46 protein-coding genes (1 of these 46 running past the window's edge) are annotated in these 57,671 nt (G+C 36.7%); 23 read left to right on the forward strand and 23 right to left on the reverse strand.

Translation table 11 applies throughout. The annotated features are described in order from the left end of the window. The 3 genes from mdoH to CH361_RS18245 all read right to left on the reverse strand — a co-directional run. On the reverse strand, window positions 1-1,423 hold a 1,423-nt coding region (gene mdoH / locus CH361_RS18235), incomplete at its 3' end, for a glucans biosynthesis glucosyltransferase MdoH (protein ID WP_100792261.1). Beyond that, on the reverse strand, window positions 1,420-1,809 hold the full coding sequence (locus CH361_RS18240; RefSeq protein ID WP_100792262.1) for a hypothetical protein: 390 nt from the start codon (window positions 1,807-1,809) through the stop codon (window positions 1,420-1,422). The genes mdoH and CH361_RS18240, both read right to left, overlap by 4 nt. Further along, window positions 1,793-3,367, reverse strand: a complete 1,575-nt coding sequence (locus CH361_RS18245; protein WP_100792263.1) for an OpgD/OpgG family glucan biosynthesis protein — start codon at window positions 3,365-3,367, stop codon at window positions 1,793-1,795. The genes CH361_RS18240 and CH361_RS18245 overlap by 17 nt, the downstream gene beginning before the upstream one ends. A gap of 142 nt (window positions 3,368-3,509) precedes the next feature. Here CH361_RS18245 and CH361_RS18250 point away from each other — a divergent pair, with 142 nt between their 5' ends. From CH361_RS18250 to CH361_RS18265, 4 genes are read left to right on the forward strand one after another with little or no spacing between them, the layout of a single operon-like run. Continuing rightward, window positions 3,510-4,982, forward strand: a complete 1,473-nt coding sequence (locus tag CH361_RS18250; protein ID WP_100792264.1) for a hypothetical protein — start codon at window positions 3,510-3,512, stop codon at window positions 4,980-4,982. Then, window positions 4,982-6,775, forward strand: coding sequence for a hypothetical protein (locus CH361_RS18255; RefSeq protein WP_100792265.1), 1,794 nt, complete (start codon window positions 4,982-4,984; stop codon window positions 6,773-6,775). The genes CH361_RS18250 and CH361_RS18255 overlap by 1 nt, the downstream gene beginning before the upstream one ends. 12 nt (window positions 6,776-6,787) lie before the next feature. Then, complete coding sequence (gene dgcR, locus CH361_RS18260) at window positions 6,788-7,681, forward strand: diguanylate cyclase DgcR (protein WP_100792266.1); 894 nt, start codon at window positions 6,788-6,790, stop codon at window positions 7,679-7,681. Between the two features lie 9 nt (window positions 7,682-7,690). Continuing rightward, window positions 7,691-8,737, forward strand: a complete 1,047-nt coding sequence (locus CH361_RS18265) for a serine/threonine protein kinase (RefSeq protein WP_100792267.1) — start codon at window positions 7,691-7,693, stop codon at window positions 8,735-8,737. 17 nt (window positions 8,738-8,754) lie between these two features. Here CH361_RS18265 and CH361_RS18270 read toward each other — a convergent pair whose 3' ends face one another. Beyond that, window positions 8,755-9,543 (reverse strand): TrmH family RNA methyltransferase, encoded by a 789-nt coding sequence (locus tag CH361_RS18270; RefSeq protein WP_100792268.1) that lies wholly within the window; start codon window positions 9,541-9,543, stop codon window positions 8,755-8,757. A 150-nt stretch (window positions 9,544-9,693) separates the two neighbouring features. Beyond that, on the reverse strand, window positions 9,694-10,227 hold the full coding sequence (locus tag CH361_RS18275) for a dihydrofolate reductase family protein (RefSeq protein WP_100792269.1): 534 nt from the start codon (window positions 10,225-10,227) through the stop codon (window positions 9,694-9,696). Window positions 10,228-10,284: 57 nt separating this feature from the next. On the opposite strand from CH361_RS18275, the gene CH361_RS18280 reads away from it, so the two are divergent. Further along, window positions 10,285-10,821, forward strand: coding sequence for a TetR/AcrR family transcriptional regulator (locus CH361_RS18280; protein ID WP_100792270.1), 537 nt, complete (start codon window positions 10,285-10,287; stop codon window positions 10,819-10,821). Window positions 10,822-11,059: 238 nt separating this feature from the next. Here CH361_RS18280 and CH361_RS18285 read toward each other — a convergent pair whose 3' ends face one another. Continuing rightward, entirely contained in the window at window positions 11,060-11,287 is a 228-nt protein-coding gene (locus tag CH361_RS18285) for a DUF167 domain-containing protein (RefSeq protein ID WP_100792271.1), read from the reverse strand. Between the two features lie 355 nt (window positions 11,288-11,642). Here CH361_RS18285 and amt point away from each other — a divergent pair, with 355 nt between their 5' ends. Next, window positions 11,643-13,733, forward strand: coding sequence for an ammonium transporter (amt, locus tag CH361_RS18290; protein ID WP_100792272.1), 2,091 nt, complete (start codon window positions 11,643-11,645; stop codon window positions 13,731-13,733). 89 nt (window positions 13,734-13,822) lie between these two features. On the opposite strand, the gene CH361_RS18295 is transcribed toward amt, so the two are convergent. Continuing rightward, entirely contained in the window at window positions 13,823-14,524 is a 702-nt protein-coding gene (locus tag CH361_RS18295) for a hypothetical protein (protein WP_100792273.1), read from the reverse strand. 359 nt (window positions 14,525-14,883) lie between these two features. Between CH361_RS18295 and CH361_RS18300 the strand changes: the two genes are divergently transcribed. Further along, window positions 14,884-15,243, forward strand: a complete 360-nt coding sequence (locus CH361_RS18300) for a helix-turn-helix domain-containing protein (protein ID WP_279627944.1) — start codon at window positions 14,884-14,886, stop codon at window positions 15,241-15,243. Next, window positions 15,236-16,561: a type II toxin-antitoxin system HipA family toxin gene (locus CH361_RS18305; RefSeq protein WP_100792275.1), complete on the forward strand. Its 1,326-nt coding sequence runs from the start codon at window positions 15,236-15,238 to the stop codon at window positions 16,559-16,561. Before CH361_RS18300 ends, CH361_RS18305 begins: the two co-directional genes overlap by 8 nt. A 216-nt stretch (window positions 16,562-16,777) precedes the next feature. On the opposite strand, the gene CH361_RS18310 is transcribed toward CH361_RS18305, so the two are convergent. The 6 genes from CH361_RS18310 to CH361_RS18335 form a co-directional block, all read right to left on the reverse strand. After that, window positions 16,778-18,355, reverse strand: a complete 1,578-nt coding sequence (locus CH361_RS18310) for a GH3 family acyl-acid amido synthetase (protein ID WP_100792276.1) — start codon at window positions 18,353-18,355, stop codon at window positions 16,778-16,780. Beyond that, window positions 18,345-19,058, reverse strand: a complete 714-nt coding sequence (locus CH361_RS18315; protein ID WP_100792277.1) for a hypothetical protein — start codon at window positions 19,056-19,058, stop codon at window positions 18,345-18,347. Before CH361_RS18315 ends, CH361_RS18310 begins: the two co-directional genes overlap by 11 nt. Continuing rightward, the gene (locus tag CH361_RS18320; RefSeq protein ID WP_100792278.1) at window positions 19,055-20,128 is read right to left on the reverse strand and encodes a hypothetical protein; all 1,074 of its coding nucleotides are present in this window, start codon (window positions 20,126-20,128) and stop codon (window positions 19,055-19,057) included. Before CH361_RS18320 ends, CH361_RS18315 begins: the two co-directional genes overlap by 4 nt. After that, window positions 20,106-21,419 (reverse strand): B12-binding domain-containing radical SAM protein, encoded by a 1,314-nt coding sequence (locus CH361_RS18325; protein ID WP_100792279.1) that lies wholly within the window; start codon window positions 21,417-21,419, stop codon window positions 20,106-20,108. The genes CH361_RS18320 and CH361_RS18325 overlap by 23 nt, the downstream gene beginning before the upstream one ends. Window positions 21,420-21,484: 65 nt before the next feature. Beyond that, window positions 21,485-22,822: a B12-binding domain-containing radical SAM protein gene (locus CH361_RS18330; RefSeq protein ID WP_100792312.1), complete on the reverse strand. Its 1,338-nt coding sequence runs from the start codon at window positions 22,820-22,822 to the stop codon at window positions 21,485-21,487. 4 nt (window positions 22,823-22,826) lie between these two features. Continuing rightward, complete coding sequence (locus CH361_RS18335; RefSeq protein ID WP_100792280.1) at window positions 22,827-23,414, reverse strand: YybH family protein; 588 nt, start codon at window positions 23,412-23,414, stop codon at window positions 22,827-22,829. 122 nt (window positions 23,415-23,536) lie between these two features. Between CH361_RS18335 and CH361_RS18340 the strand changes: the two genes are divergently transcribed. Continuing rightward, the gene (locus CH361_RS18340; protein WP_165782284.1) at window positions 23,537-24,367 is read left to right on the forward strand and encodes a fatty acid desaturase family protein; all 831 of its coding nucleotides are present in this window, start codon (window positions 23,537-23,539) and stop codon (window positions 24,365-24,367) included. Here CH361_RS18340 and CH361_RS19915 read toward each other — a convergent pair. After that, window positions 24,305-24,943, reverse strand: a complete 639-nt coding sequence (locus CH361_RS19915; protein ID WP_167880103.1) for a phosphatase PAP2 family protein — start codon at window positions 24,941-24,943, stop codon at window positions 24,305-24,307. The two genes, CH361_RS18340 and CH361_RS19915, sit on opposite strands and share 63 nt — an antisense overlap. Before the next feature lie 77 nt (window positions 24,944-25,020). On the opposite strand from CH361_RS19915, the gene CH361_RS18350 reads away from it, so the two are divergent. The 4 genes from CH361_RS18350 to CH361_RS18365 all read left to right on the forward strand — a co-directional run bounded on the left by CH361_RS18350 (window position 25,021) and on the right by CH361_RS18365 (window position 31,533). Beyond that, complete coding sequence (locus tag CH361_RS18350; RefSeq protein ID WP_100792283.1) at window positions 25,021-25,986, forward strand: hypothetical protein; 966 nt, start codon at window positions 25,021-25,023, stop codon at window positions 25,984-25,986. Beyond that, window positions 25,986-26,897, forward strand: a complete 912-nt coding sequence (locus CH361_RS18355; RefSeq protein WP_100792284.1) for a Rieske 2Fe-2S domain-containing protein — start codon at window positions 25,986-25,988, stop codon at window positions 26,895-26,897. The genes CH361_RS18350 and CH361_RS18355 overlap by 1 nt, the downstream gene beginning before the upstream one ends. Window positions 26,898-27,199: 302 nt before the next feature. Beyond that, window positions 27,200-28,165 carry a hypothetical protein gene (locus CH361_RS18360; RefSeq protein ID WP_100792285.1) on the forward strand — a complete coding sequence of 322 codons (966 nt, stop codon included), beginning with the start codon at window positions 27,200-27,202 and terminating at the stop codon, window positions 28,163-28,165. Beyond that, window positions 28,162-31,533 (forward strand): hypothetical protein, encoded by a 3,372-nt coding sequence (locus CH361_RS18365; RefSeq protein ID WP_100792286.1) that lies wholly within the window; start codon window positions 28,162-28,164, stop codon window positions 31,531-31,533. Before CH361_RS18360 ends, CH361_RS18365 begins: the two co-directional genes overlap by 4 nt. 70 nt (window positions 31,534-31,603) lie before the next feature. Here the strand turns inward: CH361_RS18365 and CH361_RS18370 are convergent, their stop codons facing one another. Further along, the gene (locus CH361_RS18370) at window positions 31,604-32,698 is read right to left on the reverse strand and encodes a helix-turn-helix domain-containing protein (RefSeq protein ID WP_100792287.1); all 1,095 of its coding nucleotides are present in this window, start codon (window positions 32,696-32,698) and stop codon (window positions 31,604-31,606) included. A gap of 169 nt (window positions 32,699-32,867) precedes the next feature. Here CH361_RS18370 and CH361_RS18375 point away from each other — a divergent pair, with 169 nt between their 5' ends. From CH361_RS18375 to recD, 4 genes are all read left to right on the forward strand, one after another. Further along, a complete protein-coding gene (locus tag CH361_RS18375) occupies window positions 32,868-34,589 on the forward strand; it encodes an alpha/beta fold hydrolase (protein ID WP_100792313.1) in 1,722 nt (573 codons plus the stop codon). A gap of 255 nt (window positions 34,590-34,844) precedes the next feature. Further along, entirely contained in the window at window positions 34,845-38,150 is a 3,306-nt protein-coding gene (locus tag CH361_RS18380; RefSeq protein WP_100792288.1) for an exodeoxyribonuclease V subunit gamma, read from the forward strand. A gap of 3 nt (window positions 38,151-38,153) precedes the next feature. Beyond that, on the forward strand, window positions 38,154-41,765 hold the full coding sequence (locus CH361_RS18385) for a UvrD-helicase domain-containing protein (protein WP_100792289.1): 3,612 nt from the start codon (window positions 38,154-38,156) through the stop codon (window positions 41,763-41,765). Next, window positions 41,762-43,558 (forward strand): exodeoxyribonuclease V subunit alpha, encoded by a 1,797-nt coding sequence (recD, locus tag CH361_RS18390; protein WP_100792290.1) that lies wholly within the window; start codon window positions 41,762-41,764, stop codon window positions 43,556-43,558. Before CH361_RS18385 ends, recD begins: the two co-directional genes overlap by 4 nt. On the opposite strand, the gene CH361_RS18395 is transcribed toward recD, so the two are convergent. The 5 genes from CH361_RS18395 to CH361_RS18415 all read right to left on the reverse strand — a co-directional run bounded on the left by CH361_RS18395 (window position 43,550) and on the right by CH361_RS18415 (window position 48,999). Further along, window positions 43,550-44,062 (reverse strand): nucleoside 2-deoxyribosyltransferase, encoded by a 513-nt coding sequence (locus CH361_RS18395; protein WP_100792291.1) that lies wholly within the window; start codon window positions 44,060-44,062, stop codon window positions 43,550-43,552. The two genes, recD and CH361_RS18395, sit on opposite strands and share 9 nt — an antisense overlap. A gap of 44 nt (window positions 44,063-44,106) precedes the next feature. Then, on the reverse strand, window positions 44,107-46,593 hold the full coding sequence (locus tag CH361_RS18400) for a TonB-dependent receptor plug domain-containing protein (RefSeq protein WP_244279960.1): 2,487 nt from the start codon (window positions 46,591-46,593) through the stop codon (window positions 44,107-44,109). Window positions 46,594-46,616: 23 nt separating this feature from the next. Beyond that, a complete protein-coding gene (locus CH361_RS18405; protein WP_100792292.1) occupies window positions 46,617-47,237 on the reverse strand; it encodes an HmuY family protein in 621 nt (206 codons plus the stop codon). Window positions 47,238-47,250: 13 nt separating this feature from the next. Next, window positions 47,251-48,060, reverse strand: coding sequence for a hypothetical protein (locus CH361_RS18410; RefSeq protein ID WP_100792293.1), 810 nt, complete (start codon window positions 48,058-48,060; stop codon window positions 47,251-47,253). A 108-nt stretch (window positions 48,061-48,168) separates the two neighbouring features. After that, entirely contained in the window at window positions 48,169-48,999 is an 831-nt protein-coding gene (locus CH361_RS18415; protein ID WP_100792315.1) for a hypothetical protein, read from the reverse strand. A gap of 304 nt (window positions 49,000-49,303) precedes the next feature. Between CH361_RS18415 and CH361_RS18420 the strand changes: the two genes are divergently transcribed. From CH361_RS18420 to CH361_RS18435, 4 genes are read left to right on the forward strand one after another with little or no spacing between them, the layout of a single operon-like run. Then, window positions 49,304-50,209, forward strand: a complete 906-nt coding sequence (locus CH361_RS18420) for a heme/hemin ABC transporter substrate-binding protein (RefSeq protein ID WP_244279961.1) — start codon at window positions 49,304-49,306, stop codon at window positions 50,207-50,209. Continuing rightward, window positions 50,206-51,198: a FecCD family ABC transporter permease gene (locus CH361_RS18425; RefSeq protein ID WP_100792294.1), complete on the forward strand. Its 993-nt coding sequence runs from the start codon at window positions 50,206-50,208 to the stop codon at window positions 51,196-51,198. The genes CH361_RS18420 and CH361_RS18425 overlap by 4 nt, the downstream gene beginning before the upstream one ends. After that, entirely contained in the window at window positions 51,195-51,980 is a 786-nt protein-coding gene (locus CH361_RS18430) for a heme ABC transporter ATP-binding protein (RefSeq protein ID WP_100792295.1), read from the forward strand. Before CH361_RS18425 ends, CH361_RS18430 begins: the two co-directional genes overlap by 4 nt. Then, the gene (locus CH361_RS18435) at window positions 51,977-53,011 is read left to right on the forward strand and encodes a hemin-degrading factor (RefSeq protein WP_100792296.1); all 1,035 of its coding nucleotides are present in this window, start codon (window positions 51,977-51,979) and stop codon (window positions 53,009-53,011) included. The genes CH361_RS18430 and CH361_RS18435 overlap by 4 nt, the downstream gene beginning before the upstream one ends. Here CH361_RS18435 and CH361_RS18440 read toward each other — a convergent pair. Further along, complete coding sequence (locus CH361_RS18440) at window positions 52,991-54,481, reverse strand: MASE3 domain-containing protein (protein ID WP_244279962.1); 1,491 nt, start codon at window positions 54,479-54,481, stop codon at window positions 52,991-52,993. The genes CH361_RS18435 and CH361_RS18440 overlap by 21 nt on opposite strands. A 124-nt stretch (window positions 54,482-54,605) precedes the next feature. Continuing rightward, complete coding sequence (locus CH361_RS18445; protein WP_100792298.1) at window positions 54,606-56,483, reverse strand: 7TM diverse intracellular signaling domain-containing protein; 1,878 nt, start codon at window positions 56,481-56,483, stop codon at window positions 54,606-54,608. Between the two features lie 127 nt (window positions 56,484-56,610). Here CH361_RS18445 and CH361_RS18450 point away from each other — a divergent pair, with 127 nt between their 5' ends. Then, on the forward strand, window positions 56,611-56,790 hold the full coding sequence (locus CH361_RS18450) for a YegP family protein (protein WP_100792299.1): 180 nt from the start codon (window positions 56,611-56,613) through the stop codon (window positions 56,788-56,790). On the opposite strand, the gene ppnP is transcribed toward CH361_RS18450, so the two are convergent. Continuing rightward, window positions 56,781-57,092: a pyrimidine/purine nucleoside phosphorylase gene (gene ppnP, locus CH361_RS18455; RefSeq protein ID WP_100792300.1), complete on the reverse strand. Its 312-nt coding sequence runs from the start codon at window positions 57,090-57,092 to the stop codon at window positions 56,781-56,783. The two genes, CH361_RS18450 and ppnP, sit on opposite strands and share 10 nt — an antisense overlap. A 116-nt stretch (window positions 57,093-57,208) precedes the next feature. Here ppnP and CH361_RS18460 point away from each other — a divergent pair, with 116 nt between their 5' ends. After that, window positions 57,209-57,671, forward strand: the 5' portion of a protein-coding gene (locus CH361_RS18460) for a TetR/AcrR family transcriptional regulator (protein WP_100792301.1). Its footprint extends 143 nt past the window's final position; the window shows 463 of its 606 coding nt (coding positions 1-463); it begins with the start codon at window positions 57,209-57,211; the stop codon falls past the right edge of the window.

Raw genomic sequence — 57,671 nt, forward strand, 5'->3', positions numbered from 1 at the left:
CAGAAAAAACAAAGATACTATGATAAATCATGTAGATAGGAGCGATCAGAATGGAAAATACTGTTTCCAAAAGAAAACTTGGAAACTTCTTTATGATTTGAAGGAAAGGGAGGCTTAAAAAGCTAAGTACTCTTGGTAAAAATAAAAGGATTAGTGATAGATATAATAATTTGATATAAAGTGGATCATAGATCTGCGATTTGAAAAATTCATACTCTTCGGGTAACATGGAGTAGTTAAGGTATTTATTATCTTCGAGATAATTCCATAAACTGAGAAAAATATAACACATCCAAATGGGAGAGTTGAGATAAGATAAAATTCCATTTAAAATATGAATTCTACTAATGAAGGGAATTTTTTTCCCAAATAAAAACCAAAAATGTTGGAGGTTTCCTTGGCACCATCTTTGGTCTCGTTTTAGCACATCGATAATGTTGGGTGGGTTTTCTTCGTAACTTCCATCAAGTTCGTAGGCACATAAAACATCATAGCCGGCTTTTCGCATCAGAGCGGCTTCCACTGTATCATGACTCAAAATTTTCCCACCAAGGCCTCCATATTCAGGAAGGTGGGGGAGGGCGCAGTGTTCCATAAATGGTTTTACTCTGAGGATAGCGTTGTGTCCCCAGTAACCAGAAGAATTGATTTGCCAAAACCCTGCTCCTTTTAAGAAAAATGGACTGAATAAATAGGAAGAAAATTCGGTTAGTTTTTGGAAGAGAGTCGTGGAATTGAAAATTCTTGTACTGGATTGGATGATCCCAGCAGATGGATTTTTTTCCATATTGGCAATCAACTGAAGGATGAGTTCGCCTGAGACCAAACTATCAGCATCAAGAATCACCATATACTTATATTTTTTCCCCCACCTCCTGCAAAAGTCTGCAATGTTTCCACTTTTGCCGTTTAAATTACTTTTTCTCCTTCTGTAATGGAAGTTGTGGTAATTGTTTGTTGACTCACATAACTCTATATAGGCGGCTTCTTCTTTGATCCATTTTTCAGGAGTTCTTGTGTCACTTAAGATGAAAAAATCGAGTTTAGGTAGTTTGTGAATTTTTTCTGTAGATTCGAAGATCACTTTGATTCTAGAAAAAATCGAAATTTCGTTTTCTTCGTAAACTGGCATTACAATGGCAACAGGAATCGAGGTGAGTGAGTTTAAGTCTAATTCATCTTTTGGAATTCGTTTCGCTTTTAGGAGTGGGTCTCCATTTTTTCTTAAGGAAAGTAAAAACCCGAAAAGTGAGGTACTCGCCCCATAAGACAACATTGGCAAAAGAAAGATCAGTGTGATAAACTGATAGTATTCGGTGATCTCAATCCCTCGAAAGGAAATGATATCAATGAATAAACTAAAACCCCAAATGACAGGAGTGATGAATACAAGGAAAAATAAACTGCGGTGGATTTGAATCATAACAACCTAAAGATAATGATGTAGTAGAGGATACTCCAAAGAAAGATGGAAGCGATGATGAATAACGGCTTTAAAGAACCAACAATGGATTGTTTGGTTTTTTGTGTGTCACGTTTCCATTCGGCAGACTGAGGAATCATAGATCCAAATTGCCAAGATCGGTCTGGAAGAGGAAGGGAAGGGATTTTTACTAGATCTTTGGTTTCTAAATGATTTTGCCAATGTTGCCAATCTGACGCAAATGAAAAGTTAAGACTCGTAGATTTAAAAAATTCGTTGAGTATCTCGGCAATCATATATTCGTTATGAACCCCACTTAGAATTAAGTAGGAACGAAATCTTTCGCTCAATTCTTCTAGGTATTCTGTTTTATTTGGATAGTCCATCGCGATAGATCCAAGTTTCAGTGATTCTTTGGTTTTCGTTTTCTAAGAAAACAGTCCAATTTGATTCTTCTTCAGAACTAGGATACCAGATTTGCAAACGCCACTGGTCTAACTCTGTTATTTTTTCAATTTTGTATCTGATTTCTTCGGTTGGGATTTTGTCATTTTGGATGACGGCTTTTAAAATTGTTTTTCGATCTAATGATTTTAAGTGATCACCAGTAAAGTACAGGGTGAACATTTTTTCTTTCGGAAAAACGGGATCCACCCCTCTGTAATAGGCAGATGCTTTCCCTAATGTGTGGTGTTTGGGTGATCTTTCGGTATAATGAAGTGTATATAAAAATTCGAAACCTTCATTGAGATTGGGGGGAATGGCTGGTTCCCAAAACGTTGTGACATTGTCGTCAGAATCTAAATTGGTTGTGAACTCTAATAGGTATAAATTTCCTTTACCCCAATCTCCTTTTGGTTCTACCCAAAGACTAGGCCTTAAATGGTATTTGAGTTTTTCATCTTGGTAGCTTTTAAACTTACGATCTCTTTGGATGAGTCCATACCCTTTTGGAGAGTCGAGCGGAATTCTTGTTAGTTGGGTTTTTTTAGGATTGATGAGAGGTCTCCATTCCCAATCTTCAGATTTGTTTTGAATGAGTAGTCCATCAGAGTCGTGTACTTCTGGGTGGATATTTCCTAAGATGGGGCTGTCGGATTCTCCGTATAAGTACATAGAGGTGATTGGTGCAAAACCAAGGCGTTTGATTTTTTTGCGAAGATAGATTTTGGCTCGGACATCAACCGTAGTAATTTCCCCTGGGTTCACAATGAACTCATAAGCACCAACAACAGATTCACCATTCATGATGGCATAAATAGTAATGGCAGTATCATTTTTCTGAGGTCGTTTGATATAAAAACTTTCAAAGATTGGAAACTCTTCTCTGTCTTTTGGTCCTGTGTTGATGGCAAGGCCCCTGCCAGATAAACCATAAACTTGATCTTTAGAGAGTGCTCTGAAGTAAGATGCACCTTGGAAAACTAAGAATTCTTCTAAAGCTTCTTTTTGATTGATTGGGTAATGTACACGAAACCCAGTGTAACGAAGTTTTTTAGAGAGTTCCGAGAATTCATCAGAAAGTGGCAAATCTCCAAAATTAAAACGAGAAGCATCATAAGGAATTTCTACAGGTTTTTCACCGATTACTTCATAAATTTGAATTCCATTACTGTAAATATGTCCTGGATGGAAAAAATGCAATTGGTAGGGAAGAGCCAGATTTTTCCAAATGGCAACATCTGGTTTGTATTCGATTTGTCTATAGGCATCGTAACTAATTCCGTCAAGTCCAGGGATCTTAAATTCAGGTGTTGGGGCGAATTTAGACTTTAGTTTTTGTTTTGCAATTGCATCTGTGGTTTGAAAGTCAAAGATTTCGTTGGAAGTAGATATGGCCATGAGAGCTGCAATTTTGGTTAAACTTAGATCATTTTTACGAATGATGATTACGACACACAATACCAAGGCAATGAGTGCAAGATATATGTTCAGTTTCTTCATAGAGGTAAGGATAATTCTGCAATCTCCAAGGTCACGTAAATAAACTGGTGTGGTATTTTTGTCTCACTAAACATGGATTAAGCAAGAACCAGCAATTTTTCTATTGCATATTTCGATCACTTCTATACGGTTCCCTCATCTTATGAAACTTGTTTCTGTAAAATTCTTCCTTTTGTTAATGGTCGCCTTATCCCTGCAATGTTTTAGTTCCAATAAAGCTGATAAAATTCTTGGCGAGTCTGTCATCACTGCAAACAAACCTCAAACTTTCAAAAAAATTGCCCCACTAACTGCTAACTCCTTTGGGTCTAGGAAAAACCTCTGGGAGAATGGATGGGCAGTCATTCCATCCGGTAAAAAAACTATGGATTTAGCTTTCGAAAATGGTGCGATTAGCGGTCGTGTGGCCAAAGCTATGGTTCTAGTGCATATGAAAAAACGGAGTGAAGAATATCCGGGAAAATTAGGTGAAACCATGCGTTCAGTTGCTTCTTGGACCAAAAGTGGGATTAAAGATTCCTCTAGTCGTACAGAAGATATTTATGATGCTGGCTGGCAACTCAGCAAAGCGGAATGGAAAGTTTCTAAAGATAGTTTTGAGGAAGCGGGTTCTCGATTTGTCCAAGGTTATATTTATATGGTTCCCAGGATGGAGACTGATGTGAAGTTAATGTCAGCTTCTTTGGATGAATTAAAAGTAGATTATGATCGGAAAAATTCTAAATATAACGATCTGTTTGATACAACGATCAAACAGAATTCAAAAAATATAGTTTCTGCTTGGGGTGATTCTTTTTCTAAAGCTTCTGATGAGTTTACAAAAAATTATGAGGAATCTGGAGATCGAGGAAATTCTCTTTTGGCTCTTGTAGATATTTTCAAAGGATATACTGTCGCCATTAAAGAAGTGATGGTGGCACCAATCTCCAAAACTGTACCCAATGCTGGCGAAATTCTTGTGGTGAATGGTGCTTATGTGCCTCTTTCCAAAACTATGAACTTTTCTTCTCGGGCCTTGATTTCAACGGGTCTTATTTTCTTTTATGCAACTAAGTCTGGTTATCGGGTAATATCGCCAACTTTGGAAGCGGGACTTTTTAGTTCGATAGGAATTTTATCTGCGGCATCGACAGTCCCTACTTATACAACAGGAACAACCTTGGCTGCATTCAACCAAGTCACATCGGTTGCCGGGGCAACTACAGGAGGTGCAATTGGTGCCGTTGGAGGGACTACATATGACACTGGTGCTTACGCAACGGGATTGGTTTATGATTTATCAAAGGGGACTGCGGAAGCGGGTGTGTATGCAATGAGCTCCGGTTTGGTTTTGGGTTATGGAGCAATGACCGCGCTTCCTTCCCAGTTGGTATTGGCCTCAGTTGAAGGTTCTATCTTGATTACCTATGATGGTCCACGCGTTGTGATTGCTATGGTAAAAGGTAATTATGTTTCTGATGATGTACCTACAGGTACTGTGATTAATTTAGAAGAGGCAAAGAAAGCAGGCAAAGTAAAAATCTTAACAGATGATCCAAAGATTATCAAGAAAGTACTAGATGCTGAAATTGAAGAACAATCAAAACGTGCAAATAAAAAGGTCTCTGAAAAATAATGAATCCAAAAGTATATAAAACTGTTCTCGTTTCATTCTCTCTTTTTGTATTTTTGGTTCAATGCTCTGGTTCCGATAAAAAACAAGAGGACCCATTAAAGAATACCAAAAAGTTAGCGATTGAAGGTCATACTTCCCTATATTATCAAGGCGCCCTTCCGGTAAAAGGGACAAGTATCAAGTTCATTCCTCCTTTTGAAGAGGCTCCCATCCATTTTATGGGTCAAAGATTTGGCTTGGCTGGGGATGAGTTCTCTCGTTCCGTTTTAAAAGCACGTGAATCGGTTGTTATCGTTAAAGACGGAACTAAAATGAGTTGGTCTGTCGCAGGGAAGTTGAATGCAAAAGGAGATGCCGCTGTTCAATATCTAAATGAAAACGCCACCAAACCAGGATTATTTATCATGTATGCATCCGTTGCCGAATCCTATGGATTAGTAGGAACATCGCTTGATCGAGGTAAGGAAACTCATGAGGCGGTTGTGAAGAACTCGGAACTCATTCGGAAGGAATGGGATGATTGGGCAAATATGCAACTCAATCAAAAAGAAGCGGTAGATCATTCTCCTTCCACCACAAAAAGATTCAACCAATACAAACAAGAATACCAAAAAGTATTTGAATCCACGGTTCTTGGATATGTGGATTTAGATGATGCATTAAAATCTTCTTACGATGAATCATTTGATGATATAAAGTCTAAAAGTTGGCTTCGTAGATTTTCTGAGATTGAAGAATTTCGTTCATCGGTTTCCGGAAAGTTGTTCGGGAGTTGGAAGGAAACCATCTTTACTTTTGGGCAAGACACTTCTAAAGAAATGGGTCGTGCGAAAGCGGATTTAGAATCCATTGCAGACGGGGAAGGGGTTCCGTTGGCTTTATTGAAAGCATTCTCAAGAACTGCAAAAGCCGTATTTTATGATGGACTCATCAAACCAATTGGAAAAATAACTGTTTTCTCAGTCGGCTATGTAAGTTGGAACGGAATCATTTATCCCTCGGCTGTAATCACTAACGCTGCAGGAACAGGCCTTTATTGTCTAGTAGAGACATTTACACTAGCGGGGAAAGGTGTGGTGTACATCACTGCACCTAGTGTTGAACTCGCATTAGGTGCACTATTGAATAGCACCGAAGTGATTTTAAATGAATCAGTTCAATCGATGGAAAAGGGTGCAAAAGTCACTTCTGCTGTTGCCAGAAAAACATCTGCATACTCGGTCAAATCAGCTGCTGTTGTTACTGAGTCGTCTGGAAAATACGTCTTGGCTCCTATGAGTCTAGTGGGTGTGACTTCTGGACAAACAATCCTCGGTGGAGGTCTTGCTGTCGCCGGTACTGTTACAGGGGCATCGGTTGCGGGTGCTTCTGCAACAACGCAAGCAGTGACTTACACTTCCACAAAACTGGCAGCAGGAACCGTTGGGGTTGCAGGGACTGCAGCTAGTTTTGGAACGGGAACCTCCTATGGAATTTACCAGTTAACAAAAGCAGTTGGTGTTCCCAGTGGGATCGTCATTGGATCAGGAGTGGTACTAAGTTATGAATTTATTGCTCATATGTCTGCTCATTCGGTGCTTGCTGTTGCTGATTGCACATACTTAGTGCTTTCCCTCGAAGGAGGCAAGTGGGTTGTCTACGGCGTAAAAGATGGATCGAAAAAGGCTTCTCGCCTGCTAACAGGTGCTGTGGTGGATTTAGATCAAATCCGTAAAGAAGGAGGAACTGTAGTAAAAGTTCCGCTAGAAGAAGGCGAAGTTGAAAAAATACTAGGTAAAAAAAAGAAAAAGTAAAAGTATTGGAGAATGGAAGAAGGTAAAAAAATCCTTATCATAGAAGACTCTGAATTACAGAGGAAACTTCTCAATCGTTGGATTTCCAACCATGGATATATTCCATTGGAAGCCGTGAATCTTTCTGAAGCAAGAGAGATCATCATCAAAGACCAAATTGATGTGGTTCTTTTGGATTGGGAATTACCCGACGGATCTGGGATTGAGCTTATATCGGAAATTTTTTCTTCTTCTCCGGTGGGTTGGCTTCCCGTCATTATGGTGACGGGTCATACAGAACCCGAAAATCTAAAACTTGCGATAGAAGCAGGTGCCACTGATTACATTACAAAACCAGCCAAAGAAATTGAACTTCTTGCAAGAATTTTTAGCGCTTTACGAATGAAATCTTTACATGACCAATTGCGAGAAACTTCGATTCGCGATGTAATGACTGGGCTTTATAACCGTCGTTATATGGAAGAGCGAATAGATCAAGAGTTCCAAAGATGCAAGAGGCACAAACACAATCTTTCTTTGGCGATGATTGATATTGACTTTTTCAAAAAAATTAATGATACTTATGGACATGAAACCGGTGATATCGTTTTGAAAAGAATCGCTTCTGAATTAAAAACATCTCTCCGTAAGTCTGATATTATCTCTAGATTTGGTGGTGAGGAATTTGTAATTGTATTTCCAGAAACTGGACTTGCTGATGCAGCACGGGTTCTTGACAAAATTAGAGAAATGGTTTCTGGTTTGGAATTAAACTCAGAAGCTGGACAAAATTTTAAGATATCTTTCAGTGGTGGAGTTGCCGGTGGAGATATCAGCCAGATCGAAAACCCAGTTGAACTTCTTCGAACAGCGGATAAACTTTTGTATGAGGCGAAGTCCTCCGGTCGGAACCGAATTATAAGTTAAATCATTACATTGGATATCAATCATTCTTTTTATCAACTAACACCTGACTCAATCCTCAATGCAATTGAATCCTTGGGTTATGAAACGACTGGTCGTTTTTACCCGTTAAATAGTGTCGAAAATCGTGTTTATGATATAGAGACATCAAATTCCGGGAGAATTGTCGTTAAGTTCTACCGACCCGGTAAATGGAGTTACGAAGAAATACTCGAAGAACATAAATTCTTAAGTGAGTTATCTTTAGGCGAGATTCCAGTAATCACTCCGATTGAGATCAAAGGAAAAACTTTGTTTGAATGGTCGGGGATATACTTTGCCATTTGGCCTCTTCGGAATGGAAGGATTGTCGAAGAAATTGCGGGTAGAGATTTGGAAAGAGTAGGCGCTCTGATTGGCAGAATCCACTCTGTTGGGAAACGTTTGAGTTCTCTTCACAGACCAATGCTTGATATACCTTCTTACGGATTAAAATCTTTGAATTTTATTCTAGAGAATCATTTAATACCAAACAATAGTTTGGCAGAAAGATATAAAGCCACCGCACTCAGGTCTTTTGAAATTTTTGAATCACTTGTAAAAGAATATAAAATTCCATTCCAAAGGATTCATGGAGATTGCCACAAAGGGAATTTACTCATTTCACAAGATGGATTTAGTATTTTAGATTTCGATGATTTTCTTACGGGTCCAATTGTACAAGATTTTTGGATGTTGCTTCCGTTAGGTGAAGAAGACCAGAAATCTGATTTGTTTCAATTTCTGCAAGGATACACTATGTTTGCGGACTTTGACGAAAATTGGTTACAGTTGGTAGAACCTCTTCGTATTGTAAGATATGTTCATTATGCAGCTTGGATTGCGAAACGTTGGAAGGATCCTTCCTTCCCTTCATTATTTCCTCATTTTGGGACAGAAGAGTATTGGTTAAAAGAAACTTTGGATTTAGAATCTGCTAAAAAAGATTTAGAAGGTCATTCTTTTGACAAAAGTAATAATGTAGAAGATGCAGAACCTGAAATGACAAATAAAGATTTTTTCTGGGACTGGGAAAATTAAAAATTAACTCACATGTTTTATTCAATTAAATGTGACAAAGCAACTGCTAGTGCATGAGAAACATTTAATGAATCAATTTGGTTTTTCATAGGAATGTAGGCTAATAAGTCCGATAGTTTGAGTATTTCTTCTTCGATCCCATTTGCTTCGTTCCCTAACACCAAAACAAAATCATTTAATTTTCCTATTTCGTAGATGGATTTTGTTTTTGATAATAGGTGATCTCTGTCTTTTGGAAGAGAAAGTGAAATGATTTTTTTCCCTGATCCTTGTAGGTCAGAAATTCTTTCTTTTAGGTTTTGAATTTTAATCAATTGGATTTGAAAAAGAGATCCCATGGATACTCGCACACTTCTGCGTAGATAGGGAGAAGCCGATTTAGAATCGAATAGAATTGATTGGATTCCAAAAGCCGCTGCCGTACGAATAATGGATCCTATATTTTCGCTATCGACAATTGAATTTAAAAGTAGGGATGGTGTTTTGATTTCAGATAAGGAGGCCCATCGTTGGTAACCTAATGCCATAAAGCCCTGGTGCACAGAAAAACCAATTGTCTCTTCAAATACAGATTTTTCTGCAACAAAACATTTGTTAGTGTCGATTGACTTGGATTGAATTAGGTTTTTATGTTTTTCCCAATACCTAGGCATACAAAATACCGACTCTACTTGGAGGCTTGACTGAAGAAGGCGAACGGCTGTTTTTTCATGATCGGCAATGAAAGTATCAGAAGGGTCTTCTTTTGATTTGAGAAGTTGGTATGCGGTAAGCCTTGGGTCGAGCGGGGAGTGGATGATTTGCATTATGTCACATTGCCCGCGACGCCAGGGCCCCCGCCCTGAATTGGGTGGCGGAGGTGGGCTTGTGGGATTCCTAAAAAACCTCTAACACAAATTCCCCCATCTGGCAACCAAAGACTAAATCCCCTAAAAAATTCTCTCAAAAAGTTCATCTTAGTAAACATGATACAACGACTGAACAAATCCATTGGGAAATGATGAAGTCTCTAGGTGTTTCAATTTTATTTCTTTTGATAAGTTGGCAAATAGCGGGAGTCCCGAGCCAAGTAGAACTGGAATCAGAGTGATGGTGATGGAATCCATCATGGATTCTTTGATAAAGGATTGGATGAGTTTACCTCCGTCAACATAAGCCGATTTGATTTTTTCTTTTTCTAATTTAGAGTTTAATTCGTTTAAACTCCCATAAAATATTTGGATGGGGAACTGTGAATGATACTGATAGTCTGAATTACGAGTTAAAACATACACTGGAATCGAAGCAAAGGGATATGGTTCAAAGGTGAGAACCTGCTCAAAGGTAGTTCTACCCATGATGATACAATCAATGCTCTTCATAAAAGAAGAATACCCAAAATCGTTGTTTCCCAAGACATATTCTTCTGATGTTAGCCAGTCAATAGACCCATCTGTCCTGGCGATAAATCCATCTAGACTAGTTGCAATAAATGCTTTATATTTTATCATGGTGTAATTACTCTACAGCGTAGACATTTATTTCTACACTGTAGAGTTTTAAGATTTATGAAACAAAAAATTGTTCAAACAGCATTAAAAATTTGTGAAAAAGACGGATACGATTCTTTCAGTATGCGGAAATTAGCCACAAAATTGAATTTGGATCCAATGGCAGTGTATCACTATTTTGCGAGTAAGGAGGAATTAACAAAAGCAATCGTGGAGTTAATTTTCCATCGTTTTGAAAATAAAGCTATGTTTAATGCCAAGAATCCAAAGCAGGCGTTTCAAAAAATCTTGGTAGAATACTGGAATTTATTCATTGAATACCCTGGTTTGTCTTTGTATTTAATTAAAAATTCTTTCGAAGATTTTCCCTCTGTCGTTCTACTCAATGAGAAACTCCAAGACCTTTGGAATGCCTTTGGCCCAGGTAGGAATGTTGAAAAAAAACTAGATATCATTATTGATTTTGTCCATGGCAATGCACTCGCATTCTCTATGGCTCCGAGAAAGAATGGAAAAGGTGCAAAGACCAAACAAAACCAAAAACAATTTGAATCTTCATTACAGTATCTTTTGGGATACTTGAGTCAGTCCTAATCACCTAAGTTTAGTTTGATGAGAACTGCCCGTTCTCCATGGGAAATTCATAAATTTAATCTATGCTCCAAACCGCATTAGGGAAAGCTTTTCCCCTTTTGTTTCAAGAAGAATATGAGGTTTTTTCATTTGAGATACCATATCAGTCTAAAACTCTTAGATTTACAAATTTGGTGTTAGGATTTAATTCTGTGAATTGAAAATTGAAGTATTTCTGAATCTTAAGGTTTGATCTTTCTCAATCGATCCCGAGTATCGAAACTACTTTCGTTTTCGAAGAAAGTCCAGATACTATTTCTACATTACTTTTGGGTATTCGAAAGTGTTTTGCAAGTTGAACAATCAATTCCTCGTTTGCCTTCCCATCGACTGGTGGTGATTTCAACTTTGCAATGCATTCTGATTCGGATACAAACTCCAGGCCAGGTTTTTTATTATTAGGTTTTACTTTAATAGTTAATTTCATAAAAACTGGATAAGAATCCTTTCATCAAAGAATTGGTGACGGTTTTTTTGGCGCCTCGAATTTGTTAGGTGTCATAAATTTTCTATTGGCTCGATCCCGCTCTTCGCTTCAATCTTTCCCTTTGGGAAAGGATTTCCGCTGCGATCGGTGGCGCTGGGACAAAGACTAAGCAAGTTGCCCACAATGTAAACAATTTCTAGGGGTGTTTCCGTTCCCTATTTCCTTTTTAAATTAATTGTTAGGCGAAACGATATAGAATTCGACTTGCTGGACAGAAAGAAACTGTAATCATCTCATTGGATCAAAAAAATACCTCAGTAGATTTACTTAGGTAAAATCAGATCTTGAGGGTAGGATGTCGGTTCAAAAAAATCTTTTAGATATTCTTTGGGTGCTTGTTTGTTCAGGACTTGTATTGATGATGCAAGGTGGTTTTTTAGTTTTAGAGTCTGGATTAACTCGTGCTAAGAATTCAATTAATGTTGCCATTAAAAACATTGCCGACTTTGGAGTGGCTACCCTTTTATTTTATTTGTTTGGTTTTGGGATTATGTTTGGCACCTCTTTCTATGGTTTGTTTGGAACTGATCTTTTTTTGCCAGCTTTTCCAAAAGACAACGCTTGGCCTCCGACATTCTTTTTATTTCAGCTTATGTTTTGTGGGACTTCTTCCACGATTGTTTCTGGTGCTGTGGCAGAACGTTTAAAATTTCCATCCTATCTTTTAGCAACGGCACTTATTTCTGGAATCATCTATCCGATTGTTGGCCATTGGGTTTGGGGAGGTGCATTTCTCAACTCCTCTAGTGGTTGGTTGGAAGAGCTTGGATTCCATGATTTTGCTGGTTCTACACAGGTACATAGTGTTGGTGGTTGGGTTTCTTTGGCCCTACTTTTGGTTGTTGGTCCTAGGCTCGGTAGATTCAAAGATGGAGAAGCATCCAAAACGGTGACGGGAAGTAATCTCCCATTAGCAATGTTAGGTGGTATTATCCTTTGGTTTGGGTGGATGGGATTTAATGGCGGAAGTACATTGGCATTTAATGGTTCAGTTCCGATCGTTATTTTAAACACCATTATAGCATCTGGATTTTCGATGATGGTGGCATTATTTCTAACTTGGATAGTCAAAGGTTACCCTGAGGCGATCTCGCCATTAAACGGATCTTTGGCGGGACTTGTTGCCATTACTGCTAGTGCTAACTGTGTGGATCCAAAACAAGCTGCTATCATTGGTATGATTGCAGGTGGACTTACCATTCCTGCGGAAAAATTACTTTTAAGATGGAAAATTGACGATGCAGTAGGGGCGGTTCCCGTTCACCTAGTGGGCGGACTTTGGGGTACTCTTGCCGTAGGTATTTTTGGAGATATTGATTCCTTGGGAGCTACGAACGGAAGATGGGATTTCATTCTCATCCAGATCTTAGGTTCCATTGTTGTAGGCATTTTTTCATTTGGAGTTTCTTATATTGTTTTTAAGGGAATCAATCGAATTTATAGACTCAGAGTAGATGAAACAGAAGAGCGAATGGGTTTGAATATATCGGAACATAAGGCTACGACCGAACTCATCGATTTATTTCTATCAATGGATTACCAACACAAAACAGGGGATTTAACTCTAGATGTACCTGTCGAACCTTTCACTGAAGTGGGACAAATTGCCGAAAGATACAATTTGGTATTAGGTAAGGTTCGTTCTACCTTAAAAGAAAATGAAGATTCAAGAGTAGAAATTGCTAATGCATATGAGAAGGTAAGGAATGAACAGGAAAGGGCAGAGAAACTTTTATTAAATGTATTACCGAAAGCAATTGCTGAAGAATTGAAAGAAAAACAAGGATTAATCGCCAATAGTTATCCTGAAGTCTCAGTCATATTTGCTGATATTGTCGGTTTTACTCAGATTTCATCGGGAATGAAACCTGAGGCAGTCGTGCGTATTCTAAACGAAATATTTTCATACTTTGATGTGTTAGCTGAAAAGTATAAATTAGAAAAAATTAAAACCATTGGTGATGCATATATGGCTGTTGCAGGACTCCCAACTCCAGACCAATATCATTCTTTACTTGCTGCCCATATGGCCTGGGATATGAAATCATTACTAGCAAGGCTACGCCTTGGAAAAAGTGGACACAAACTCAGTATGAGGATTGGGATCAATACAGGTCCTGTTGTTGCTGGTGTGATTGGAACCAAAAAATTTATTTATGATATTTGGGGTGATGCTGTGAATTTAGCGTCAAGAATGGAATCACATGGGTTACCGAATGAAATCCAAATTACAGAATCTACTGCAAAATTGATTCAATCTGACTTTGAATTGGAAGAAAGGGGAGAAATTGACATTAAAGGAAAAGGAAAAATAAAAACTTTTCTCGTTAAACAAAGGATACGCGAACCAGAAGATAGTTTGCCTTACTTTCAATTTGCGATGTAGGGGGTTCGTATGAAAAATTGTCTTTGGTTGCAACTACAAAGGCAGTTTTTCATTCTGAATATCAGTTTTGAGCAGTCTCGAGTTTTTAGTTAAGAGATTTGTTTTAAGATCTTATCTACCCAGTTTCGATCCATCTTGATCAAACGGTTCTTTTTTAAATTTTCTTTGATTATCCATCGAATATGTTTGTTTTTTGATTTGATTATCTTTTCGAATGCAGATTTTCCCTCTGTTGGGAAAGGAACAATGGCAACACTCCAACAATAACCAAGTGTTTTTCTTAATGAATTCTGTTCTTCAGAAAGTTTATCTTTGGTTTCATCAAAAGTCATTGTGATTTCTTGGAGCACTTCTAGTAGACTCATCACTGCTGCCTTTTCTTTGAGAAGTTTTGGCTCACATAAGGCTGCGACAACTGCCCGTTTTTCTAGTTCGTTTCCTTGCATCCACTGTTTTAGATTCTGAATCATTTGTTTCGTATCATTTTCTATAATTTCCTGAATCCCGATCGCAACTGCTTCTCGAATCCTCCAACTGTTGTGAGATGCATACTTTCTGATTGTTGTAAGCGTAGACTTAATGTTATCTTTATGAAAAATACAGTAACCGACAATACCACACATAACAACGAATTCTTCTGGTGAGTTATGTAGGTCGTCCTTCGCAAAGGATAGACATTCCTTGATTTCCTTTTCTGTAGCAGTCTTAGAAAAAGAATATAAAAGTTCTAAATTGCCTCGTGGTCCCGGTAGGCGTGAATTTTTTAATAAGTTTTCAATCGATTTACTCATGTTTGTTGGTCATTGCGGATTTTATTGGATTAAAATGATTCGATTATGATAATCTTGTTAAAAACTTGACCGTGAATCAAACAGATAAACTGCCTTGAGTTTATATTTTTGCCTATTTGGGTAGGCTTTTGTATTGATTCTAAAAATTTGTATTTTTCAAGGTTGGATGTAAGGCCTTAATTTTATTAAAGAGAAGAAGGTATATTTTATTGTTAAATAATTAGTCATATAAGACTTTTAGATATGTATATTTGACATAAAAAGTCGTATATGACATAATATAAAGCATTGTATAAAATGCCATATATGATAAATAATGACTTGAAAATTAGTCAATTAATCATATAATACTACTTATAGTGAGTTGGTCAGGCGATAATTTATACTTAATTCTTGAGAAAATAGGATCCTCTTTGAAAGGAAGGCGCGTCCAGATGGAACTTTCACAAGAAGAGTTATCGGAAAAAAGCGGTGTGTCTCTGTCTTCTATTGCTCGCTTAGAAACGGGGAAGGGGAATATTTCTTTACTCAACTTACTTGCTATCCTGAAAGAATTGGATTTGTTAAACGAATTTCAGATGACCTTTCGCGATCCTAGTCTTTCCCTATCGCTTCTAGCGAAATCGAAATCAAAAAAATTGAGACAAAGAGTTAGAAAAACAGGTAAAATACTGCCTAACAAAAAAAAGGATTGGAGTTGGGGAAACCAAAGTGAATGAACCAGTAACCTTAGCGAAGGTATATCTTTGGGGTAGTCTTGTTGGTTATGTTTCTTGGAACGAAGAAGGAAGGTTTGCAGCCTTTGAATATGATAACGAATTTTTAAATGCACCGGTTGAACCTTCTCCTATTTTAATGCCTAAAAGTCGTAATGTTTATTCTTTTCGTAATCTCAATATAGAAACATACAAAGGCCTTCCTGGGATGCTCGCCGATTCTCTTCCAGATAAGTTCGGGAATGCCCTTATTGATGTTTGGCTTTCTACAAAGGGCAGGGATACCAAATCATTTAACCCAGTAGAGAGGTTATGTTATATTGGTGAACGCGGAATGGGAGCCTTGGAATTTAAACCTGCTACTTATAAACTAAGATCCAAAGATGTTCCTATTGAAATTGCTGAGATGGTTAAACTGGCATCTGATATTTTAACGAACCGAAAAAAATTTACATCAAAGTTGGAATTATCAAATCAGAAGAAACTGAAGGAGTCTTTGGCGAGTTTACTGGCGATTGGAACATCGGCAGGTGGAGCAAGGGCAAAATGCATCATTGCATATAATGAAAAAACAGGAGAGGTTCGTTCTGGCCAAGTCAAAACTACAGAAGAGTTTTCCTATTGGATCCTAAAGTTAGATGGAATTCAAAATAATAAAGATAAAGAACTAAAAGATCCTAAAGGATTCGGTTCGATCGAATATGCTTATTACCTCATGGCCTTAGACTGTGGAATTCATATGATGGAATCAAAACTATTGGAAGAAAATGGAAGACATCATTTTATGACTAAACGATTTGATCGAAACTTAGGTGGTGGGAAATTGCATATGCAATCACTTTGTGCAATTGCTCATTATGATTTTAATATGGCAGGTGCTTATAGTTATGAACAAGTATTTGACATTATCCGCAAAACGATTCCCGAAAATACAAGGGCAACACTCGAACAACAATTCAAAAGAGCCATATTTAACATCATTTCGCGCAACCAAGATGATCACACAAAAAACATTGCCTTTTTAATGGATCAAAATGGTAAGTGGAGTTTATCACCTGCATTTGATATGACTTATAGTTACAACCCCAATGGTCAATGGACGAGTCGCCATCAAATGAGTATCAATGGAAAACGAGAAAAATTTACCTTTGAGGACTTGGTTGAGTTTGGTAAAAAAGCAGATCTTAAAAAAAACCAAATCAAATCTATCGTTGAAGAAATTAAAGAAAGAGTTTCGGATTGGAAAGGATATGCGAACAAAGCAAATGTTCATCCATCCTTTCAGAAGGAAATCCAAAAAAATCTAAACCTATCAATTTAGATAAAGATCGTTTTTAAGAAATTACTTTCAATCAATAGATTCTGAAAGCAAAACGCAATGCTGGACCTTTTGCAAATAACTATGCGAGATTAGATCCAACTTCCGAGAATGTATATTATGTCGCATAACGTGTGCTAGTTTTTTGAGTGTACTCATACATCCTTTACAGTTTTGTCTTGATACATACTTTACAAAAAGATGCACTAAAATCCTGATTTAGGTTGGACGTCTCAAGAACTTATGTTTGTCGGTAGAAACTCTTCCTACTTTATCTTTTGTTGTTTTTTCAAAAGAAATTCTAACTGTGTCTAGTTGGCCAAGTCGCCTAGCATAGGCATAATGAGGGTTTTTCAGTAAGGCTGACTCTAGGGCTTCCGACAACATTTGGGTTTCTATCAATGGTTTTTCCAGATGAATCACTAGTTCGTAGAAGGCTTTTTCTTCTCTGAGATTCCCTCTAAGGAAAGCTTTATTCTCCAAAAAGCCAAACTTGGCAAATAATGGTTCCATCTCTCGTCGAAGAAAACTTTCATTTATTTTTTCTCCTACGAGATCGGAAACATCGTCATTTCTTCCCAGAAATTTTAATTCGGGGATTTCTCCTATTTTTGAAATCATTTGAAATCTATCACCAATTCGATACCGATAAAAGCCTCCGCCTGTCGTTAATAGAACTTCATACTCACTTCCTTCTACGAGTTCGCTGGGAAGAAAAACATTACCTTGTGAGTCCATAAATTCAAAAAAATGAGATGTATATGCTAACATGTGCTTTGGATTTACTTGATTCGTATAAACTGGAATTGTAATTGTTCCTTCTGTAGCAAAAACACCTTTTGATTCAAAGCTAACGTCTGGAAGTATTGTTTTTAATTTTAAATAAGGTTTTTCGGCAAAAGAGTCAGTCCATAGGCTGAATCTTTTTAAATTGGGCCAAACTTTAAGCCAAGGTTTACTATCATAAAGATAAGTTTTTAGTTTATTTGCCCTTTTGAAATTTTTTACTTTTAAGGAAGAAAGATATGATTTCCATCTTGTGTTTTCATATTCGGAAATGGTTCCATTTTCTAAGTCCCAGATTAGTTTGTCCTTATCTTTCAAAATTCTCTCTAAAATAGATAGAAAATAACTGGGGTTCCAAATGGATACAAATGATAAATTTTCTGTTGCTAATAACCTTAGACAGGTAACATACATTACAAAATCGGTATCTGGTATCTTACTCAACCATTCTGGTACAATAAGAAGTGTTTTTGCAAAAATTCGTTCTATAGGTTTTAAATAATCACCATCTTTATCAAATCCTATAGAGATTTTTCCATTTTCGGATTCTGGAAAACCAGAGGGAGATACAGAAAAATAAAACTGACCGTCCATAATTTCGGGATGACTAGAAAATAATCCATAAATCCATACACTGATGGAATGCGAAAATTCTTGTGACAATTGATCGGTGAATGGAATATACTTCAGTGCTCCTGAACTCCCACTACTCAAACCCAGTCTTCTAATTTTCGAGTCTGTTAGTATTGATTTTTCCCCATTTAGAATAGACTCAATATATGGTTTATAATCAGAATATTCTGATATTGGTATATTTTCTTGGAAATTCTTAATATCCCATAAAGGGCTCATGGAATATCTTTTACCGATCAAACTTTTTTCTCCTAAACTTAGAATTTTCTTTAATATCTGAGTTTGGATGGAAGAAACATTGTTTTGATTCTTTAGAAAATCGTTAAATGCATTTTTGCAGTTAAATTTCCAAAGCTGAGAGGCAATTCTATGATACATTTTGATCCGAGATTAGATATCGATAAATAAAAGGAATAATGTTAGATTTGTCGAATTTTGCCAAACAAACCATCTCATCTCCTTGGTGATAATTGGGGTTATGTTCTCCAAAGAACTTGATATATGAATCTTTCGTCTTTGCAATGTAATTTTTATCAGATGCAACGTCCCTTATTGTTTGTAAATTTCTACTCCTTCTCAGAATTCCTTTGTCAGAATGATAGTCTGATCCAAAAGTTTGAATGGCAATATACTCTCTTAATTCTTTTAGTTCAGTATTATTTGTGTTTGGGTTAGGAATAAAATCCTTAAAAAATACGGACAGGTATCTGTAGGTACGAAATCCTTTAGATGTCAATAGCCAGTATAAGGGGGTTTGATCTTGCGAAATTCTTAACATATACCGACCCCAATGAATGGGAATAGACAAACTACCTCGAAATTCTTTTGCCAATACGGTGTCACCAGAATAGGATACTTGAATTTTTTTCTTTTTCCATTCGATCGAATCCAGCTTTAAACTTGTAAATCCATGAATTGTTTTATCTTTTGAAAACAGAAAAATCTTTGTTTTAGTATATAAATCATTATAAAATGTATCTGTCTCTACTCCTATATAGTTTTTTTCCATAAGTAGAAACATTTGTCTAATTTGAAGATCACTTAGTTCCTTTGGAGAAACAATCCTACAGTCTAAGTTCAAAGCAGTCCTGCCTCCCATTCACTGAATCCACCATCCGGGACGATGAAATTGGAATCATCTCCTCTCCAACTAACAAAATATCCACGACTTTCAATTTTCCAAGCAGGAATATTTTTTAGGAAAGGGAACTTCGGGTCTTTTTTTGCAATTGTAAAACAAATGTATGTATTTGGGAAAGTCAGTCTTGTTTGTTGGAAAATTTTTTTAAGTATTATAGGAAAAAGATGAATTTGAGATTCTTTGATTTTTAATTGAGTTAAGAATATATATGATAAGCTTAAGCCCGGTTTGGGCAAACATGGCATCTTGTTTAGGTTTGCCCAAAAATTATAAACATATCGAAGTATTCTCCATTGTCCTTGATAACCGAGAACCTTCCATTGTTTCCACTCTTTTTGATCCCAAAGAGCAAAGCTTGCTATTAATTCTTCCTTTGAGTAAATTAAATATTTCGAAAATCCCTTCTCTTCATAAATCGAATCAGGTATTTCTGGAAAAAGAAAGCTGCTTCTTTTGATCTCTTCGATGAGATCTGCTCCAGTAGAATTTGATAACTTCTGAATTTGGAGAGTGGTTTCCTCTTTTAGAACTCCTGGTAACCATACAAATGTAGTTAGATGGTCTATAAACTGGTATTTTGGAAGTCCAGCTCTCCCTGATTCCAAAATTTGTATCGCAGTTTTATTTTCTGATTGGATGGTCGTAAGATATCCTTTGCAGTTAGATCTTTCGTGTAATTCTTTTAATTTTAGATACCCTCGGGCAAGTGCAATTCCTGACCTATATTTTTTTAAAAGTCTAAGTCCACTCAAATAACCTAAACGTATTTTTTCTCCAAATAGAAAGTAAGATAATTCTGTTCGATGACCGATTCCTACGATTTCATTAGTAATGTTATCTTTCCCTATAATAATATCAGTATTTAATCCTTCTTTTGAAAGGGATTCGAAGTAAGAAGGGGAACGATCTAATGCAAGTTTTAAACCACCATCGGAGGGGAAGGAGTTGCTAAAGTTTATGAGATCTTTGTCATCTAACTTTATTGCCTTAAGGATTTTTACTGAGGGCATTTATTGGTTCCTTTACTTTTAAAAGTTCACCTTGAAATGAAAGATCACCTAGTGGATATAAATCTCTCAAAGATGCTTCTTTTCGCAAAAGTAAATTGATAAATAAGAATGCATGTAACATAAAAAAACTGCTAGAGTTCGTTTTCGAAAACATTCGTCTCCAAATGGAGGTGAATGAATAAAAAGATTTTCTAGCTTTCACACATTCTGTTCGAATTAGTTCAGGATCAAGAACCGTACGAAAGGGAACTTGACCATACCGATACTCGTCTGCCAACCACCATTTTCGGTAAAGGAGTTTTCCTTCTTCTTCTAATCGCTTGTATAAAGGAGTGCCTGGAAAAGGTGTTAGGTGGTTAAAGGCTGCCATAAATATTTTATGTTTAATGCAAAACTCAACAGCTTCGCGAAAAGAATCAATAGTATCATTTTCGTATCCAAAAATAAAAGTTGCATAAAGTCTGATTCCATATGCATTCATCTTTTTCACTGCTGCTTCGATTCCACCTTTAGTTCCGTTAAAGGATTTATTCATCTTTAATAGGTTTTCATGGTTCAACGATTCAAATCCAATGAGTACACCTTGGCATCCACTTTCTTTAAGAATCTGAAGCATTTCATCATCATGGGTCATGGTGATTGCAGCTTGACTCACCCAACGAATTTTTAAAGGGATAAGGGCTCGGTAAAATTCCTTTGCTTGCTTTGGATGAGAAACAATGTTGTCGTCTACAAAGAAGATTAATTTGCGTTTGTCGGAGATTGATCTGATTTCGTCTAAAATAGTTTGGATTTCTTTGCGGTTTTGTGTAGAATCGAAATAAGTTTGAATCACACAAAAATCACATTTAAAAGTACAACCTCTGGCAGCTTCAACAAGACCAATGGGTAAGTATCGTTTTCCACTCAAGATGGATCGATCAGGAATCACCTTACTAATGTCAGGACGTTTTTCGGACCGATAGACCCGCTTCAATTGACCTGATTCGAAATCATTGATTACATCTTTCCAGATAGACTCTGCTTCGCCAACAACAACTGTTTCTGCGTATTCAGCTACCTCATCAGGTACTAAAGTTGCGTGAAATCCTCCCATGACAACAGGGATATTGCGCCTTCTGTACTCCGTAGCAATTTGATACGCTCTCTTAGCAGTATAAGTTTCTATACTAATTGCCACTAAATCAGTAACTTCGTCAAAGGGAATTTCTTCCATTCGATCATCATAAAATTTAACATCGATATGTTTAGGAGTTAATCCTGCTAGATGAGCGGCTGGTAAAGATTCCATCTGCCAACCTTTGATATACTTTCTACCGGGTATGCGACCTATGCAGGGATGAATGATGGTTAACCTCAAACAATTCCTCCACGACAGGTATAGAATTTAGAAAGATTATTCGCATAATATCGATAAGCTGAGTTGGCAGCGAGTACAATTGGGAAAATGCTGGTGAAATTGCCTATTGCTCTTTTCCCAATGCCCTTTATAGAATAAACTTCTTTCCATACTCTTTCATGGCCAAATTGTAATTGGTCTGGGGTCATTTGTTTTGGTTGAAAAACAATGTGTTGTCCATCGTATTTACTCCAATCTCTATCAATAATCCGATTCTCTTTTTCCAGACGTTGGAATAAGGGAGTTCCTGGAAAGGGTGTTAGAATTGAAAAACGAGGAAGTCCTATTTTGTTTTCGATTACAAAGTCGCGAACTGCATCAAAGGTCGAAATGTCATCATCGTCATTGCCAAATACAAAAGTTCCATTGATGATAATTCCAACATTTCGTAATTTACGAATGAGTTCTGAATACCCATCGGGATCGTTAAAAGATTTTTTAGTAGATCTTAATGTTGTTTTTGAAATACTTTCGAATCCGATCAGAAGTCCTTTGCATCCGCTTCTCACTAAAAGTTCAAAAAGTTCATCATCTCTACCAATGAGAGTGGTCGATAGCCCAACCCAATAGATTTTCAAAGGGATTAAAGCCTTAAAAAGTTCCTTTGCATATTCCTTATCAGCAATTAAATTTAAATCGTAAAACAAAACTTGTTTTGCTTTTCTTTGTTTTATATCTTCAACTATATGTTCTATGGGTTTTTGGAATGGTCTTCTTCCCCAAGCAACAGGAACTACACAAAATTCGCAGTTATGAATGCAACCTCTTGTGGCCTCAAAAGTGTTAAGAGTTTTGTAACTTTTTTGGCGAAGAAGTTCTCGTTTGGGAAATGGAAGGTTCTCTTTCTTTTCTAGAGAAAAGGAAGCAGACATAACATAATGTTTTTTTAAGTTTTGATTTTGAAAGTCATATAAAAGTTCTGGCCAGGACTCCTCCGCATAACCAGTTACAATTGAATCCGCATGTTTTTTTGCTTCTTCCGCTAATAAAGTAACATGTGGACCACCTAATATAACTGTCTTTCCTTGGTTTCTAAACTTTTCTGCCAATTCATAACTTCTAGGGGCACTACCTGTGATGACGGTCATTCCAATGAGGTCAGCATCAATGTTTGCAGGAAGATCTTCTATCCCTTCATCGTATATTTTTACTTCTGCCCCCAACGTATTGGGAACCAAAGCAGCAAGGGTTGTTAGGGTAAGAGGAGCTGCACGAAGGTCCTTCCGAAAAATTCCTGTTCGGTGTCTATATAAAGGACCTTTGGGAGAAATCAGTGCGATTTTAAATGAGTGCAATGGGTTAACCTTTTTTGAAAATGAATCTCCCGATACCAATTCCTAAAAATAAACCAATGATAAGGGTAAACCCTGCAATCCAATAAATAGAATTCTTAGCGGCTGATAAAAGAGGATTATCAAATAAATTCATAGAAACATGAGCGGATGCTATTAGCCACTTTCCTTTTTCTTTTACCAGAGTGGCAGTCCATCTACTCTTCGAATGAAATGAAATTCCATCAGTTAACTCAAAATAATCATCAGAGCCACCAAAGGATATTCCTACAGTCCCTCCTCCATATAAAATAGTTAACTCATCCACATTGATTTTAGTTCCAAATTTGTTTACTACTTTGTTTGGACCATCCAACATTCGTTTTAAGTATTTGGCGACTCCTTCAGGCCCTCGAACGGCTTCCGCATTGGCGAAAGTGATCACCGCATTTGGATGAACAAAAGGAAGAATTTTTGAAATATCTTTTGCCTCCATTGCTGATTCCAATTCTATTTTGAACTTTCGCAATTCATTATGAACAGGATCTTCTGCAATTAAATGCGAAGATGATAGAAAAATGATTGGAAAAAGTAGGAAAATTTTGATAAGTTTCATACGGATTTTAGAGAGGATCACCTATTAAAACTTTTGTCAAGATAAGAAATCTGATTCCAGGAAGAATAAATTTTGTCATCCAAATCCTAATATATCTTTCTTATGTATCCGTATTTGTATTTTTGAGATCTACATCCCTGAACCACCAAACAATTATATGTTTGGTTTCCCTCTCCTTTCTATTGTTAACTAATTACGCTCTTTTACACGAAGCGGCACATGGAAATTACCACAAAAATCCAAAACTCAATGCTTTCGGTGGTCGTCTTGCTGGCTTTTTATTCCCTATTTCCTATACTCTGGTCCGAGTAACCCATTCCAAACACCATGCCTGTAACAGAACTATTTATGAGTCCTTTGATTTGATCACAAAAAATGATAATCGAATGATCAAATACCTGCAATGGTACTCGATACTAACAGGTTTTTTTTGGCCTAGTGCTGTACTTGGGAATGTTTTGGTGGCTTTATTCCCCAATGCTCGAAATTGGAAAGTTTTTAAGAACCGTAAAAGCACTATGGTAATGTTAGAAGATCTAGTACCTTCTGATATTCCAAAAATTAGATGGGAGACTACAACCTACATATTGATTTGGAGTATTCTTTTTTACAGTGGGCTGATTCACCCAACGGGTATTGTCATCCTTTACTTTTGTTTTGCGATCAATTGGTCAACTAGGCAATACATCACTCACGCCTATACTCAAAGGAAGGTGGTAGAGGGTGCTTTTAATCTAGAGACATCAAGATGGCATGAATTACTTTTATTAAATGGGAATTGGGATAGAGAACATCATGAACATCCAGAGTTCCCCTGGACTCTTTTGCCAAGACTTGGGAAAAAAAGAAAAACAGATATATCATATTTGAAACAATATTGGAAGATGTGGTTAGGCCCTGTCCATTCTAAAGAACCGCCACCCCTTCCTCTCCCCGTAGAACGCCAGTTTTAAAACCAGATAAGTAAGTAAAAGACCACTGAAGATATCGAAGATATGGTGTTGATGGGTAAAAAGTACAGAAAGAACCAACAATATAAACCAAACGATGAATAAGAATTTCTCTTTTCTTTTTGCTTTAGGGAATAAAAACCGAAAGATCAAAGCGGAATAAGATACATGTAAGGAAGGAAATAAATTATGTGGATATTCTATTGTATACAGAAATTGGTATATGGAATGAAAGATAGAAAAAGACATAGGCTTAAGATATCCCAAACGTGCAGGTAGTAGAATAAAGCAAATAGAAGCAACAATTGTAATCAAAGAAAAACAAATACTAAGAAGGCGCATTTCCATCGGATGCAAATAGAAAAGAGGAAGAAAAAAAATTAAGTTTATCGAAAAATATATTAAGATCCAAGAAGGAAAGAATGGAATATTTTTTTCAAAGTTCAGATACAATTCTAAATGATCAGTTCTTTGAGATGCCAGATAATTTGTAGTCCCGTAAAAAATACAAAATAAAATTGTGAGTACAAATAAATGCGAAAAGAAATAAAAACATTCGTCACGGTTCGGAATCTTCATAGTTAAATGGATTAGTTTCACATTCTTTTGAATTTTATTTCTCTCGACGAACCATTTTCTTTTGGTAAATTCGGTTTATGTCTTTGATTCGCCTTCTCCAAAAAGAAATCCCATCAACTGTTTTGGATGAAACAGATCTATTCCTAAAAGCGAAATCAATTCTACCAAATATTACTTTTCAAGATATCGGAGCAGACCAATTAATCGAAATACAGAAATCACATGGAATTGATTTGGCGACGGCATTTCTCTATGATTTGATTTTAAACCGGTCCGGTGTTCCTTCATTTTACAAACAACTTTATTCTTTTTCTCCAGAGTCAGGGAAATTTGGGAAAATTAAAGGTAAGGTTTTAGCAGTTCCGGCTGGTCTTTATGAAGAATTGCCTGAGTATGCAGGTGACGGTTCACTTGTTTTGTCCATTGCTAAAAAATTTGGATTAGAGACTCTAAAAATACCAGTGCAAAGCAAAGGTAAAATCAACGACAATGTCAAAATAATTTATGAAACAATTGCTAAAGAGAAGGAGCCTTTGTATGTTTTTTCTTTTAGTAAGGGTGGATCCGATTTCAGAATGTTTTTAGAGAAATATCCAGAATTAAGTCCTCGAATTAAATTATGGGTATCTGTTGGTGGAATTCATAAAGGGTTACATTTAGTCGAACGTTTTGTCGGAAATTCAAAATTAAAAAATTTTTTTAGCAAATCATTGTTAAATGTAGTTGGGATTCCGTTGGAATTTGTATCTGATTTTTCACTCCAGCCAAATGATCTAAATAAACCATTCTCTCTTCCAAAAAACTTAAAGACAGTATCAGTCGTTGGATTTCCTATCGAATCCCACCTAAAGGGTACAATCCGAAGCCGTTACAAATATTTATCTTCTTTCGGGCCCAACGATGGGGTCACCCTACTTTTAGATGCAATCATACCAGATTCTCACATTATCCCTGTTTGGGGAACAGACCATTACTTTAGATCTCCAAAAATTTCAAATGTTTTTCATCAAATCTTTCATGCAATCTATAAAGGTTGGATTTAATGCAAGAAACTTGGTATTTGGTCTGTTCTTCCAAAGATTTACCTATCGGGAAAATACTCCCGTTTTCAACTGAAACACAAGAACTCATTCTTTTTCGAAACCAAACGAACGAAGTCATTGCTCTTGAAGGGATTTGTTCTCATCTTGGAGCTCATCTCAAAAATGCTAGTTGGTCAACCTCAGGAATTGTTTGTCCTCTCCATCATCTTTGTTTTGATTCAGAAGGGATATCAAATTCATCAACAATAGGGCAATACAAACAAAAGAAGTTTTCCACCAAAGAAACTTTTGGATCTATATTTGTATATATCGGATTAACGCCGAATTCTAGTTTTCCAACACTGGACCTCATACCAACTAATAAACAAATGTACCAAACATTCCCACAAAAGACAGTATCGACAAATTGGAAAGGAATTCTAGTAAACGCGTTCGATCCCATCCATTTAGAATTTGTTCATAAACGAAAGCTCATTAAAAAACCAGAAATCATTTGGAATAAAAAAACAAAAGTAATAGAACTTCGTTATACTTCTCAAGTGATTGGAAAGAAGTTATCAGATCTCCTCATGAAATGGATTTCCAAAAATAAAATCCAAGTAACCATTCGATGTTACCAAGGTTTGCTTTTTACTGTAGAATCTGACTTAGGAAAGATTAAGAGCCAATTGTTATTATCTCTCAATCCATTTTCCAAAGAAACTCAAATCTCAGGTGTATTCGTTCAGAAAAAAAGTTTACCTTTGCTAAATACGATCCGAATGTTTTTTGCCCGTTATTTATTTCAAAGATTTCTATTTGCTGATATAAAGCCATTAGAAGGAATGATTTTAAATCAAAATAATTTAAAAAATGATCCAATTTTAAAAGTGATTGGCAGTTATATAAAAACGATCGACAAATCATGTTGATAATGTTTAAGAACTTCTATAGCTATCAATCTTTTCCTTAATTTCCTAGGCCAATACAATAACAACTATCGCCTTCACATTTCCCAAATAATTTATCTTTATTTTCATTATTTGTCTTAAAGAATTCTATGATACTATACAGATTCTAAATACCGAATATCCACCATATGAATATCAAGACGAAAGATAAATGATTGTAGTAATATTCATGGCAGATACATTCAAAATTGCTAAAATAAAAAATAAATTGCCTAATCAAGTATAGTTTTCAATTTGCATTAAAAGTTTTTTTGAAAACCAAAATGCAAGAGATCAATATTAAGATAACTGAAAATATAAAGAAAGAGTCTATCATCACAGGATTCGAAAGAATACTTTTCGAACGTGACACTCACGGCAATATTTGGATTGGATCTTGGAACCAAAGCCCCATCCTCTATAAAAACGATGGAACCCAAATCACACGTTTCGAATTCCCTGTGGGATTTTATTTGGCTAGTGATAACCCTTTTCATTCCAATCAAGACAGTGTCTCGTTTGGATCTTCGGATTCAGTGGTTTACTTTAATGAGGATAAATTTTTTAATTTGCCTGCACCAAAATTACAAAACCCCGCACCATACCAAATATTAACCATTGGCCTATACACGTATGTGATATTTGCAAATACAGCCGGACGAAGGCAGATATATCGATGGGATGGATCTAGTTGGGAGCTCTTAAATTCAAAAATAGAATTCGAAAACTTAAGAAACTTAAAACAAGTCGGCAACAGGGTTTTGGTTACAGAAAATAATTTGGAAGTAGCTTACATCCTTGGTTTAGATGGGAAGTTCATCTCAGAATTTTCCACAAGTGGTGCTCCAATGAATATAGAAGTGAGTTCCGATAAAATATTTTTATATTCCGATTCTAAATTAGAAGTTAGGGATAAAGATGGAAACCTCAAACATACTTTAGATTTATATGATGAGACGATGAAATCTTACTTCGGATCCTATTTGGAGTTTATCGATATCTCCATCGAAAATGATTCCAACTTGACCTTACTATTGAAAGAAAGAAACAAAAATCCATCAAAGAAACATCTGTTGGATTTTAATTTGGATACATTAACTCTAACACCTCATCCTCTATACCACCAAATCACACCGGAACTAAATGTTCTCCAATTCGAAAAGGATAATTCGGGGGACTACTGGTTTAAAATCTCTGGCAAACATGGTTCAGAATCATTTCATATTTTAAGTAAGGAATTGGCCCTATGAAACAAAACACTAAACTCAAACTAGAAAAAGAAGACTTCTATTTTGGAAATTTAAAAGAAATCATTATTGATCGTATGTTGGTTTTTCAATCCTTAAAAGATAAATTTTCCAAAGCAGCAGAAAAAAATAAAAACAGATTGGACCAGAGTTTTTTAAAAGAGTTTGAAACCATTTACGGATTTAGGCCAGGAAAAGAAATCCTAGAATGGGAAAATTTAAAAAAAGCATATAGATCCGTTCTATATGAAGTCGCAGATGTCTGGAATATGATTGATCATCACTCAGCGGAAGAAGAGGAGATGGACGAAGACGGCGGATTTGACTATGCAATTTCATCAATAGAAAAACTCGTAAAACTAAAAGATCCAGAAGAGGCGCTCCGTTGGTTAGTAGGATCATATAGCGGGTTAATGTTTTTACTTAATGGCTCTTATGCGTTTGCCTCTGATGGAGGAGGAGATACCTCCTGGATTAATCTTCTACCAAACGAAAAGGAATCCATCGAGGTTAATTATTACAATCATGAGATTGGAGAATTAGAAAACCTGCCATATTATTCCATTAGTCATTTCATTGCCGAAAACTGGGATAATGAATCTAACGAAGGTTACGAAGATGATGATGAGGAAGAATTCGAAGAAGAAACTACGGATAAAAAAGAAAAAGAACCCATTTTGACCTCCCAAATCAAAGAAAGTGTCATTAAAGCTTTTGAGAAAGAAGCAGGGAAAGCCTATAAAAACAAACCGATTTACAACAACTCTTTAGATATGTTTGAAAGATCTTCTTGGTTACTTGGACATAGTTATGGAGATCCTGCGTATGCATTTACAGAAAAACTTGCAGATGCACCTTCCTATGCACTTTGGGAAGAAGAAAAAACAGATATAAAAAATCATCCTAACTTAGCAGCTTATTGGATCCTTCATCATTTCTATTTCAAAAATGAAGAAGCTTGTCGTGAAACAATCAAACTGGCAAGTAAATCAAAAGGAAAGATCATTACCGCACTAAGTGGGCACATCCTTAATTATTTAGATAATCAATCTAAAACTCTCTTTAACCTTCCTTCTGAAAAAGTAGAAAAAATTAGAACACAAACATTTGCAAATGCTGATCCAAAACAAATTGAACCAAAGAACATAAAAATTTATAATGATAGTTTAGGATTATCTGATTTAAAAACCATTTCCAAAAAAGAATTAGAATCTAGGTTAAAAACAGAAGAAAATTTGTTCAAACTGATAGAAGAATATCCAGAAGATGTAGCGACCCACGATATCATTTTGAAAGAAATCGCAAAAAAGGATAAAGATCTAAAAAACCTCATCGAAGATTATTTCCGCGAAAGAACTGACAGTGCTTACAATACTTGGCCATACAGCCAAGAGAAACTAGACAAACGACTTTCCCTAGCCATCAATGCTGCATTTCGACAAGGTTTAAAATACGATGCAGAAAATAAAAAAGCTTATTGTGGTATCACCAAAACAATAGGAATGTTAGATGATGATTATGCAATGGTTTCTCTTAAGGAATCTGTAAAAAAACTCAAACAAGACGACCCTAGAATGGAGTATGTGGTGGAGGCATTGATCAATAGCAACCATGCCGAATCAATATCCATTTTAGCTGAAGCAGCGTGGCGAACATTTGAAACTTTAGATAACGTAAAAGAAATTAGAGAAAAAGTCCAAAAAGAAGGACCTACCCTAAACAATATGTTTACTGTTTACACCCATCTAAACCAAGCATTACAGGAACGAATTTTAACTTTAGATGAAGTTTCAGTAAAACTAATTCAAAAACTTTTTACTTATAAAGATCATTTTGGATATTTTGGAATCAGTGCAGGGAATGCTTTTGCTGTCTGCGCTCATTTAGACTTAAAAGAACATACCGAACTCATTGCTAATTATGTAAGAAAAAGTTTTCAAATGAAAGGAAGGGATCGAGGAGCTTATTTAGAACTCAGTTCCATCATCAATGCATCAGAAGCGGCATTAGCTTGGGCGAAGATGGAACCAGATAAAGCAAAACTAGAACTACATGAATTCTTTTCTAAAATCGATGAGTCTGCTTATCCAGGAATTGCCATTGATTTAAAAGCATGTTATGTTGCAGGATTATTACGATTAGAACCAGACAATCAGGAATATTCAAAATTTGCAGAGCGAATTTTAGGAAATCGTGGCGACCAGGTTCGAGTGTATGGGATCATTCGCTGTATCAGGAAACTAGAATTACATAAGTTCAAAGACTATCTTTGGTATCATATCTATGCAGACCCAAATCCGATGGTTGATTATTCTTGGAGTTATATTGAAGTCGAAGCAAGGAGAGCATGGCTCACTTTAACGGGGGAGGAAGCACCAGATTTTGATTCCTCAGATGAATATGCATCCTCACTTGCAAGGAAAAGTAAATCATCGTTACCGGAAGCAATCCTTCATCCGGAAAAACATAGCATCCAACATGTATTTGAGAAAATTCGTGAGGAAAAGTACAAACATGAAGATGTCATCCGTTATGGGGGGCCTTGGCTTGTTGAGTCACTACGATATTCAATCGATGAATATAAATACTCAGGATCCTACGACAGATGGGAAGCAATCAAAGCACTTTTCATTCAAGGTAGCGGTGTATTCCCTTACTTTCTGGAAATTTTCCAACTGCCTTATGCGGCTCCTTCTTGGAAGTCCTATTTATTACAATTTATGCGAGTGATGGAACCTGAATCTATCAAATGGAACAAAGTTCTCAAAATGGATGCGAGCGAAATTAAAACTCTACTAGAACAACCTACTCCCGATTGGTATGTATGGACGGATTTACTAACTGCCCGATTGTTTTTGTTAGATGGTGATTCTTCGTTTGATACAATTTCTGCGGTGATTACACAACGCTTAAGTATGACAAATCAGGATGCATACGACTCCAGTATTTATGAAGAAGCTTTAGGGCTTCGTCTGCCACTCCTTTGGAGATGGTTCGGCAAAAAAGGAGATGATTCTATCCAATCACACTGGAAAAAAACAAAAACAAGTTCCGAAACAAGGACAATGTTGGATATGGCAGCAAGAAGGAAATTAGATAAGGAACTACCTGATATGCCAGAAATCAAAGATCCGGGGATTCTTCTCACTTTTTACCCAGAACAAAGAGAGTATGGTTGGCATACTTGGATTCATTTGACTCCAGATGTCATTCGGTTTGGAACGAGCGAATTTCATCTCCATTCTGTATTACAAGATTCAAAAACAGAATCTAGTATTACTAGTGCAAACAAACATTTGAAAATGGTTTGGGATATGGCACATATTTTAGGTTATACGGTTTCTAAGAAAAAACCGAAAGGAAAGAAGTAACGCCAGACAAATTCACTTTAAGTCATCCAGGCTAAGTCTTTATGAGAGTTTGGTTTGGATGACAATTGATTTAAGCAGGTTGTTTTTTCCCCACTGACTTTGCGTAATCACTGGGTGACATTTTTTTTAAAGATTTAAATGCTAAATTAAAATTTGCTTTGGAATTAAAACCCACTTGGTAAGCAAGTGAGAGTAAGTTGGCTTTTGGGTTTTCTTCAATCAAATGGCAAATCTCTGCAATCCGATATTCATTTACAAGTCGATTAAAGTTCATACCTAAATATGCATTTATATATTCACTGAGTTGGTAATCTTTAATTCCCAGCTGTTCGGCAAGATTTGCTAAATTTAAATCCTCTGTGCGGTACACATAATTTACATTGAATAAGGTATCCAAATCATGTTTTAGTTTTTCTAAATTTAAGTTTAGAATCCGAGAAGTTCGATAAGATTGGCGAAGTTCTGGGAGTAGATCCTTAAACAATTGATGATTGATTTCTGTTCCAATAAAAGCAACAACTGCCATAAGGGTAGCAAGCCCCGCAGTAAAATAAATTCCAGAATGCCAACGAAGAAAAGTACTTAGAAAGATAAAACTAGCAAAAGTAATATTACCTTTTAAAATCATTCCTAAAACTTGTACACCCAGTTTTGCTTCTTTGTTTGGATTCCGATAGAGGATCATTCTATACTGATAAATCATCAAAACAAAAGTACCTATCCAGTAAATACAACCAATGGCGGAAATCATTTCGGGAACAGAGAATGGTGCTCCCGCAAAACTTTGGTTCATGGATTGTGAAAGAAGATGCGGCGCCGTCCATTGTAAAAAAAGAAGTAATAAAACCACAATCAAAGTAGGATATAACCTTTTGAGTCCACCCAAGGGGACCGGCTCTGAACTGAGAAATTGTTCAATTGTATACTGCATACTTCCAGGTATGAGAAAGATAATGGGCACATAACCATGATTCAGTAGCGGAGTTTCGAATTCGTATCCAACATAAAGACGGTAGGCATAAAAAATCAAAATCCCACCAGAAAAGGCAGCCACTACAGCAAAGGGGAAACCTTTGGAACCTTTCTCTTTCACGAGAATTCCAATTCCTAATATGAAATGATACCAGGCACCAAACTGGAGCCACGAACCAAAGAACTCGAACATCTAGCAAAAATCGGACAAGATGCACGCTTTCGTCAACACTTTGGGAGGTCTTCGTACAAAGAATTAGTACAAAATGATGATATTAGACCTAAAAATTCGTCCAGAATTGCCATCTTGGACGCCAATTGGACGCATTCATGGTAAATTTGGGTCAATTCAGAGGCGAATTATGAAAAAGCAAAAAATCTACCGTCTGCTTTTGCCACTTGGGATCTTCCTCGCTGTGGCCTGCGGACAAAACGGAAACCAAAATTCGAAAGACAGCACAGCCGTACTCGGTTTGTTAAACGGAACTAACTCTTCCACATCAGCTTCACCAGAAGCCCTCCAACTCAGCAATGCAGCTCAATCCAGAGACATTCAATCTGCATTTGCAAAGGAAAATGATGGAAGTTTCACCTTCAATGATAACATCTCGTTTTTAAGTAACGATGGTGTCAAAATCACAGGAAACCTTTTTGTTCCCAAATCAGGAACTGGCCCCTTCCCTGCCGTAATCTTTGTCAATAGTTGGGCACTCAATGAATACGAATACATTGTTCCCGCAGCCAAACTTGCAAAAAAAGGTTATGTTGTATTTAGTTACAATACGAGAGGGTTTGGAACTTCTGGCGGACTTATCAATGTTGCAGGTCCTAAAGATATGCAAGATCTTTCTAAAGGAATTGATTTTCTATTAGCAAACGCTCCGGTCAACCAAGCAAACATTGGTATTGCGGGAATTTCTTACGGTGCGGGGATTTCTCTTCTTGGTCTTAGCAAAGAACCAAGAATCAAAACTGCCGTTGCTATGAGTGGATGGGGAAGTTTACCGGACTCATTGTACGGGAATCAAACTCCTAGACTTGTATGGGGATTACTTTTAGTCACTGCAGGTTATATCACAGGAAGAATGGATCCAATCATCGCGGAAAACTTTGGGAAACTTCTTGATACAAGAGATGTTGCAACAGTTTTGGCTTGGGCAAGTGAAAGATCACCGAACAGTGCTGTTGCTGCCTTAAATGCATCTGGTAAACCAGTGTATATTTCCAATAACTCACAAGACAATCTTTTCCAACCGAACCAAATCCTTCCCTATTTTGAACAATTAACCGTACCTAAGAAATTGGATTTGAATAATGGAATTCATGCAACTGCAGAAGTGGGTGGAATTCTTGGAATCGAAAACTATGTTTGGACGAACGCTTATGACTGGTTTGATTATTGGTTAAAAGGAGTCCAAAATGGAATTATGACGAAACCGAAAGTTTCCATTCAAAAACGGTTTTCTTCTTCTAGAGTTACATACGCAACTTGGCCAAACCCAAATAAAGTGGAACGAACTTACCATCTAAGACCTATGGGTCTTCTTTCTCCTGGTAAAATTACAACCACTACCAATACAAGTAATGGAAATGACACCATCCTTTCTGGAGGAACAAGTGCAACAACAGGGGTTCCTCTTCTTTCCGAAATTTTGGACGGGGCAGTATCTGTACCTGTCACTACCAATGTCAACTTAATTGATCGTACGAATGCAATGGTTTATATTTCTGATCCATTGACAAATATCCTCAAGATACGCGGGCGTACTTTTTACAAAGGTCGAATCAATAGTTCAGACAATGCCCCTCATGTAGTTGTATATTTGTATGAAGTTGATTTCTGGGGGACAGGAAAATTGATTTCTCATGGAACTGCCACCCTATTTGGTGTGAAAGGAAAAGACACAGACTTAAATGTTGATTTGCAAGCAGTTGCACACGACTTCCCTGTGGGTAGTCGCCTAGCTTTAGCGATTGACAACATTGATCCTATGTATGCAGTACCAAAACCAGTTTCTCTTTACACAACTACTTTTAAACACAGTACGACAACAGCTTCGACTCTTCGTTTCGAAAGTGAATAAGAGAAAATTTCACCTATAAATTGTTAGCTTTCTAATTGGGAGAGGATACCCTCTCCCTTTCTTTACTAACAAATGTCGAATACTCGCGCCCCGGATAGTAGCGGAAATCCTTTCGCAGACGCGAAAGATTGCAGCGGATAGCCGGAAATGGCGCCCAAGATTCATACTTTTTTTCCGTTAATCGATTACGATTAAGAATGGACTTTGGTGGTTCCAGGATCAGAATCAGTATGATCCACAAAAAAGGGAATCCCGTTGCCGATACATTATCACGCTGGTCTTCATTTACAAGATATCACCACCGAACTTGGAAAACAAATTAAGGAGAATCAAAAAGAGAATCCTCTCAAACGTCCGTTGGTGGTAGTGCCTAATCAAAACCTGATCCCGTGGTTGCGACTAAATTTACCTAAATTTGATGAATCAAACTTATCTTTAAATATTGAATTTACTTTTTTAGAAAAAGCGATTTTAAAAATTATATTTCAATATTTGAATATACCTGCTTACGAAGAAAAAACTGCGTTGTACCAATATGAAAGTTTAAAAAAAGATTGTTTTGCTCTACTCTATCGAAATCAAAAAGAAATTTTGAATGATTTTCCAGAGATCGAAACCTACTTAAAAGAAATTCCAAAATTATACTATCTTTCAGATATCCTCACAAAATATTTTAAAGATTACGAACTAAATCGAGAGGAATGGATTAAAGATTGGCTTGGCCTCGAGGCAAAACCAATTCCGAATGAATTAAAAAAAGACCCTTACTTTGCACTTGAAAAACAAATTTATACGGAGATTTTCAAAGACAGTTCAAAACCAAAGAATTTATTCCGTTATTTAGAAGAAGGAAAAAAATTATCACTCAGTGGCGATTTACATTTGTTTTGTTTATCAAATCTATCGGGAACCTATATCGATTTTCTAAAAGAAACAACATCAGGCCCTGACTCCAAACTGAATGTACATATTTATCAATTTCATAATGGGAAAATCATTGGAAAAAATTCAGAAAAAAACAAAAACCATCTTTCGAAATTTTCTAAACCACAATCCTATCTAGCAAAAGAATTTGCAAAAGGTGAGTATACCAAACAAAAATCTAAGTTTGTTAGTGGAGGTATGTTGTCCAAACTAAAAGCACAATTACTCGAAGAATCAACAAAACCAGAAAATTATTTGGAAGATCAAACAGTCAGAGTTTGGAATGCGCCTTCCGTATACCGTGAACTTGAATCCATAGCTCATGACATACTAAACAAAATAAGTTTAAGCAAAGGCAAACTCAATTTACTTGATTTTGCAATCCTTGTTCCGGATATGAACGAATATCGTTCTTCCATTGAATGGGTGTTTGATGGCGGAATTTATGCTTCACAGAAAGAAGGGACTTTACCCAAATTATTAAAACTACCCTACTCCATTACAGATTTAGCCGCCAAAGATACTTCAAAACTTTATTCCGCATTATCCACTTTGTTTCGATGTATCGTAAATAATAGGTTTGAAAAGGATGATATCCATACTTTATTCAAAAATCCACTCTTAACGGGACTTGGTGGAGACGAAGATGAGCCTTCTTCCCTGAAAGTTTTGGATCTAATTGATTCTTTAGGTTCAATTTACGAAGAAGGAAACCAATACAATCCATATACAATTTCCTTTGGACTGAAACGTGCAGTGGTGTCGATGGTTCTAGACGAAAAAACTGCTTGGGAAGAAGCAGAAGTTGTTACAAAAGAAATATCTTCCGACAAAACAATCATTCAATTTGTAGAAATTTGGAATCGCATCAAAAAAATACAATGGGATTTAAAAGAAAGTATTTTAAAATATTCTAATGAAGAACGTTATTTAATTTTTGAAACTCTTTTTCAAGAATTGTTCCTCTTTGAAGGTGATTTAGAAAACGAACGGAATTATTTCAACGAATGGTTACGATCCATACAATCTTGGTGTCATACTGACTGGAAAAGTCCGAAAGACTTTTTGGAAATGCTGTTGATGATTACAGAGGAAGTTTTTTCTAACATACCAATGCAGAAAGGGAACTACTTAACCGAAGGGATCACGATCTCTCTTTTACAACCCATGCGACCCATTCCTTTTTTACATATATACATTGCAGGACTAGGAGAAGGAAAATTTCCAGGTTCGGTTGATCGATCAAGGTTTAATTTACGTAGATTTGATTCCAAACCTTGGGATCTCAGTAGAAGAGAAATCCAAGAATCCCTTTTCTGGGAATCAATCCTTTCTGCAGAAGAAAGTATTACATTTTCCTATGTAGGGAAAAATACACTGGAAGACAAAGAATTCGAACCATGTTCAACTCTATTTGAAGTGATGACCACAATGGATATAAAAAAAGCCGTTGAATTGCCGCTAACATCCTATAGTCGGTTCTACGACGAAACACAATTCCCATCTTTTGACTATGTCCGCAATATTAAAACCTATAGAGAATCAAGTGAAGCACCAGACAGTCCAGACTTTACAAATCCAGATTTACTGACAGAATCAGAAGTTGTTAGAAAACAGACCAATATCATTTCAGTCCAACAGTTATCCAATGGATTGAAAAATCCGATCCTAAGTTCTCTTTCAGAAAATCTTGGAAAAGTTTGGGAGGAAGACGAAGAGTCAGCAGAGGAACCTTTCCGACTGAATGCTTTAGAAATTTTTACGGTTAAAAAAACTTTTATCCCTATCTTTACAGAATCATTGGTGACTGAAAAAGGTTGGACTTGGGACGCGGATCGGATCCGAAAACATTTAGAAGATTACACTTTTAAAAAGGAAAAAGAAAGCGAATTTCCTTATGGAGCCTTTCATATTGTATCTTCCAAAGTTTTATTAGAAGAGTTAGAAACCATTTCCGAAAGATTTCGTTTTTTTAAAGAATCTATCTTTGATCAAAATGATGGTTCCGTTTATTTAAAAGCTGTCTCCATGGGTGATACAGGTCTACGAGAATGTAAAAAAATCGAACCATTCCAGATAACAGATGTTGATTCTATCAATGGTGAATGGGAAAATCTAATCGAAAGAGATGGAACTTTTTATTGGTTTTATACAGGTAGTTTGTATGAGAAACCCAAACAACCAAATGATTACCTAAAGGATTATTTAGGTAAAATGGCTCTGATCTTCATTACTGCTTGTTTATTTCAAAGTATAGGGAAAAAACTTGTGGTGATCCCAACAAACTCGAAAGATTTCAAAACGGAAGACTTCCTTGATTTTTCGAATCTTTCTGAATCAGAAAGTAGATCTTATTTAAGTTCCGTATACAAACTAGTTACAGAAGAAAACCCCCGATACATCCCAAATGCTGGTTTGAATATATTCTTTTCTAAAAATTCATTCGAAGAATTGGAAAAAAATCCAGAAACCATTGATCCCATGTGGAATGAACTTCTTTTGGAAGAATCGGAAACCATTTTACATTTTGAAAATAAACTAATGAAACTATCTCCACATACCAAAACATTACTAGAACAGTTTTCTCCTCATTCGGTATGGAATGTGTTTCTGCCGCTTCTAAAAAAAGGATTCTAAACTATGGATCATCCCCTACTCCAGAAACCTAAATTCATTGAAGCTTCTGCCGGAACAGGAAAAACACACCTAATCATGCAAATGTTAGGTGAAATCATGCAATATGATGTAGATCATAACATTTCTGAAAATCGAATTTTAAATACACTCATCCTCACTTTCACAGAAAAGGCTGCAGGCGAACTCAAGGCGAGACTTAAATCCAAAATTTTAGAACTATCTGATGAGGGGAAAAAACCTGAATTCTATCGTTATCTAAGAGACTTAGACCAAGTGACCATTTCCACCATCCATGGTTTTTGTAATATGGTTTTAAAAGAATATCCGATAGAAACACAAAACAATCCCAATTTTCAACTAACAAACACAGATGAAATTGTTAAAAATAGTTTTTACCAATTAAAGCGAAACCACTGGGATGGGAAAAATTCAGAGGAACTTGCGGAATCATTAATTGAATCAAAAGCCTTAGAAAACGAATCGAATATTACTTTTGCAGTTTCAAAACTTCTTTCTGATACAAAAAACTACTACTTCCCCAAAAATTTGACCATCGAAGGAATCATTTCTTCTCCAAAAATTGAAATCATTCTCCCTAATTTAAAACAAATCATCCTCACATTAGAGGGAAAAGTCGGACAATCAATTCTAGGCCAAGGAGACAAAAGGACCTCGCAGAAATGGTTAGAGGCTTGGTCATCTTTAAACCAATTCATCTTGGCCATAAGTGCCAAAGATAACAAACAACTCAAATCTGAGTTACTCAGAATTAAAAATTTCAAAAGGACCTCGGAAGGTGCAAATTACCAAGGGTTCTCCTATTTATTATTAACTGGAAAAACTATTGTCAAAAATTTAAACAAAGAAGCAGTAGAACTCCAATCTTCCATAACTAATTTGGTCACTTTACTTGAAGAAACTTTCCCTATAGAGGAAATTGATTTAGACGGAAAATGGTTTTTACAAGAAACGGTTTTTCGGTTAGTAGAAAAATCAAAATCGCAGTTAAATACAAATGATACACTGACTTATGATCAGATGATTCTCAAAGTTTATGAAGCAGTTGTGACTTCTCCTAATACTTCATTAATCACATCCCTTAAAGAACGATATCAAGTTTGTATTTTGGATGAATTTCAAGATACAGACAAAAACCAATACCAAATTTTTCGTTCTCTTTTTGTGGATCCTAATGACCAAACTCGAATGTTGTTTTGTATTGGAGACCCAAAACAAAGTATCTACGGCTTTAGAGGAGCAGATATTGGAATTTATCTGGAAGCTGAAAAAGACTTTCCAAACTCGAAAGCAACTTTATCAACAAATTATCGATCCACCAAAGAAATTATAGAAGCTCTGAATCTCCTTTTCCATGACGAAAGCAAAGAACTTGGAGAAACTAGTTTTTTCCCAATCGAAGAACCGGGTTCAAAGAAAGAAAACTATCAGTACCATCCGGTTGATTATCCAAAGAGTTCTGAAATTAAATATCAGTATACAGATCCAAATGAATTTGGAATTCATATCATCCAATACCCAGATAAATTCCAGAATGTTAGCCGAGCGCGGATCCAATGGGCAGAATCTATAAAAGATGAAATCCTATCTTTTAAACAAAAGAAACAATCCTTAGTTTTTCTTAAAAAAGACAACCCTAACCATCAAGAAGTAAGGCTTAAAGATATAGCTGTGTTATGTGGTAGCAAAAACGAAACTGAACTTGTTGAAAAGGTTTTATCAAAGGCAGGAATCCCATGTTCCATATACAAACAAAGGGGTGTCTTTCAATCGAAAGAAGCAGATCAAATTGAGAACTTACTAGAATGTCTCATTGATTCCAATAGCTCTCGTTCCTACAAAAGAATTCTCTTTTCTGAACTATTCAGTGTTCGGGCGGAAAATCTATCCAAATACAATGAACATTCTATAGATTCATACGAAAAATCTTTAATCGATGTTTGGCTAAAACTAATTCGAGACAATCGGTATGCAGCGTTTTTTCGTTCTGTGATGGACGAAACAAAAATACTTTGGAACCATGAAACTAAAAACCTAGAATGGGAACGAAAACGAACCAATTACCGACAAATTTTTCAAAGATTACTTGAATTTCAAATCAGAACTAATGCAAGTCTTTCGGAGTTACTGGATGAACTACGAGAGCTTAAACAGAAAAAAACTTCCCCGGAGGAAGAACCACTCTTTGACCGTGAAACAGAAGATGATGCAGTTCAGATTCTAACCATCCATGCCTCCAAAGGGTTGGAATGGCCCATCATATTTTTATACTATTTTGGAACCAGACCTCAAAGTTTAAACAACTACGAATACCCTACTCTCATTAAAGAAAACGGAAAAACAGAAAGAAAGTGGATTCTAAATCTCTGGGACTCTAAAGTCGGAAAACAAATTGAGTTCAATCATTTTATCAATGAACAAAAACGCCTGTTATATGTTGCCCTCACAAGACCAAATTTAAGATTATATTTGCCAAAACTATCCTGGGGAACAGATTTTACAAAAAAAACAGGGTATGGCAGTACTTTATTTCAAGAACTGGAAAGAATTCAAGAACTTGTTCTCTCTCGCAAAAACATAGACAGGCTTTTTTTATTCCGGAACGAAATGAATCCCGAGTCATTCGATCCGATTAGCGATACAAAAAAAACAAATCCATTAACTAAAGAGAAACAGAACCTTATTTTTCTTCCCACAGAAATCAAAGCAGGTAGAATCTTATTACAACATAGTTATACAAGTTTACAAACTTCTCAAAACGCTTTGATAAAAACCCAAGAGGACTCACAAAAAGAAATAGAAGAACTTTTGGAGCAAGAATCCATTAAAGTCAAAACCGATTTACCTTCCAACTCAAAAGTTGGAAATTTTCTTCATCGCATTCTAGAGTTATGTGATTTTTCGATATTTGAACTTCCCATTGAATCAATACAAAAACATCCATCGTGGCTTTGGGCATTTTCTGAGTCCATGCGGCAGTATCCCATCAAACTTCCATTTGACGCAGCGGATAGTTTAGACTTAGTTGTAGCGAAAGTTTTAAAACGAGCCATGATGGCAGAAATCACACTGGCTGATGGGGAAACTTTTTCCTTAAACAAATTGAAACCAGAAGAAAGATCCTCGGAATTAAAATTTCATCTCTATGTCCAAAAGATGTTAGAAGGACTTACAACAAATTTAACACCAGGATTTGAAAACTATCTCAAAGGTGCCATCGATTTGGTTTTCTGTAAAAATGGTAAATACTATATTGTGGATTATAAATCAAATCTTTTGCCGAATGAAGTTTATGATACAAAAGCAGTCACTACAGCAGTGGTTGAAAAAGGGTACCTAATTCAAAAGTCAGTTTATGCTCTCATTCTTTATGACTATCTTTCCTCACTTTATGGTAAAGAACTGGCTTTGGAACGTTTCGGTGGTGTTTATTATCTTTTTCTACGTGGGATGGGTATAGAAAAAAATTCCGGGATCTACTCTGATCTAAAAACATCGAAAGACCAATGGACGTCCGAAACATTTACGGCAATCAGGGCAGAGATTTTATCATATATCCAAGATGCTGCTTTTAGTTTGGAGAAATTATATTCATGAAACAAACAGAACCATCTTATTTAGAAATCGCAAAAGAAATTCTTAAACACTTTCCCAAGATTTCAAAAACCGAAGAAGAGTTAATCGCAAAACTAATTGAAGTCAATCAAAACGGAGATCTTTATTTATCTTCCATAGATTCACCTTCGATAGAAAATTTTAAAGATTCGTTTCCATTACACATAGAATCAACAGAAAACGAAAAAAGACTTTATTTCCAAAAAACGTATTCCGAAAAACTCCATTTTGAATCAAAAGTAAAAAGTTTACTAACAAATCGAAAGGACGGAAGTATATTAAACTCACAGGATATTCAAAAATTAGAATCCATCATTTCTACATTGGAATCCTCTTTTAAAAACCCCCTTGCCAAGGAACAAAAACAAGCTGTCATTGAATCCATCACCTCCTCCTTTCGAATCATTGCTGGAGGTCCTGGAACTGGCAAAACAACTGTTGTTTCATTCATACTCAAACTTCTCGATCAATTACAAAAACTACCAACTACAAATCGAATCGCACTTGTCGCACCAACAGGGAGAGCTGCCCAAAGATTAACCGAATCTATCCAAAAGAATTTAAATTTCTTTCAAGATACGAAGGATCTAGCCTCTTCTTTAAGAGGACAAACCATCCACAACCTTCTAAAAATATTTCCAGACGAACCAAAAGCATATTTTGGAGAAAATCGTTATTTGCCATTTGATCTCATCATCATGGATGAAACTTCTATGGTTGATTTAACACTTATGAATTTGTTCTTGGATTCCATTGATGATAAAACCCACCTAATTCTATTAGGCGATCCAAACCAACTTCCCTCTGTGGGCCAAGGAGAAGTATTGGCAGATTTACTCACTGAGTTCAAAACCCAAGGAAAGTTTGTTTCAGAATTAAAAATAAACCACAGATCATCGATTTCTTCTGAGTTTAGCAAATTTGCAGAACTAGTTAAAAACTCCTTCGAACTAGAAAATGCCATCGTCCAATTCCCCAATCCAAAAATAGGGTTACTAAACGAATTAAAAACGGAAGCCGACTTTATCTGGTTGCAAAAGGAAGAACCAAGCCCTACTCTTCCACTCCCTTACAAAGACTGGAAAGGAGAAGATTTAATTCAGTATCTTTGGAAGGATTTCTTTTTGCCTACGGCAAAAAAGGCAGCAGACTTTCATTGGAACCAAAAAGACTTAACAGATGGAAGCAACAAAAATTCTTTCGAAGATTTAATTTCTGAATATCGATGTTTAACCATTTTAAGAAATGGTTATTATGGAATTGAATCTATACAAACAAGGATTCTAAACCTAGCAAAAAAACAATTAACTTCACTAGGAACCAATCCTGATAGTATTGAATATAGGCACTTGGCAAAGTCTTTTTACTTTCAAGGAATGCCTATTATGATCAAAAGAAATGATCAAATCAGAAAACTATTCAATGGAGACATTGGCCTAGTTTTAAAAATTGGTTCTGAACTCCGTGCCGTATTCCCAATTGAAAACAGATTGTATTCGTTTGCTTTAGATACTCTACCCGAACATGAACCTGCTTTTTTTCTGACAATTCACAAAAGCCAAGGATCAGAATACAACACAATCCTATTGTATCTTCCTCCTCTACCGTCTTTAAATTCAGAAAATGCAAAGGAAGTTTCTCTCTTAAATCGCCGAATTTTATATACGGCAATCACGAGAGCCAAAAAAAAAGTAATCCTTATGGGTGATTACAATACCTGGAAACTAGGTTTAGAAACATTCCGAAGACGAAAAACAGGATTTCGGTTATCTTAATTGTTTTAAAACAGATTCTAAATCTCCTAGAACCAAACTACCGCCAGAATTTAAAATCGAAAACTCCAACATTAAATTAATACTATTTCCAAAATCCTCGTTTAATAGATACCCATCTTCATCGATCGCATAACCAGAAACATGCTGCTTTGTTAAAATTCGAGAAGAAACAATTTCAGGAAGAGTGCGTTTATCATTTACATAACCATAAACAAGTTTTCCTTTAGCGTAAGCATATCCAATTTCAAAAGCCGTTCCATCATCAATACACGCACCTCGAAAAGGATTACAATTCGCTATGACAATATCACTCTGCTCAATCAGCTTCACGTTCTCTTGGAATATTTTTTTTGCCTTTGAAAGCCCCTCTTCATCCATTACTTCTCCATCAAAAGGAGTAAAAGTCCGGTACCCGTAGGATTCACAAAGATTTTTAGCTTTTGAAAGAGTTTCCAAAGCATTTGGCAAAAAAACTTCGGGGCCCGCAAGATAGATGGTTTTCATACTTCAATTCTATCTGGAGCCACGAGAAAATATAAAGAAAATTTTCAGTTCACTCTTGGTTCTGCTGGAGTTACTTTTACCTCACTAAAAGCAAACTTCCCATCCAATCCAAAATAAAAGAACCTAGGTCTCTGAGGGTTGTATTGTAAGTCCCAGGCATCCAAAGCATTGTCTACACCCACAAACCATTGAAAATGCCCAAAAAATCTTTGTGATAAACGTAAATTTAGATTCGTATGCGGATTTACCATTCTATATCCATAAGTAGCACTTGTGGTACAGTAAGAGAGATTGTTTTCTGCACAATAATCAGAAACCCCTGTTGGGAGTTGGCCAAGCGCATTTGCTATGTTAGTTTGTGCCTGACTATTCAATGCGGCTTCCAAACCATCAAAGTTTGATGGAAGATCCGCGTTACACCAAAATGGATTTTTAACACAATAGTATGGTTGTTTCCCAAAAACAACAGCAAAGATGGATAGAGATAAACCACTAGACTTTTCATCAAGGCGTATACTAAAATTCCAACGATGTGGACCCCGACCCTCTAAAGGCAATTTAGTCAGTTCGTCTCTTGTATCAGTATAGGTATAACCGGCGCTTGTCGATATAATTTCAGTCAAACGAAAATTGATAGAAGACTCGATCCCTTGGGTAGTAGCCTTTTGATAATTTGATGTTTGGTATACCATCAAACCAGAAGAATCTCTAGCAGGATTGGTTCGAAATCCAATTAGGTTGTCTACATTGTTATGAAAAAGATTGGAGCTATACCAAATTCTTTTTGTGATATCCCACTCCCAACCAAAATTATAACTTCTTGAAAGTTCTGGTTTGAGATCGGAACTTCCAACCACACGGTAACCTACACCTGGATTTAAGAAATTAAAGTATAAATCTTGAAAACTTGGAGCTCTGTATCCGAGTCCAGTTGCTGTTCGAAAACGAAACTGGTCTGTCACATCATACCGAATTGCGAGTTTAGGAAGCCATTCCCCACCATAAATAGAATCATGATCATAACGAACACCAGGAACAATTTGGATCCGTGGTTTATCTGAGACTCTCCACTCATCTTGCACATAAAAAGCATTTCTAAAACGATATGCATTTCCGTTGATGGTCTGCCCTCTTGTTAGTTCTGGGTTAAAGTCATCCAAACAAACATTCGGATAGGTTCGACGGCAATCAGGAGCAATTCTTGCCGAAGATATTTGATCCTGCAAGTTCTCTGCTCCAACAGATGTTACATGGTTTTCTGAAAATTTATAATCTACTCTAGATCGGAACTCTGCAACCGCATTATCGGTTCTTTGTTGGGAATCTAAATCATCCGCTTTTCTTTGGTCTGTTGTATATAAATCCTGAAACCTAGAGTAGTTGGCATTTAAGTTTACGTTTATTTTTTGATTGGCGACCCAATCCACATTAAATGCACCCATAAAGTCATGGGTTTTATTCCTTCGATCATAAACAGTTCTGGGGAGAGTCGCATCTACTGCCGTTTGATCTAAATGTCGATAGTAAAACTGTCCCGTTAATGTTAAGTTGTCTGTAGCATGATAGACAGTCTTATTGGAAAGATTCATATCATTAAAAGCACTGCCAGAAGTAGACTCAAGCGGTGGCGAATAACCAGGAAGCCTAGTTGCATATAAATATGCATTGGCTATCGAGGTGTTGTAAGGATACGGATTATAACCTGGTGCAAGAGACGCATAACGACCATTTCTGGGACCGGGAGTTGCATCCGGTGTTAGGTCATACCCCTCTCCTTTATGCCAACCTACTGTAAAAAGAGTTGATAGTTTATCACTCTTTGCTCCGACAGTTGCATAATTTCTAAACTCCATATAAGGACCGTAATACTTCTCGCTTCCCGAACCTCCAAGAGTACGAAATTCGGCATACAAAGGATCTTGTGCTTCTTTGGTGATGATATTAATTACACCAGCAATTGCATCTGATCCGTAGATGGCAGAAGACGCACCCTTAACAATTTCAATCCTCTCAATATCTTCTGCTTTGAAACGAGTTAAGTCAATGGATCCACTAAAACGACCAGTAGTCCTTTGCCCATCCACTAGGATCAGAACATTCTGTGCAGATAATCCTTGCAACCGAACCGTTTGCCCTCTTTCACCCGCTTGGGCTGGCCTCACTTCAATCCCAGGAACGTTCCCTAATGTTTGAGAAAGATCCCGAGCACCCATGGCATCAATGTCTTTTCTCGTCAAAACCTCGGTAGTGATTGTCGAATCTTTTAAAAGATTCCTTCTTCTCGTCCCAGTAACAGTAATTACATTATTGCGATCACTGTTAACTTCGTTTGGCTGATTTCCAGAGTCACCATGTTTTGGCTGTTTTGAAGTTTGGTCTGGGAGCTGAGTTTCAGTCACCCCTTCTTCTTTTTTTGGAGGTGTTGCTTGAGAAAACAGAACTGATTGAAATAAAAACGGTATCAAAAGAAATCCCAGTAAACACACTGGGATCAATTTTTTCTTCAAAAAATCAAAACAAAACAAATTCATTCATCGATCCATAAACAAATAATTTAAAGTTTTCGCCAACGGAATCTAGGGTTTCCCGAAGTTCCGGCTGAACTATAATAATCTAACATCTGCAATACGTATTTTGCGCCATCCTCACCAGTGATGATGTAAACATTTGGTTTGGCAGTTAGAATTGTATTAGAATATGAATACCAAGTACCATACCCCGCAGGCATAGGAGTTAGATCCAATGGCGCCGCAATCACCGGATTAATACTTTCAGTAGAGCCTGAGATTGGCCCGCCACCGCTTGATGAAAGCTGCACATCAACTACCTTCGTACATTCAGAACCAGAATATTCTGCGAAATAATTCGTTGAACCGGTATCACATGCTCCACCTGAACCCGAACCACTTGTACCACTATTTGTAGCGATGTTATATCTTTTGAATCTCAAATCCCAACGATCTGCTCCACCGACAATCGCTGCATTTGCTTTTAAGTTTACATGCACCCATGTTGTTGTCGACGTTGCATTGATTGTAGTGCCTTCCGTAGCTGCAACTGCATCAGTGAGAAGAAGTAGAGCCGCCGAAGAACCATCGTCCGAACTACTTTTTGGAGTACAATTAACGAAGGATACACTAAATAAAACAAAAAGAACTATATTTAAAAATTTCATATAATTTACCTATTTATGGAACTGCTAACTGAGTAGAGGTGACAACTTTCGTAAAAGAAATTCCACTACTTGCACTAAGACCAATAAAAGAAAATCCAGTAGCAAGAGCTGGATCTCCTGCTGTCCAAGTCGTCTCGTTTAACAATGCATTGCCGGTTGTTAGATTTGTTCTGGTTTTACAATTTGCAGTATTTTTGCCGGTGACCCAAACTGTAAAACGCGGAGGACTTGCGACAGTCAGATCAAAACAAAGATCTACTTCTTGATCAATAAAGTTAATCAAAGATGTTCCTGCAACAGCAGGAGCAGTGGGAGCAGTACTATTCCCGTTAGAAGTTAAATTTTTAATACTTGTTTCAGCCGCGCCGTAATTCGCATACGCATAACCTGGAACAAATCCTCCAACCCCACTCCCTGAATAAAAGTTCATACCAAATTGACCAGGAGATAGTGTGCTATTTCTACTGACTTCAGTAGCATAATTCTCCGGTAGACCTACATAGATAGAAACTGCAGTGTGCCCACCAATGATTTTCAAACCCTCGATTCTGTAATGACGCACCGCACCTGAAGCAGGTCTACAAAGTGCAAATGTTCCCTTTTTGATCACAGGCATTGTCGTCTCTACTGTTCCATCTGCATTCGTTTGGCATACAGTAGATGGAGCTGTTGTTTGATTAGAAACAGCGGCAAGAAGTAGTAGATTTGTTTGTTCCGTGTTTTCTTTTTCTTCGCAAAATGTAAAAAGGAGAGTTGGAATGAGAAGAAGGGCAACCTTGCGAAAAATATTCTGAAAGAAGAGATTGTTGGTTTGATGATTCATTAGTGATACCTCCTGGCATTGGTGTAAAATGAATAAAGGCAGTGTATTACAATCGGGAACGAATGTTCAGACTGCAATCCACCGCCAACTCGAAAGGAGTGATTTTCCTTATTTGATAGCTGTTTCTGTAGAAACTGTAATTTTACTGAAACTCACAGAACCGGAATTAGTTCCAGCAGGAGCTGCAGCCAAATAAAATGCCCGAGTGTCTAATGGAGCAGTGTTATTAGCAAAATCACTAGGAAGTTTGTGAACCACTGCATTTTCTGCGGTTAAACTAGATTTAACACTGCAATTTGCACCATTCTTTCCATCTAACCAAAGTGTGATGCGTGAAGGGCCAGATGTTGTTTGTGTTACGTCCAAACAGAAAGTTTTTTTCTCGCCGCCGTTTTTATTTAATTTGCAGTTTGTCGCTGCAGCAACAAATGCATCGCACTGAGTGTCTGTCACTGCTGCAATAGGCAATTCAGATGCAGTTAAACCAGTGTTAACTCTTACAGCAGAGGAAGCTGCATAATTTGGTTCATAACGAATTGCTGAAGCAGGAGATCCCGAAGTAGAACGTCCATCATACATCCAGAATTGGAATGCATTGAAATTGTTTACCAAAACATTTCCAGCAGTCGGGCCATTCAAAGCATTGTCCTTCGATTTGTAACCACCAGAGAAAATAACACTATGACTGAATGCATTAGAAAGATCATGGATCACAAAGTGAACCCCTGCTCCACCAGCCGGGTTACAAATTTCTACAGGAGTTGACAAAGTCAAAGTACTACCCGCAGTCTCACAAGACTTCGCTGCCTCAGCAACTGTAAATAGACCCAGTAACATTGTGCTATTGTCGTTTTTATTATCTTCCTGTTCGCAGGAAATGAATGTTAAGCTAAGGCATGCTGCCAAAGTTAGAGCTGTGAATTGATTGAGCTTGTTCATAGGCTCTCCTAAATAATTGATTCTGATTCTCAACTTCCGAGAACGCCGTTTCCTGTCAACAAGATTATTGAGATTTAGTCTCAATACAGGAAGTCGACTTCTTATAAATCCCGTTCCCAATCCGATCCGCCAGACCCAATCTCTTCTGGATCCGGAAGGAAACGCCATGTGCGCGCTCCCTTCCCATCGCCTTGTCCGAATCATTTTTTATTAATTATAAATAGTAAGTAACTGGAGTTATCCGGTTGGTTAGGAAGAAGAAAGACATGAAATCAAAATCTGCTTTCTAATACCATCAGGTACATTGAGACTCATTCTCTTTTCTATTGACGCCGACACCCTCCTCTTTGAACCTTGGATCATGACCCGATTCAAACCAACCAAAGCATTTGGAACCCTTCTGGTTTCCCTTATCCTTCTATCATCAACACTCACTGCGGAAACACCTACTCGCATTGTATCATTAAACGGAACCGTGACTGAGATTCTATTTGCATTAGGTGCTGGTAACCAAGTACTTGCGGACGACACAAGCTCTTACTTTCCCGAAAAAGCAAAAACCTTACCGAAAGTTGGATACCAAAGAACACTCACACCAGAAGCCATCCTCATCCACAAACCAGATTTAGTTTTAGGACTAGAATACGCAGGACCAGCGCAGACCATCCAACAGTTAAAAGACACAGGAATCAATGTACAAATTCTTCCTGAAAAACTAACAACCGAAGGTGCAGAAGAAAGAATCAAAACCATTGGTTCACTCGTTGGAAAAACCAAAGAAGCCAATGCTCTTGCAAAACAATTCAATTCAGAAATGAAACAATTAAAAATTGTTAAGACCAAAGTCCGCGTGTTATTTCTCTATTCCAGAAGTGTAAGCTCTATTTTCGTTGCAGGAAAAAATACAGCGGCAGATGTCATGATCCAATTATCGGGTGCGGTCAATGTTGCGGAAAAAATTTCTGACTTCAAACCTTTGACACCGGAAGCACTCATTGACCTCAATCCAGATATCATCTTGATGCCAGAAATTTCCGTAGAAGGTTTAGGCGGAGAAAATGGAGTTTGGGCTATCAACGGGATGTCACATACAAATGCAGGAAAAAATAAACGTTTAACTACTATGGATGATCTAATGTTACTCGGATTTGGCCCTAGATTACCACAAGCTCTCAAAACCCTCAATACAAAGTGGAAAGGATTCGAATGAGAAAGGAGATTGTCTTCTTTATCGTATTGGGAATCTTTTTTGTTTTATCCATCATCTTAAATTCACAAATGGGTGTTATGCGAATTAGTTTTCACGACATATTCGAAAACCCTGCTGAGACTTTAGAAAAAACTGTTTTCTACGAGTTAAGATTACCTAGGATTCTTTTATCACTCTTAGTTGGTGGCTCCCTCGCTTGGTCGGGGGCGTTATCGCAAGGACTGTTTCGAAATCCCATCGTTGAACCTGGACTCATCGGAATCACAGCGGGTGCTGCTTTGTTTGCAGCAATCGCAATTGTTCTTGGTTCACATTTACCTTTTTTACATAATCTCTTCTACATAGTTCTTTTTTCTTTCGTGGGTGGCCTTCTTGTTTGTGTGATTGCTTTTATCACCGCAAGAACTAACGGCAAAACGATGATCAATCACTTGTTATTAACGGGTGTTGCCATCAATATTCTTTGTTTGTCAGGAATCGGTATCCTAAGCTATATAGCCACTGAGTCACAATTGAGAAGTTTATCCTCCTGGAATTTAGGAAGTTTATCAGGAGCCAATTGGCCCAATGTCCAAAAATTCCTGATCATCTTCTTATTACCTCTGCTCGTGAGCCCATTCATTGCAAAACCTTTAAATGTATTATTACTCGGAGAAAAAGAAGCCGCTCACGTAGGATTAAAAACAGAAAGAATCAAAATACTATTAATTCTTCTTATTTGTCTGAGTGTAGGTTCCTCAATCGCACTTGTTGGGAATATTGGCTTTGTCGGCTTATTTGTTCCGCATATCATTCGCTTGGTGATTGGCCAAGACAATAGAACCTTACTATTTGCAAGTTACATCCTTGGTGCAAGTGTATTATGTTTAGCAGACGGGATTTGCAGAACCGTCGTACAACCAACAGAAATTCCCGTAGGTGTGGTTATGTCTTTTCTGGGAGCACCTGTTTTTATCAGCTTATTACGAAAACGAGGAAACTATCAATGAGCATTCAAACCGAATTAATCCATTATCAAATTGGCAAAAAAACCATCCTAAGCGACATCAACATCACAATTGAACCAGGAGAATTTCATGTTCTTATGGGGAAAAATGGAGCTGGCAAATCAACCTTGTTTCACCTACTTTCTTCTGATACAAGACCTAGTTCTGGTTCCATTTATTTTGATGGGAAACCCATTCAATCCTTAAACGCCAAATCCATCGCAAAACAAAGAGCAGTTCTAACACAAAACCCGGAAATCAATTTTCCTCTCACTTGTCTCGATATAGTGCAGCTGGGAAGATTTCCTCACGAAACTTCCGATACAGAAAATTTAGACATCGCATTGCAAAGTTTGGAAATTGTAGATCTTTTAGATAAAAAAAACCAGAACTACAACACTCTTTCTGGAGGAGAAAAACAAAGAGCACATTTTGCACGAGTTTTATCTCAAATCTGGGAAGAACCACCAAGATATCTTCTATTAGACGAACCCATTTCAAGCCTAGACCTACCAAACCAAATCAAAGTATTGGAACTCTGCAGGCATCTATCTCAAAAAGGATATGGTGTTTTTATGATATTACATGATCTCAATTTGGCATCTCGATATGCAGATAAAATTACTTTTTTATCCGACGGAAAGGTTTTTGCTAGCGGACCACCAAACGAAGTCATTACGGAAGAAGGCATTCAATCAGTATTTAACATCGAAATCGATGTTATCATCAACGATAACGTAAACATGGTATTACCAAAATTAAACAAAATAGGAGTAAGTGTATGAACACTGATCTAAAAAACGCTTGGGAAAATTTAAAAAAAGAAATGCCCAAACTCAGAATCCGGGATGCTGCGAAACATTTAAACGTAAGCGAAGCAGAGCTACTGGCAACCAAACTTGGCCCATCAGTCAAACTATTAAAACCTGACTGGGCTGATTTTCTATTAAACACAACAGAACTCGGTTACGTGATGGCTCTCACCAGAAACGAATCCTGTGTTCACGAGAGAAAAGGTATTTACAAAGATATTTCAGTAAATGGACAAACCGCTCTTGCTGTTGGCGAAGACATTGACCTACGCATTTTTCTAAATGATTGGAAGTATGGGTTTTATGCAGAAGAACCGAAAGAAAACGATGTGATGCGTAGCTTTCAGTTTTTTGACTCCAAAGGGGAAGCAGTCCATAAAATTTATCAAACAGATAAATCTTCAACTGCTGGTTGGGAAAAAATCAAAACCCTATTTGTAGACGAAACCCAAGTTTTTACTACACCAACAAAAACATCCAAACCAAAAACAGAAACAAATGATTCTAAAGAAATTCCACAATTTCTAGAAGCATGGAGCAAACTCGAAGACACACATGACTTCTTTTCGTTACTTCGAAAATTTAAGTATTCACGAGAATTTTCACTACAAGCAGCAAGTGGTAAGTTTACGTTCAAAATTTCTACAGAAGACTTTTTAAATCTAATGCAAGAATCTAGCAAACGTGAACTAGACATCATGATTTTTGTTGGAAACCCTGGAATGATTCAAATTCACACGGGAAAAATCCAACGACTAGAGCCAATGGGGCCTTGGTTTAACGTACTCGATCCTGAATTTAATTTACATCTTCGAACCGATAAAATTGAATCCGTCTGGGTAGTCGACAAACCAACAAGAGACGGTTTAGTGACTTCCGTTGAAGTTTTTGATAACGAAGGAGAACTAATCTTACAAATGTTTGGAAAACGAAAACCAGGAATTCCGCAGTCGTCTATTTGGTTCCAGTTAACTAGAGAGTATTTAAATCCTTCTCTTGTATAAATCATTTGGAAAATTAAATTCCATTCGAAAACCTTGAGCACCATCGATGCTCAAGGTTCCTCCCATTTGTTTTTCGGCGATAATTTTTGCCAAACTAAGACCCAACTTCTTCTGTTTCTGCAAGTCAAACCCTACGGGCAACCCAACTCCATTATCACTATAAACCAAATAACATCGATTTCCATCAAAGGAATACTGAATCGATATCTCCCCTGTTTTTAGCTTCGGGAATGCATATTTAAAACTATTCGAAAGTAACTCAGTAAAAACAAGACCAAGAGGAACAGCAGTATCTAACAATAAAGCTCCATCTCCCACTTGCAAATTGATTTTAATTTCTGTACCAGAAGGTGGATATGCCTGGCGAATCATATCCACCAAAGATTGTAAATAATCAGATACACGAATTTCACTTAGGTCTTGATTTGCGTACAAATGATCATGCACTAGAGACATAGTTTGAATTTTGATTGATGTGTCTTCGACAATCGATTGAATATTTTTATCCTCAGGAAAATCGGATGCTTGAATCATCAAAATAGACCGAACCAATTGAATCGAGTTCTTAGTTCTATGAAAAATCTCTGCTACTAAATTCTCTTTTTCTTGTAACGACTTCCTTATTTTCTCAGAATTAATTTTGTTTTCTTCAACCTCTTTAGAGAGAAGTTGGTTGGTTTGTATCAATCTTTCATAAGGGTCATGAATCGCAGAGATAAAAACTGCCTTGTAAATCAGGTAAAAGGCACCGATTTTATAAATATGGCCTATTACGTTATAAACATCAAAAACACTTGTATATAAAACAAAAACCATCTCACTAAAAATACAAACAATGAAAGCCGCCAAATAATATCTTAACTGTTTTTTGGATGTGTAAAAAGTTGCGTTCCTATAGACAAACAAGGACAAAACAAGAATTGTTATGATTACATATTCAGCATTTTTCTTAAAAATCGTTAACCCTTTTCCTTGTTCATAAGTTTTCGGAATCCAATCATTAAAAAATATAACCAAAAGAAAAATTACAAAAACGAGTAAAAGGGAACAAGAGATCAAAAAACCTTCTCGGATCAATTTGTATTTCCTATTCGGTTTGATGTAAATAGCAACAAACAATACAATTGCTGTAACAAAACGAGAGAAAATCCAAAACTGGGAAGATTTATTTCCTGAGTTTTCAGTGATAAAATCAGGCATCCCTGCATAACCAAGTGTATGCATAAAATCAACCAACCCTACAACAAGGAACCCAACTCCTAAAAACAAAGTATGTGCGTTTCTACTCTGAGCATAAGAATAATATCCAAGTCCAAAAATTGAGAAGGAAACAATCACACTGAAGATTTCTGTAACATTGTGAAAAATTAAAAAATACCCAATCTCATACTCTCGATAAAAGTAATCAGGGAATACCCCTATCAAAAAAAGAGGAGAAACGCAGAAGAGAATGACAGCGGGGTAGAACATACTACTTCTAAGAATTTTAGCAAGAGAACTAAACATGAATGGTAGACAACTCAAACCCAAACCACACTTCTTTAGCAAGTATTTATTTCAAAGTGAACTGAAATTTAAAATACCGAGCCAAAAACTATTTTTTTATCAAATCAACTGAAACAAGAGTAATATCATCCTTTGAAGTTTTCCGCATTGCGGACAATCTGTTCATCAAACGAGAGTGAAATACATCTTGCGAAGAATCTACTAATGGTCGGATTTCAGGAAACAAAATTGTATCGGGTTCTTCATCAGGCCTTAAATTTTCATACAAACCATCGGTGAAAAAAAGAATTCGATCCCCCTCTTCCAAATCAATTTCTTTTTGTTCATATTCGAAATTTGGTCTCACACCCAAAAGAAGCCCAGGACATTCAAATGATTCTATTTCTCTATTGCGGATAAGAACAAAGGGGGGATTTCCTGCTGAAGAAAAATACAATTTCATTTGTTTAAAATCTAAATAAAAATAAGCCGCACTGACAAACCGAGCGCTTAGGCTTGAACAGAGAAATTTGTTCATTGCAGAAATTAATTCTTTTGGCGACTCTTTAAACTCCTTTGCATTATGAAATGCAATCTTAACAGTAGAAGAATCGAGGGCTGCACTCACCCCGTGACCTGTCACATCAGCAATGACCAGTCCAAACCCATCTAAAAACTCAAAATAATCATAAAAATCTCCGCCTACATCGTAAAGAGGATGGTAAGATACAAACATAGATAACTTTTGACTTTTAGGCAATCCATCCGGTAAAATTCGCATTTGTATCTTTCTTGCTGTTTCTAAATCTTTTTTAATCGTTGTTAACTGATTTTGTGCAAGAAGATTTTCTTCGAGTAAAAAACGTAACCTTCTACCCAAAGCAAGAGAAAACAGAATCACTTCAAAAGCAGTTCCAATTTGAACTCCATACCGACCAAAGGTTGTCGAAGGAATTAGCGAAGCCTTAGTTAACGAATCAAAGATAACTCCCACAAACAAAGTAAACCATGCAAAAAGAAAGAACAAAGAAGACTTCACACCTTTTGCATAAGAATAAGCTCCTGCAGACATAAGCAAAAGAAAGATATAAGGAAATGTATAAATAAAAGAAACTTCTATCCAGTTGTGAGGCAAAACAAAAGATAAAATTGCCATCCCACCAAAGATAATTACACTAAACAAAACCAAACGATGTAAAAACGGATTTACCTTTTTTAAATTCAGAAAAGATAACGAAAACAATCCAACAAAAGTCAAAGAAGTATTTACCGAAACATAAAGATAGGGCTTTACTGACATGGCCAAATCAGGAACAAGAAGCTGTTTAAAAAATCCACCTAGTAGTGAATAATTTACTGCCAAAGTTGCCAAATACAAACAGTAGTATACATAAGCCCTCTCTCTAACGCTCACGTAAATCAATAGATTGTATAATAACAAAGCAAAAATAATTCCAAAGTAGATTCCGTTGGCAATATAATCCCTTTCCATTCGATCAAAAAAAGAATCGATCCGCCAAATCCGGAAAGGAGCGCTTAAAATCCCGGAATTTTGAATCTTTGCATAAATTGTTTTTTTCTCTAGTGGTTTTAAGGAAAAGCGGTACACCGGGTTTCTATGTTGGATTTCTCTGTCAGAAAAAGCACGTGAACCATCAAACCTTTTTTCGACAACCTTCCCATTCTCATCCCAACCTAACAAAACATTGTCGACCCAGGGAGATTCAAGTTCTAAGATATAATCGCAAATTTCTTCAGACGAATTTACCAGATCAAATTTCACCCAAACAAAAGGTTTCCAGTAACCAAAATTATATTTTAATTCATGGGCTTTGGACCAAACAGCAGATCCAGAGAGAACCTGTTCCAAAGTTTTTGTTTCGAATGTATATTGAATGAGAGGACGTTCCGGAAACTTTGTGCCACAAGACAAACAAAGGAAAACCAAAAGAAATAAATTAATTCTGCCTAAGGAGATCGCGGGCATATAACAGGTCTAATGCCAATCTTTTGGACCCAACAGTTCGCGAAATTCAAAATCAAAATTACGAAGAAAACGTATTGCCAAAATCCCTAAATGGTAAATAGTTTTGGCAAATCAAGGAGATAGATTTATGTCAGCAAAATTTGAAATTTACAAAGATAAATCAGGAGAATTTCGTTTTCGCCTCAAAGCAGGCAACGGAGAAATCATTGCCTCTAGCGAAGGATATTCCTCTAAACAAGCTTGTGAAAACGGCATCAATTCAGTGAAAAACAATGCCGGTTCAGCGGAAATTGTGGATCAAACGTAAGAACAGCAATAATCCGTTACTGTTTGAACCTTAAGTTTAAACTTGGATCCAGCAGGGACTTCAAATTCAGACTTACCGTCGATTTGGAGCCATGTCTCGGATCCTGGCAACAAAACAGAGAGTTTTCCTGATTGGATTTCCATAATTTCTTTTTGGTCGGTTCCAAATTCGTATTCCCCAGGCATCATAATTCCTAAGGTTTTCTTTTCCCCACTAGGGAATAAAACTGTCCGACTAGTAACGTTCCCGTTGAAATAAATATTGGCTGATTTTAGTACAGTTACGGATTCGAATGAACTCATATAGACCAAAAACAGGGAAGACCTCAGACTTCCAAGTGAATTCTAATTCTCCAATCTAGCCAATTTGGTATTAAAAAGTGTTTGCGAAATTCGGAAGTTCCAGAACGGTAAGGTCAGTGCCTATAAAGTCGTCACAAAAGTCAGAGAATAAAAAACAACAAGCCAGGGAAAAATCCATAGAAAGGATACTTTCCTCAGCGATTGTATTGTTCGCAAAACATGGCTTTTCTCAAACTACAATGGAAATGATTGCAAATCATGCAAAAATTTCAAAAGGTCTCGCTTATAATTATTTCAAAAGTAAAAACCAAATTTTTGAACAAATCATAGACAGTTATCTTGCGAAACAAGAGAAGTTTTATAATAATATTCCTCCCAATCTTTCTGCCAAAGAATATGTAAGGGAATTTTTTAATCGTTCCATTCAATTTGCAAAAGAAGAACGAAAAACCATGATTTTGATTTCTGTATGTCTTTTTCAACCCGGTTCTGTCTCACTTTCCAAAAAGATGATGGAAAGTGTCGAGAAACGGTTTGCCCCTTTTAAAGAGGCAATGAGAGAAAGATTTCGATCCTACG

Origin of the sequence: Leptospira brenneri, from assembly GCF_002812125.1 — a bacterium.
Lineage (GTDB): Bacteria > Spirochaetota > Leptospiria > Leptospirales > Leptospiraceae > Leptospira_A > Leptospira_A brenneri.

Coding starts and splice junctions, on each gene's coding strand:
- CH361_RS18450 (WP_100792299.1), top strand. CDS start 56,611: ATGTCAGCAAAATTTGAAATTTACAAAGATAAATCAGGAGAATTTCGT.
- CH361_RS18385 (WP_100792289.1), top strand. CDS start 38,154: ATGGATCATCCCCTACTCCAGAAACCTAAATTCATTGAAGCTTCTGCC.
- CH361_RS18325 (WP_100792279.1), bottom strand. CDS start 21,419: ATGGAATCTTTACCAGCCGCTCATCTAGCAGGATTAACTCCTAAACAT.
- CH361_RS18360 (WP_100792285.1), top strand. CDS start 27,200: ATGCAAGAGATCAATATTAAGATAACTGAAAATATAAAGAAAGAGTCT.
- CH361_RS18430 (WP_100792295.1), top strand. CDS start 51,195: ATGAGCATTCAAACCGAATTAATCCATTATCAAATTGGCAAAAAAACC.
- amt (WP_100792272.1), top strand. CDS start 11,643: ATGTCGGTTCAAAAAAATCTTTTAGATATTCTTTGGGTGCTTGTTTGT.
- dgcR (WP_100792266.1), top strand. CDS start 6,788: ATGGAAGAAGGTAAAAAAATCCTTATCATAGAAGACTCTGAATTACAG.
- CH361_RS18310 (WP_100792276.1), bottom strand. CDS start 18,355: ATGTATCATAGAATTGCCTCTCAGCTTTGGAAATTTAACTGCAAAAAT.
- CH361_RS18250 (WP_100792264.1), top strand. CDS start 3,510: ATGAAACTTGTTTCTGTAAAATTCTTCCTTTTGTTAATGGTCGCCTTA.
- CH361_RS18320 (WP_100792278.1), bottom strand. CDS start 20,128: ATGCCCTCAGTAAAAATCCTTAAGGCAATAAAGTTAGATGACAAAGAT.
- recD (WP_100792290.1), top strand. CDS start 41,762: ATGAAACAAACAGAACCATCTTATTTAGAAATCGCAAAAGAAATTCTT.
- CH361_RS18335 (WP_100792280.1), bottom strand. CDS start 23,414: ATGAAACTTATCAAAATTTTCCTACTTTTTCCAATCATTTTTCTATCA.
- CH361_RS18280 (WP_100792270.1), top strand. CDS start 10,285: ATGAAACAAAAAATTGTTCAAACAGCATTAAAAATTTGTGAAAAAGAC.
- CH361_RS18395 (WP_100792291.1), bottom strand. CDS start 44,062: ATGAAAACCATCTATCTTGCGGGCCCCGAAGTTTTTTTGCCAAATGCT.
- CH361_RS18355 (WP_100792284.1), top strand. CDS start 25,986: ATGCAAGAAACTTGGTATTTGGTCTGTTCTTCCAAAGATTTACCTATC.
- CH361_RS18435 (WP_100792296.1), top strand. CDS start 51,977: ATGAACACTGATCTAAAAAACGCTTGGGAAAATTTAAAAAAAGAAATG.
- ppnP (WP_100792300.1), bottom strand. CDS start 57,092: ATGAGTTCATTCGAATCCGTAACTGTACTAAAATCAGCCAATATTTAT.
- CH361_RS18405 (WP_100792292.1), bottom strand. CDS start 47,237: ATGAAATTTTTAAATATAGTTCTTTTTGTTTTATTTAGTGTATCCTTC.
- CH361_RS18285 (WP_100792271.1), bottom strand. CDS start 11,287: ATGAAATTAACTATTAAAGTAAAACCTAATAATAAAAAACCTGGCCTG.
- CH361_RS18400 (WP_244279960.1), bottom strand. CDS start 46,593: ATGAATTTGTTTTGTTTTGATTTTTTGAAGAAAAAATTGATCCCAGTG.
- CH361_RS18245 (WP_100792263.1), bottom strand. CDS start 3,367: ATGAAGAAACTGAACATATATCTTGCACTCATTGCCTTGGTATTGTGT.
- CH361_RS18410 (WP_100792293.1), bottom strand. CDS start 48,060: ATGAATCATCAAACCAACAATCTCTTCTTTCAGAATATTTTTCGCAAG.
- CH361_RS18370 (WP_100792287.1), bottom strand. CDS start 32,698: ATGTTCGAGTTCTTTGGTTCGTGGCTCCAGTTTGGTGCCTGGTATCAT.
- CH361_RS18425 (WP_100792294.1), top strand. CDS start 50,206: ATGAGAAAGGAGATTGTCTTCTTTATCGTATTGGGAATCTTTTTTGTT.
- CH361_RS18440 (WP_244279962.1), bottom strand. CDS start 54,481: ATGTTCTACCCCGCTGTCATTCTCTTCTGCGTTTCTCCTCTTTTTTTG.
- CH361_RS18295 (WP_100792273.1), bottom strand. CDS start 14,524: ATGAGTAAATCGATTGAAAACTTATTAAAAAATTCACGCCTACCGGGA.
- CH361_RS18275 (WP_100792269.1), bottom strand. CDS start 10,227: ATGATAAAATATAAAGCATTTATTGCAACTAGTCTAGATGGATTTATC.
- CH361_RS18255 (WP_100792265.1), top strand. CDS start 4,982: ATGAATCCAAAAGTATATAAAACTGTTCTCGTTTCATTCTCTCTTTTT.
- CH361_RS18365 (WP_100792286.1), top strand. CDS start 28,162: ATGAAACAAAACACTAAACTCAAACTAGAAAAAGAAGACTTCTATTTT.
- CH361_RS18445 (WP_100792298.1), bottom strand. CDS start 56,483: ATGCCCGCGATCTCCTTAGGCAGAATTAATTTATTTCTTTTGGTTTTC.
- CH361_RS18350 (WP_100792283.1), top strand. CDS start 25,021: ATGTCTTTGATTCGCCTTCTCCAAAAAGAAATCCCATCAACTGTTTTG.
- CH361_RS18415 (WP_100792315.1), bottom strand. CDS start 48,999: ATGAACAAGCTCAATCAATTCACAGCTCTAACTTTGGCAGCATGCCTT.
- CH361_RS18375 (WP_100792313.1), top strand. CDS start 32,868: ATGAAAAAGCAAAAAATCTACCGTCTGCTTTTGCCACTTGGGATCTTC.
- CH361_RS18240 (WP_100792262.1), bottom strand. CDS start 1,809: ATGGACTATCCAAATAAAACAGAATACCTAGAAGAATTGAGCGAAAGA.
- CH361_RS18270 (WP_100792268.1), bottom strand. CDS start 9,543: ATGCAAATCATCCACTCCCCGCTCGACCCAAGGCTTACCGCATACCAA.
- CH361_RS19915 (WP_167880103.1), bottom strand. CDS start 24,943: ATGAAGATTCCGAACCGTGACGAATGTTTTTATTTCTTTTCGCATTTA.